Below are 55993 nucleotides of genomic sequence, written 5' to 3'. Positions count from 1 at the left end.
ACTTCAAATGCCAGCAACACCGGTAAATCAAAAGACTACTTCAACCTGACCATCAACGGACTGGGCTATCTCAGCAACGTGCGGCAGGTCAATGCTCAGTCCGGCACCTTTATTAGTTGCGTGATCAACGCACTGTCAGGTCCGGCCGACAGCCCTTCTTACGTGCGTTTCGACGTCACGGTTGTCGGCAAAGAAGCCAGCAGCCTCATTAACCGCTGTCAGAAGGCGGTGGATGAAGACAAGAAAGTGCTGATTGGCTTTGTTCTGAGTAACCCGTCAACCGACATTTTTCAGCTGAAAAATGGTGAGCACGCCGGTGAAAGCCGCGTCAGCCTGAAAGCCCGCCTCATTAAGGTGGACTGGGTCAAGATAGGCCAGGACATGGTCTACAAGACTGAACGCGCTGAACCCCATCCGACGCAGAATGCCGCTTCTCAGCAGCAAGCCTACGCCGAAAACTCATTCTGATTGTTCACCAAAGCCTGCTCTCTTCTGAGCAGGCCTTTCTCTGAAGGAGCATGCTTATGTCCTCTCGCGGCGTAAACAAAGTTATTCTGGTCGGCAATCTCGGTCAGGATCCTGAAATCCGCTATATGCCTAATGGCGGGGCGGTCGCTAACCTTTCACTGGCAACGTCAGAGTCATGGCGCGATAAGCAAACCGGTGAAAACCGGGAAGTCACTGAATGGCATCGCGTGGTGCTGTTTGGCAAACTGGCAGAAGTTGCCGGTGAATACCTTCGCAAAGGTTCTCAGGTGTATATCGAGGGACAGTTGCGCACCCGCAAATGGCAGGATCAGAGCGGGCAGGACAAATACTCAACGGAAGTGGTTGTGAACGTGGGCGGCACCCTGCAGATGTTAGGGGGGCGTCAACAGAACAGCGATCAACCACAACACAGCGGTGGCTGGGGCCAGCCACAGCAGCCTCCGTCACAGCCTTCCTCCGCTCCGCAACCGAAAGGCGGCAGGGGTCAGGAAAACCAAAAACGGGGATCGCAGCGTCACAGTGCTCCTCAATCCGCTCCGCAGCAGCCTGCGTCACAGTCGCAACCTGCAGGGGGCTGGGATGATGACATACCGTTCCTCGGACACGGTTACGGTATCGCAAAACATGCCACAGGCGTTCTCTGAACCGCTGCTGCCTCTTACCGATGCAGTTAATTTCACCAAATCCCTTAAAGGTTACTGACGATGCCTGTCATACTTAGGCTGAACGGTTTTCGGTTCTTTTTCTATTCCAACGAAGGCAATCCGCGCGAACCTGCTCACATTCATGTGATGAAGGCCGGCACTGAAGCAAAGTTCTGGCTGGAACCCGTTGTGAAACTGGCGCGTAATGACGGATTTGATTCCCGGACAGTAAAAGAACTGCTAATACTGATAAAGCTAAACCAACCCCTGCTTCTGGAGGCCTGGAATGACTATTTCAGCTAAGGAAGTTCGGTTCGATGACCGCATCATGTGGGTCGAACTGTCAGACGAGCGAATAATCGGTGTGCCGCTGTCCTGGTTTCCCCGACTTTGCAACGCGTCTGCCGAACAGCTGAATGACTATGAACTGTCTCCCCGTGGGATCCACTGGGACGCACTGGACGAAGATGTTTCGATTGATGGCCTGTTAAGCGGCCGTGGTGACATCACGCACCCGCCCCATCAGGTTGCCTGAAAGTGCTGATAAAAAACGCTGACTCCGGTCGGCGTTTTTTTTTGAAAACGCAAAAAGAGTTGTTGATAGTAGCCTGTTGAAGAGTTGCGCACAGTGATGCCTGTTCACACTGTACAGGAACTTTTCAGATGAAATTTAATGCCGTCTTTGCCGCTTTACCGCTTGCGCTGCTGACGGGGTGTATTCAGCAGCCCCAGAAGCTGCAGGATCGGGCACCTGCAGAACCGGTTGCCCCGGTCAGCGTCACCCGCAACGTTCAGACATCTGCTGATGATGTTTACGCGCGGACGCCCGAGGTGGTTCGCTACGATCGTTACCTGCTTGTCAGTACGGATCCTCAGGCCGTGCAACGCGACCCCCTCTCGCAGATTATTGATGTGCGTATTCCTTCCTCGGTTCAGCCAACCGTGGCCGATGCCATGCGATATGCGTTGAAGCAGTCCGGCTACTCACTGTGTCAGACAGGACCGGCCAACGGCGTGCTGTATCGTCAGCCGCTGCCAGCCGTCCAGTTCCAGCTGGGGCCGATGCGTCTTCGCACCGCACTGCAGGTGCTGGCGGGGCCCGCATGGGAGCTGGAAGTGGATGACGTGCAGCGCGTGGTCTGCCACAGCCTGCGTGCTGGCTATCAGTTGCCTGCGACGCAGCTGCCGCCGCGCCCTGCCAGCGCATACGCGCCGGCGGCAGCCACGTCATCCGCTGCCAGTCCCTCTCAGGTCACTGGTCCCCGTCCCATTCAGGCGCAGCCTGCTCACGGAGGGTGGCTGACAAAATGACAACAGAAACCTCCTTTCCTGATGAGAACGCTGATGACGTTATTCCGTCATCAGGTAGCCGATTCAGCACCGTAAAGCATCACCTGCCTGCAATAGGACAGTTTGCGCTTTCGGCTGCTGCAATTTTTCTGGCTTTTGTTTCGCTTCGCAGCGGCGTGTCGCAGGAAAACCGCCTCAGCCACGTCGAGAAGCAGCAAAACGTGGTTTACACCCAGGCACTGGCGAAGACTGACCTTGAACCTGTTCAGGCAACCATTAACGCGCAGGGTGAGGCGATCAAACGACAGCAGGATCAGCTTAATGCCGTTCAGAAGTCTCTCGATGCCTGGTCCGCCAGAGGATTACCTGAGGCAGTCAGTCAGGTTCGCCAGTCGCTCAGTGAGCTGGATCAGGCGCAGACGTCACTGCAGAGCCGGCAGGCTGAACTGGACCAGGCCGTTACCGCGCTGCAGCACGCACCTCAGAAAGCGCAGCAGGCCACGGCGGAACCTGAAGCGACAAAAGTCGTAAAAAAGCCGGCACCCGCTAAACCGCATAAAACCGTCAGAAGCGTGGCGCGTAAAGCGCCCTTTGTGCTGACCGGCGTAGAAAAGCGGGGGGCGGCGTCGTTTGCGGCCATTGCGCCGGCGGGATTCAGCTCACTGTCTGAAATCCGCCTTATCGGCGAGGGGCAGACCGTTAATGGCTGGACGCTGGTCAATGCCGGCTACGGGCAGGCGCAATTTCGCGTGAACGGACGCATAACTACCGTAAACGTTCGCTAACGGAGGCGATATGAAGCTGAAAATACTCAGTCTTGCGGCGATGATGTTTTGTTGTTCGGCGCAGGCAAATATCCAGGTTGTGAATGCAAGGGGCGAACCGGTTGATGCTTCGGATCAGAGCGTGCAGCAAAGCAGCGTGCAGGCACTGCAGCAGCAGGCCGGTCAGTGGGGGCTGAGTAAGGATGACTATCAGCGCTATCAGAGCCTGATGAAAGGCCCGCGCGGTACGCAGTCGCCGGGGCTTGACCCGCTTTCAACACTCGGTATTGAGGCGCGGAGTCAGGCTGAACGTAAAAAATACGCAGAAAAATGGGTCAGGGAAGAGTTTGCCCGCACGCAGAAAGAGCTGGATTTTCAGCGTGAAGTCACCGCCGCCTGGAAGCGCCTCTACCCTGAAACCCTCGCAGTCAACATGGGCAATGCGGCCGGTATTGCCCACGACACCGGCGGGCGGCTGGCACTGTTCGTGAAATCCGCTGGCTGCGGGCAGTGTGACGCCCGCCTGGCGGCGGTGTTAGCCGATAACAGGCCGGTGGATATCTACCTTGTGGACAGCCAGGGGGATGACGGAAAACTGCGCGGCTGGGCGAAAGATCATCATATTCCGCTGGACAGGGTGCGCAGCCGGCAGGTCACGCTGAATCATGACGGCGGTCGCTGGATGCGGTTCGGTAACGGCATGATGCCGGTCGTTCTGCAGCAGGGGGAAAACGGATGGCAAGTCGCTGCATTCTGACCGGCGCGGCGCTGCTGCTGGTTTCACTTTGTTCATTCGCCGGTGACAAACAGATTGTCCCGGAGGGTTACGTGCGCGTGGCACAGGCTCACAACGTGCCGCCGGAGTCGCTCTACTCGGTCAGCCTGCAGGAGTCTTCCCGCAGGTTGCCACAGGGCGAGCGCCCGTGGCCGTGGACACTCAACGTCGCGGGGAAGGGATATCGCTATAAAACCCGCCTGGAAGCCTGGCAGGCGCTGCAGGTTTTCATCAAAACGCATTCCCTGAAGCGTATTGATGTCGGTATTGCCCAGGTGAATCTCGGCTGGAACGGCAAGCGTTTTACTTCGACCTGGGAAGCGCTCGATCCTTACAAAAACCTCAACGCCGCTGCCACCATTCTGCGCGAATGCTGGGACAGAAAGCCCGGCAGCTGGCTTGATGCGGCTGGCTGCTATCACCATCCCGCAGGCGGTGCACCCGCAGCCCGTTATCGTGCTTTCGTTAAAACCAAACTCGCCCTGCTTCAGTCTTCGCCGCAACTGCCGGCGGCGACTGCCGTAGAACAGACAGCATCCGCATCGGTGCCGGATACCGGCCTCGTCTGGATAAACCCACGGAGTCAGTGATCATGACGCTGAACACACTCATCATTACAGTAATCATCGTTTTCTCACCCGCTGCGCTGGCCGGGCTCAACGTCATCGCAGACCTGGGCGGACAGAGTACGCAGGCTTTTTTTGACGCCGTTAACCGGCAGGACACGCCGCCACCGCCTGCCGCACCACCGGCGCAGGGCGAAGCGGCCATGCTGCCAGTCACAACACCTGAAATGTCGCCGGGTAACGTTGCCCCCCGGGGGCTGACGCTGCCGGGTATCGGCTCGCTGTTTATCATCGGGGATGACGACTATTCACGTCAGTGGCTGGCGCGCAACGCACAGCAGCTTGCGGCCAGAAACGCGGCGGGGCTGATTGTGAACATCGATAACGCGGCGTCGCTTGCTGAATTGCGTCGCCTGGCACCCGGTCTGCAGCTCGCCCCTTCATCGGGATCTGAACTCGCCCGCCGCCTGCAGCTGACGCATTACCCTGTGCTTATCACGGACAGTGGTCTGTCTCAGGAGGTGCCGCAGTGATATCTGCCCCTTATGTCGCTGCCCTGCTGATGGGGAATCCGGTTCTGCTGGCTGCTCTGCTGGCGGTCATTGTTTATCTTCTCTGGCGCTTTCGCCGGCAGACGGCCAGTGAACGCCGGCACCAGCGCTACCGCGCGACGGCTGAGCGCGTGTATACCCGTCTCGGCGAACTCAGTGGTGACGCGCAGCGCATGACCTATCTGCGCAAAATTAATCCGTATGTCTTTGAGGAGCTGCTGCTGCTGGCGTTTGAACGTCAGGGGTATCCCGTACAGCGTAATGCGTCGTACAGCGGAGACGGCGGCCTTGACGGAAAGGTACAGATTAACGGCGAGTGCTGGCTGATTCAGGCCAAACGCTACAGTCGGTCCATTACTCCGGCGCACGTCCGGGATTTTGACGCGCTGTTAACGCGTATGGGGCAGCGCGGCCTGTTCATTCATACCGGACGTACCGGCCAAAAAAGCAGAGAGGTCAGTCAGGCAACGCCTCAGCTGAAGATCATCAGCGGCCAGCAGCTGCTGAATCTCCTTTCTGGCATCGCAATCAAGGAATTCACTCATGACTAAAAACGCCCTGTACAGAGCCGTTCACGTATTACCCCTGATTATCTGGATCGGCCATATGGTCGTCTGGTTAAAGCTTGGCAATACGTATTCGGAACTGCCTGCTTACTACTGGAATAGCTTCAGGCTCAATCTGCTCATTGCGCCTTTGGCGTTCATTCCTTTTCTATGGCAGGCATACCGTATCAAGCCAGGTGTGCATCGGTTCACATTAGATCTGAAAATATCGATAGGGTTAATGATAATTGTGCCTGCATGTGCGCTGGTCATCTCTGCCTTTATTAGCGCATGGAAGGGTGAACTGATTTTCTATTTCGGTCCCATTTCTCTGATGTTCAGCGTTGCCTTTGGATTATTTGGATGCGCAATTCATAACATTGAGAATTTGACGGGTAAATTACTGAACAGGATGCATAAAAAATGAGTGATAAGTATGTCATTGAAGCTCTGCTGCGTCCCGCAGTAGAGCTTAATACCGCTGTCGCTGCCGGCACTGCCGCCATTGTATGCATAACCGCGCCGTGGGCGGTGGCTCTCGCGCCCTCCGTCAGCTACGTGACCGCCGGCGGATTTGCGGTGCTGTCTGCCGTGCGCGCGCGTCAGGGAATGCAGGTTATTCGCTACCGTCGTAATCTGCGCCGTCTGCCGCGTTACGTGATGACGTCAAAGCAGATCCCCGTCAGTAAGCGTCGGCTCTTCATGGGCAGGGGGTTTCGCTGGACTCAGAAACACACCCAGCGTCTGCGCGATACGCTGCGCCCGGAAGTCGCCCACTATCTGAAACCCTCCAGGCTTTACCAGCTTGCCCGCCAGCTTGAGGAGGCCACGGAAAACAGTATGCCTGCGATCGGTAAACTGCTCAGCGCCGACACGGCGCTCAATCCCGTTCGTCCGCTCCCGCCGGTCGGGGGCAATCCGGCTATTCATGGCATTGAACCGGATGAAAGTGACGTCACGCTCGATTTACGTGAGCGCGTCGGCCATACGGTTGTTTATGGCACCACCCGCGTGGGGAAAACGCGGCTGGCTGAATTGCTGATCACCCAGGATATACGGCGCGGGGACATCACCATCGTATTTGACCCGAAAGGGGACGCGGACCTGCTTAAACGGGTCTGGGCGGAAGCGCACCGGGCAGGGCGGGGCGATGAGCTGACGGTTTTCCACCTCGGCTGGCCTGACATTTCCGCGCGTTATAACGCCGTGGGGCGTTTCGGGCGCGTATCGGAAGTCGCAACCCGCGTGGCCGGCCAGCTCAGCGGCGAAGGGAACAGCGCGGCGTTTCGCGAGTTCGCCTGGCGATTCGTCAATATTGTTGCCCGGGCGCTGGTCGCGCTTGGGGAACGTCCGGATTACAGCCTCATTACCCGCTACGTGAACAACATTGCCGACCTGTATCTGCGTTACGCCGAAAAAATCATCACCGAGAAGATGCCGGAACTGAACAGCCAGATCGAAAATAATGCCAACGCTTTCAGTGAAGATGACGTACCGCGTGCCATGCAGGGACAGCCGGAAGCCGTGCGTATCTGGGCCGTTGAGGTGGCGCTGAGCTCTGAAGCCGGCAATCAGCTTTATGACCCGATACTGGACGGGCTGCGCTCTGCGGTACGTTATGACCGCACCTATTTTGATAAAATTGTTGCGTCACTGCTGCCACTGCTGGAAAAGCTGACCACCGGCAAAACGGCAGAGCTGCTCTCGCCTGATTACCTGAATATGGACGATCCCCGCCCCATTTTTGACTGGGAACAGGTGATCCGTAAAAAAGGCATCGTTTACGTGGGACTCGATGCGCTCAGCGACAGCGAGGTTGCCAGCGCCGTGGGTAACAGCATGTTTGCCGACCTGGTGAGCGTGGCCGGCCATATCTACAAGCACGGTATCAATGGCGGCCTGCCCGGATCCAAAGAGGGCAAGGACGCCATCAATCTGCACTGCGATGAGTTTAACGAACTGATGGGCAATGAGTTTATCCCCCTCATCAATAAAGGGGGCGGTGCGGGCATGCAGGTGACGGCCTATACGCAGACGTCCTCTGATATTGAAGCCCGGATCGGGAGCGCGGCCAAAACCTCTCAGGTTCAGGGTAACTTCAACAACCTGATTATGCTGCGCGTCAGGGAGAACCGGACGGCCGAGCTGCTGACCTCACAGCTGCCGCAGGTTGAAATCTACAGTAAAACGCTGGTCTCTGGTCATCAGGATTCAGCTGACGTCACCGTAAACCATGATTTTACCTCCAGCACGCAGGACCGCGTCGGCACCATCAAAGTGCCGCTGCTGGAGCCTTCCGACATCGTCACGCTGCCAAAAGGCCAGGCGTTCGCGCTGCTTGAAGGCGGTCAGCTCTGGAAAATCCGGATGCCGTTGCCAGCGGGTGATGCGGGTGACACCCATATGCCTGAAAATATCGCGCGTCTGGCCGAAGAGATGCGACGCAACTATCACAGCAGTGAAGGATGGTGGGACAGCCGCAGTTCAGCAATCGCACCAGTGAAGGGAGATAATAATGGCTGAGGCACGTCGTACCGCACCGCAGCAGTATCCGCAGCAACAAACTGTGCAGCCTCGCGAGCACGGGTTGCTCTATAACCTGGTCTGGGGCTGGCCGTGGAAACTCATCGGCGTGATTCTGGCCTCACTGATGCTGAGTCTTGTCATTGAATATATCGGGATCGCTTTTTTCTGGCCTGAAATGGGGGCTACGCACAGTCAGACTGTGATGAATACCGAGTTTGGCTATCTGTCTTCTGATTTTACCCGCAGCCTGTTACTTTCCGAGCCGGCTGCAACGGTAACGCGCTGGGTGACTGATGCTTATCAGTGGGCGTTCGTGGACAGTGGCTTCATCAGCTGGATACAGGATACCTACCAGGCTGAGATGAACAGCGGCAACGAGGTATCACGCAATCTCAAGGGGGCCAGCAGCTGGCTGGGGAATTATCTTCAGCAGTACATGCTGGCAACGGTATATGTTTCTGTCGTTACCCTGATCCGCGTGACTATCATTGCCCTGTCCGTGCCGCTGTTCGTCCTGGTGATATGTGTCGCCGTGGTTGAAGGACTCGGCCGACGAGACCTGCGTCGGTTCGGAGCCGGCTATGAGTCGTCGTTTTTGTACCACCGCGCGAAAAGGTTGATCAAGCCGGCTGTCTATCTGCCGGTGATGGCCTACCTTTCCTGGCCTTCAGCGGTCTATCCAAACCTTCTGCTGCTGCCCGCAGCGTTAATGCTGGGCTTAACTATCACAGTAACGACGGCATCATTTAAAAAGTACCTTTAATCAAAATTGACCAAAGCCTGCGCAATGCAGGCTTTGGTTATTAATGCAGGTGAATTAGATAAAAGTTGGGTTGGAGCTAACGGCGGTAATGAGCAACAACACTCTCTGTGAGTTAAGGGAAGCATCTCATAAAGGTTTATTTGAAGGTTGGATCTCAGTTTGGCTACTAAGTATGCTGTGCTTATAAAAACGTTTGCAAATTATCTCACCATTTTCTGGAAGCCAATGTGTCGCCTCTGGAAATAGCGCAGAACTCAGAGGGTGTTTCGCGATCGGGTTATGGAAAATTTCAATCTCAGCAGTCCATGGTTCGTGATCATAAGGCTTCCACAAAGAACGATACTCGTTGCTGGTTACGTCCATATTGAAAGGAATTGCACGTACAGCACCAGGAGAATCATCTGCGAATATTCCAATCCTAATGTAGCGATAGCCATTAAATAGACAACCGGAGGAAACCGGAACTCTGCTTAGTTTCGACAAAGTAGCTGCATTCGAGAAAATGACTGCCGAGAGTTCTGTGTGTTCAGGCGACAAAAATAAACCAGCACGGATATTTTGGTCGCTCGAAAGAAATTCAATAATTTCAGGCACAGCTAGAATCTTTCCATCTTTTACTTTCTCTCTGCCATAAAACCCATAGAGGTATGTCATGAGAGCCTCGCGACTCCACATCATTGAACCTGGAGCGTGAAAATCCGCTATTGCAATAGCAAATGGTTTGCCTTGAACATGCTTTAAGGTTGTATAGTTTTTGAGTAATTTATTTCGTAAGGTCCTAGCGTAACGTTCAGCGGCTATTCCTGAAACTCTCTCTTTTAGGTCTGACGGGACATTGACGCGTACAGCCGTTGCATGGTCATAACGCTCCGGTGGATTAACTGTCACTGCCTCGACCCAAACTTCATCCCCCGCTCTATTTGCTACATAGAAATCCGGAGATTCATGATCTTGAGTTACCAACATACCCTGTTCGCGGAAACTAGCCAGAAGCATGGCTTCCCAGATCCTTGTGTGGAAATTATCACCTCGACACTCTTTTGCCCAATTAGAGTCTGGATTGGGCATTGCCAGATACAGTTGATTTAGCATCCATGCGCCAGGCTCTCTGCAGGGGTGTCCGAGCAATTTGAATATGCCACTTGGTTTCACTCCTTTGAGATCACCTAGCGGTGTACGCCGTCTAGATCCAGGAGGCAAAGGAACGCGACCTGCAAATTCATTGCACGCTTTACCTATTATTGCCAATGCATTCTCTTCACTAAAGGAATTTGACTCCCTCCGTAGCACTGTCCATACGTCGTCTTCACGACGCCTCATGATAAGAACGCCATACTGACCGCTATGACAGTTACGAGTTAAAGCACAAACTGTTATTCGATCACTACTCTCCCATGCATTCACAGGAAGGTCATCACCAAACCCCAAACCTCTGGGAAGTGATAAGGCATACACTTCGAAAAGAAAAGAATGAATTGGAGTCATAAAGGAATGTCACCTAATTAGCTGATTTTGAGCGTTCAATGAGCTCTTCGCCCTGATTTTTGGGGCTGCTGACGCGGGTGCTGACTGGGTGCCATTTAAAATCACTCACCGGCAATGCCGCCTTCTTCGCTATTTCTTCAGCCTGCTTCGGTGTTGTGTCTTCATTCAGCCACTCAAGGACGGAACCTGCCGACAAAACAAGTGGACGTCGGTCATGAATATCCAGCATGCCATCACCGCTGGCCGACGTCACAATCAAAAAACCTTCGTGACCGTGCGGGTCATCAAACGGTGCTTTACCGATCGCCGCGAAGAACAGCGGGGCGTGGTCTTTATGATAAATGAAGTAAGGTTGTTTCTTCTCCTCGCCCCGTACCCATTCAAACCAACCATCTGCAAAAACAATCGCGCGGCCATTGGCCCATAGCGACTTAAACATTCGGCTTGATGCTGCCGTTTCGACGCGCGCGTTAATAAGGGGCTGCTTATTCCACCACTCAGGACCGTAACCCCAGTAAACCGGATCGAGGCACAGCTGCTTCTCACGTTCGTTCAGGAGCAACACGTTTGTGCCCGGCGCTATGTTATAACGCGCGATAGGTTCCGGGTCGTGAATGTAATCGGTGTCGCTGACGCCGATAGCGTCAAAATAGATGTCACGGCTCTGGTACTGCGCAAACCTTCCACACATAGACTTTTCCCCCTCTATACATGATAGCGGTCTACGCATGCTGCGGCTTGATTCACAATGAATTGAGCTATTGCCGAACTCAGCGAGTGAGCCCGCTTTTAATTTTTCATTCGGTAATTAATTTAATGTTCTCCCGTTTTCTACATCGAAGCTGGACGGAGGCACCTGAAAATGGTTTTCAGGTGTCGGCCGTCAGCAGGCAAGGCGTATAGCGCCGCGTCAGCAATACATTTTAGTTACAACACACACTAGTATATGCCACCCCTACAGTCAGCATTCGCGCTGACTTCTAAATTTTTATTTTTCCAAAAAGAGTTAACGGCTGAACCCGACGCCGGGATTTCGCATGCTTACCGCACTCAACCACCACTGGAGGTGCATATGAAATCTCTCTGTCCGGCAACACGACTTCTGTTTTGCGGCGGTGTGCTGGGCCTGATCACACTCGCGTCCTCTCCGGCATCTGCATCTGAAAAAGACGAGCTGGCTTCCGCGCAGCGGATGGTCGTCCAGGTGCAGGCTTCTCTGGAACGGGCGCGGGTTGCCGCAGCACAGGCTGACCCATCAGAGCGTGGCCGCTATTTCTTCGATTACCAGCGGGCAAACAGCGACCTGAAAACGATCAGTGCCGGTATTGACCGTTATCTGGAACCCACGCGTGCTCAGCCGCGTGATTTATCAGGCGTGGCGGGAAATTACCGCCGGGAGCGCCCCTGATGGCGATGACCGCTGCACAGGAAGCCGCCTTTAAAGCGTCTTCGGGAAATATTGAACCGAACCTGATGCACCTGCTCTGTCTCGGGCTGCTGGTTGGCTTTCTTTTCTTCTGGGCAGCATGGGCAATCGTTGACGTTTACTCAGGCTGGACCAGTCAGCGGCTGAAGGAAGGTGCCATGGGCAGAGCCATTGTCCGCTCAGTTTTGTTGTTAGTCGTCAGTATCTGGATGTTTTGCAGTTAACCCTTAACCCACTCTATTTACAGGTGAAATCATGTCTAAATTTGTATCTGCAGTAACCCGCGTAACCGCTAAAGCCAAATCAGCCTGGGCGCGTATCCTGACGGCCGGCATGTTAAGTGCCGTGGCCGCTAAACCAGCTTTAGCCGACCTGCCGACCGTGGAAGGTCCGACCTCCAGCGGCACGGGCACGGGCCTGATGGGCACCCTCAGCGGCCACGTACAGGACGGGCTGGTTCTGGGCGGTCTTGTGTTATGTGGATTTGCATTCTTTAAGGTGGCGGAAGCGGGCCTTGTTACCTTCGGTGAGGTGCGTAACGACCGCGCTTCCTGGACTAAGTTCGGATCCATTGTTGTCGTCGGCGTGGTGATGCTGGTTGCGGTTATCTGGCTGCTGGGCAAGTCCGCAGAAGTTATCGCGTAAGGCTGATATTCCGATGGCGACCATTAAATTCTTACCGGATCGCCTGAACGCTGAGCCAGTCGTATTTCGGGGGTTTAATACCCCCGAGTTAGGTCTGGCGGCGCTGACTGGCGTGCTATCCGGCTTCGTACTTTCACTGCCCTTCGCCTTCCTGTTTGGCTGGCTTGCTATTCCAACCGGCACGCTGCTCTTTCCCCTCGTTTTCATTGCTTTTGGCGGTAAATGGCTCGCCAGCAAAAAACGGGGAAAACCGGAAAATTATCTCTGGCAGCAATTTGAACTGAAAAAGTGCCGCATGGGGCTGGGCGATATCAGTTTAATCATTCACTCGCGGGGCTGGTCCCTGCAACGCAGCAAAAACCTCAGGAGTAGCAAATGAGTCGTTTTCGCCACGCGGTTAAGGGCCGCGATCAGCATATTTTCACCCTGCGGGCGGCGTGCGTCGTGTTGCTGCTCTTACTGGTGACCGCAATGGGCGGCTGGATGAGAGCGCCTGAAAAGCTGACCATCCATAACCCGCCAGACCTGCGCAAAGGGAGTACGCGCCCGTGGTGGGAGATCCCGCCGCCAACCGTTTATGGCTTCGCGTATTACATCTTCCAGCAGCTCAACGCCTGGCCCAAGAACGGTAAGGCGGATTATCCCGCCCGCATTCAGTCGCTCTCAGCGTATCTGACGCCGCAGTGCAAAGCGTTTCTTGAGGAGGACGCAAAGGTACGCGGTGAAAAAAATGAGCTCACCGATCGTGTCCGCGTGGTGTACGAAATTCCCGGTCGCGGCTATTCCGGTGACAGCGTGAAGGTTATCGACCGCGATAACTGGACCGTGAAGCTCGATCTTGTGGCTGATGAATATTACCTCACCGAACCGGTAAAACGCGCCATGGTGCGCTATCCCCTGAAAGTCGTGCGCTGGGACGGTGACTCTGAAACGAATCCGTTTGGCATGGCGCTGGACTGCTATGACGGTATTCCGCAACGCCTGTCTGCCGCGCCTGAAGAGCCAAAACAGAAGAATAAGGGGATGTTCTGATGACGCCATCATTTACCCTCAGCCCCCGCGCCTGTCTTGTCGCGCTGTCACTTTCACTGCTGCCGGCGGTCGCAATGCACGCTTCGCGGGCACAGGCCGATGAACTGATGAAATGGGAACGCGTGCCGCTGCAGATACCGCTGAAAACCGGTCAGGAGCGCGTGATCTTCGTTGATAAAAACGTGCGCGTCGGGTTTCCCCCGGCGCTGAACGGCAAGCTGCGCGTGCAGAGCACCGGCGGCGCGGTGTATCTCAAAGCCGACAGTGATTTTCCGCAAACCCGCCTGCAGCTGCAGGATATGGAGAGCGGTGAAGTGATCCTGCTCGACGTGCGCACGACAGCTGCCGCGTCTGCCGAGCCGGTTAAAATCATTTACAGCGGTGACGTCAGCACGGTCAGCAGCGCAGCCGGTAACACGGGTGAGAAATCCGGCGGGGAGCGCAGCACCCCGCAGACGAAACGCAAAAAAGTCAGCTACAAGGCCCCCATTCCGGTCCTGCTGACGCGCTATGCAGCCCAGAACCTCTATGCCCCGGTACGCACCGTTGAAGCCGTGCCGGGAATACACCCCGTTAATCCGCACCTGCCGTCACGCATTACCACGCTCTACCCCTCTGCCCCCGTGACCGTGTCACCGGTTGCCGGCTGGGGCGTGGCGGGTCGCACCGTTGTGGCTCTCCGGATCCGCAACAGTTCTTCCAGCAAAGTGATTCTCGATCCGCGTGAGCTGCAGGGCCAGTTTGTCACGGCCACTTTTCAGCATCGCTGGCTGGGTGCAGCCGGTACGCCGGAAGATACCACTACACTCTACCTCGTCACGTCAGGCCGTCCTGATGACGCTTTTGTACGTGAGCCGTCCACTGTCCGCAAGGCCGCTTCCCGTCCGGCTCAGAAGGTGATCCGTTATGAAAATTAAGTCAAACGGGCTGGTCAAAGTGATGATCCCGGCCATTCTGGTCGGAGGCGGCTTTATTGCCCTGAAAAGCTATAACAGTAAGCCGCAGGAGCCCGCTGCGCAGGCCGCCCATGCGCAGACTGACGATGCACTGAAGAACCTGTCACCCCAGGAGCTCAAGGCGCTCGGTATCGAGGGCGATACCCCGCAGGATACGCTGAAAACGATCGTTGGCTCGCTTAACGCCGTCCGTCAGCAGCAGGATTCACTCAACAAGCAGAATGCAAGGCTGCTGGACGAAAATGAAAAGCTGCGCGAGCGCAATACCAACGTGTCCGGTCAGGTAAATGAAGCCGTGCAGGGCGTGGAAAAAAATTACAACGAGCGTGAGAACCAGATGCGTAAGCAGCAGAACGTCCTGACGTCAAAAATCAACGAGCTCACAAATAAACTGCAGAATGCCGGCAAAGGTCTTGCCGACAAGGCAAAAGGCCAGGACGGCGATATTCCGCTGGGGCTCGGCCTCGACGGCATGGGGGCCGGGGCCGGCGGCGGAAGTGCCCCGGCTTCCGGCAGCGATGGCCTGATGTGGGTGACGCCGCAGGACAGCCCCGCCACTTCTTCAGCACAAAACAGCGGCAGTGCCGGAAACAGCGCCGGTGAGTCCCGATTCCCGACGTCCTTTCTCAGCGAAAACGCCCTGACAAAACAGAAAGCCAGCTACGAGCAGCAGGTCAAGGGCTCGACGGCTGAAAAGGGCGCTGAAGACGAAGCCGAACCGGTTTATACGCTGCCTGAAAACTCCACGCTCATCGGCAGTCGGGCTATGACGGCGCTGCTCGGCCGCGTGCCGATTAATGGCACCGTCACCGACCCGTATCCCTTCAAGGTGCTTATTGGCAAAGACAACCTGACGGCCAACGGCATCGAGCTGCCGGACGTGGAGGGGGCAATCGTCTCCGGCACCGCCTCCGGTGACTGGACCCTGTCCTGCGTGCGCGGTCAGGTCAACAGCGTCACTTTTGTGTTCACCGATGGCACGGTGCGTACTCTGCCGAAACCGGACCGCAGCGGTAAAGGCGGCAATAACAGCAACCAGAACGGCGGGAAAGAGACCGGCACCAGCGGCGGCATTGGCTGGATTTCAGATGAAAACGGCATCCCCTGCATCTCCGGCACGCGCAAATCGAATGCCTCAAGCTATCTGCCAACGATCGGGCTGCTGGGTGCAGCCGGCGCGGCGGGTGACGCCATCGGTCAGAACCAGACGACAAGCCAGACAAACGCCTACGGCGGCGTGACCTCGACGCTGACCGGCGACGCCGGGCAGGCCGTGCTGGGCAAGGCGATTTCAGGCAGCTCGGATGAAATTACCGAGTGGGTCAAACAGCGTTACGGGCAGACGTTTGACGCGATTTACGTGCAGCCGGGGGCGAAACTGGCCGTACACATTACCCGTGAGCTGGCGATCGATTACGAAGATAAGGGCCGCAGGGTACGTTACGACTTTACCCTGCCAGGCGAAGACGGCAGCACCGGCGGACTGGACTGAGGAGAATAACCATGAGTATGACTTCAAAATTCGGGATTTTCATGATTGTTGCAGCCAGCCTGCTTGCCGGCTGCTCCACGAACAAAGATGAAATGCTGCCGCCTGGCAACAGCAATATGCTGGAGCTGTGGAAAGGCACCGACGGTGAATCGGGAGCGACACGCGGCAGTGAAGCCCGCAGCACGTTGCGCCGTGGGCTTTCGGACAGCGAGCAGCAGGCCGCGCTCAGCGATGACCGGAGCTACAGCCGCACGCAGGAATCGGAAATCAGCCAGCAGTTTCCGCGCCTGCCTAACCCTGACATGGTGATGTACGTGTTCCCGCATCTGGCGCAGGGTAATACTCCCGTGCCGGGTTACAGCACCGTTTTCCCGTTTTATGACCAGACGCAGTACGCCATGCCTGGTGAACGTACGGAGGCCCTGTAATGTTTGGACTCTTTAAAGGGAAATCAGCCAGTAAGCCCGCTCATCTTTCCGACGTTTCTGAGCAGACCGGGCCGGAGCCGGTTACGCGCCCGGGTAAGATGTCACAGTCTGATGAAAAGCGCGTTTACGCGCACAATCCGTCCATCGTGGACTATCTACCCTGGGCAGAGTTTCTGGATGAAGAGCAGTGTCTGCTGCTCGATGACGGAATATCCGTGGGGGCCGTCTATGAAGTGACACCGGCGGCAACCGAAGGCCGTCCGGATGAGCGCCTGGAGCAGATCCGCGACGTGGTAGAGGATGCACTGCAGGACAGCTTTGACGACCTGGCGAACAACCCCTGGATCGTTCAGTTCTTCTGCCAGGATGAGAATAACGTTGATGCCTGCCTTGACCGTCTGCGCGGTTACGTCAAACCGCACGCGCAGGGCAGTGAATTTACGGAGGCCTGGCTTAAAGAAACGGAACAGCACCTGCGCGGCATTGCCCGCCCTGAAGGGTTGTTTGAAGACAAGCTGATCACCGGCCAGCCGTGGCGCGGCCAGCAGCGACGCACGCGCATGGTTATCTACCGCTGGGCGACCAAAAACAGCGGTGATTTAATGTCACCGGTTGGCATGCTGAATCAGGCGTGTGACCGGCTCTGCAGCGCGTTCTCCAGCGTGAACATCGTCTGCACCCGTCAGAATGGCCTGCAGGTACACTCCTGGCTGCTGAGAATGTTCAATCCTGCCCCTGAAGGCATGGACAAAGAGGCCTTTTACCGTGCAGCCGCCTATCACGACAGCCGTGACACGGCTGCAGGCATGATCCCGACGGAGAATGACTTTGCAGAAACCCTGCTGTTCACGCCTCCGCGTTCTGACGTGGAAAACGGCGTGTGGTGGCTGGACAACATTGCGCACTCCGCCATTTCCGTTGAGCGCCTGCGTAAGCCGCCTGAGCCCGGCACGCTCACCGGCGAAAAGAGTCGCGGAGAAAAGAAAATTAATGCCCTGATGGACACGTTTCCTGAAGGCACCATGCTGTGCATGACGGTTGTGGCTGAGCCGCAGGATACGCTGGAGGAGAAGTTTAACCGCCTGGCGAAAAACGCCATCGGTGAAAATACAGAGTCCGGCCGCGTCCGTCAGGACGTCGCAGCGGTTAAAGAGCTGCTGGGTAACCGCCACAAACTGTATCGTGCGGCCATCACCTTTTTCCTGCGGGCAAAAGACATGCCCGAAATGAACCGTAAGCGCATTGAGCTCAGCACCGTACTGCTGAACGAAGGACTGCAACCGGTTCGCGCTGAGCATGATACCGGTCCGCTGAACACCTGGCTGCGGGCGTTGCCGATGTGCTTTAACCCGCAGCACGATAAGAAAAACTGGTATACCCGGCTGACGTGGGTCCAGCATATCGCCGGACTCCTACCCGTCACCGGCCGCGAGACGGGGACCGGCAATCCCGGATTCAGCTTTTTCAACCGTGGCGGCGACGTGCTGGACTTTGATCCACTGAACAAAGACGACCGCTCTCAGAATGCACATATGCTGCTGTTCGGGCCCACAGGTGCAGGTAAATCAGCCACGCTCTGCTCAATGCTCTGTCAGCTGATGGCGGTTCACCGCCCGCGCCTGTTCATCGCGGAAGCCGGTAACAGCTTCGGGCTGACCGCAGACTACTTCGAGAGTCTGGGCCTGACGGTCAATAAGGTCAGCGTCAAACCCGGCAGCGGTGTGTCACTGCCGCCTTTTGCTGACGCGCACAAGCTGTTTGACAGCGACGCGCCCGCGCCGGCGATTAATGAGAGCGACCTGCCGGATATTGAAGACGACCCGGAAGATGATGAAAACGGCAGGCGTGACATTCTGGGCGAAATGGAAATCTCTGCCCGAATGATGATCACCGGCGGTGATCCGAAGGAGGATGCGGCGCTGAAACGTGCCGACCGCGCCATGATCCGCGAAGCGCTGATCATGGCTGCACGCAAAACCCTGGACGAAGGTCGCCAGATGCTGCCGGGTGATCTGCAGAATGCGCTCAACACCATCTCAGTGGAGTCTGAGAACCAAAGCGGACAGGTACGTAACGAATCCCGCCGGGCAAAAGCCGCTGAAATGGCCGAGTCGCTGGGTATGTTTACGCAGCAGGGCAGCTTTGAAGCCGAACTGTTTAACCAGGAAGGCTCACTATGGCCGGAGGCTGACGTGACGCTGATTGACCTGGCTCACCTTGCCCGCGAGGGGTACGAAGCGCAGATGGCGCTGACCATGGTGTCGCTGACCAACACCATTAACAACATCGCCGAGCGGGACCAGTACCTTGAACGCGATATCGTCTTTACCGTAGATGAGGCTCACGTTGTGACGGTTAACCCACTTCTCGCGCCCTACATGACTAAAGTCGTTAAAATGTGGCGTAAACTGGGAGCATGGCTCTGGCTTGCCACACAGAACCTTGAGGATTACCCGAACGCAGCCGGCAAAATGCTGAACATGGCGGAATGGTGGATCTGCCTGACGATGCCGAAAAAAGAGGTGGAAGATATTGCCCGTTTCCGGACGCTTTCTGAGGAGCAGAAGGCCGTGCTGCTATCTGCGAGCAAGCTCTCGCGGTGCTATACCGAAGGCGTTGTGCTTTCTAAGAAGATTGAAGCGCTGTTCCGCGCCGTCCCGCCCAGCCTTTACCTCGCGCTCGGGATGACGGAGAAAGAAGAGAAAGCCGAACGCAAGGCGCTGATGCGTAAACATAACTGTTCTGAGCTGGATGCTGCTATTCTCGTAGCGAAGAAACTGGATCGTCTGCGTGGACTGATGACGGCTGACGCGGCTGGGATGCCCGAAAACAACGATAAGAGAGAGATGCTCACCGCATGATTAAGCTCAAGTATGCGCAACCTGTGACCCAGCGGCCTGCGCCGGATGAAACGCCAACCCCGGTCATGTTCAGTCTGCATCCGCAGGGTGAACCTGCGATGACAGCCACGACATCTGAGCGTCTGGCAGCACTGGAAAATGCGCTGAGGTCACGGCTACAGCCACCGGTAACGATCACCTGTAACCCGCATCGTATCGGTAAGAGCAATTGTGTTTCAGTGCATTTTGAGGACAGCAGGGGGAAGCGTGCAGACATTCTGCTGACGCAGGAAGGCCGCGCCGGACTCCCTCTTGATCATGAGTTTGATTCGCCGCGCTGGTATGTGAACGTACCTGACGCAGCAGACATGATTTTTTTGACCCTCTGGCTCAATGAGGTATTCACAGATTAAGCAAAACCTTCATCATTCCCGGCTCTCTGAGCCGGTTTTTTAAAGGATATTAAATGGCGCTTTAGTAGCGCAGGTAACGCCTGACTTTACAGAGCGGGATAATCCCGCTTATTCCTACCCTCTCCTTTTCGAAACACCCTGATATCAACACCACCACAGCAGAAATTTTTAAATTCGGGAAAAGAGTTTACGGCTGAATCCCTGAACGCGTACTGCCACTCTGACGGCCTGTTACCGTGACGGAGATCCGCTATGCGACTCAGGCTTTTGCATTCACTTTTTCTGTTTATACCGTTTCAGCTGATGGCCGGGACCGTTGTATATACCGATGCTGAACACCCTCCTCAGAATCTGACTGACGATGTATCAGTTGTCTGGCTTGATGGCCCCGACCGCCTGCAGGATTCAATTTTCGGTAAACTGCCGACAGACTCCCGCCAGGCCGCTCAGCAGGCCCGCAAAATCATCCAGTCGCCGCAATGGCCCGGCCAGCAGGCGCAGATTGCTCAGGCGTACCGGCAGGTCGTCCATGCCTGGGAAATCGGACTGCATAAATATCCTGCCGTCGTTTTCGATGATCGGGACGTGGTTTATGGCACCGCCGACGTTGCCCGTGCCGCCACGCTGCGCAATCGCGGGGGCAACTGATGAACTCCGTCCTCAAAAATCATCTGAATGCGGCCGGTGTTGCCGCCGTGCTCGCCGTTGCGGCGGCTCCTGCAACGGTTTCCGCCATTAATACTGCCGGCATTATTGCCAGCGCCATCACCCAGGACTGTATCAGCTGGCGCGTCAGCGGCATCTGCTACTGGCTGATGTGTACGCCGTTTGGCTGTTCGGTGAAAACCTCCGTGAAGGTGACGCACTTTATCCCCGAGGTGGTGGTCTCCACCTACACCGGACCGGGCGGAAATCCCTGGACTGAAATGGCGTTTATGAGCGGTGCGTCCGGTACGGTTGACAGCGCTCTGACAAGCGGAGCGCCGGCCGGAGGCGGTAACGCCGGTGACATCAAAGATCCGGGTCGTCGTAAGTCCAACATCAAATTTAAGTACGCGGATGCCATCGGTCACCCTGCAACGTCAGTGATTGGCGGCAGCATCGCGGGTTATTCGTGTGACACAGCGGCCACGCCGTTTAATCCCTACTTTCTGAGCACGCTGGACTCACTTGTCTGGCGCTCGGGATTGCCTGAGTCCCTGTATCCGGAGGCGCTGGTTCCCGGGCAGCGCGAACTGGGCAGTCAGGCCAGCGCCAATATGTGGGGGAATATTTATCCCCGCTCAGGCTTCGTCAGCCAGACCGACGACGACAAAGCATCAGCGGTAGTCGCGCAGCGTGTTGCCGACATTATCACCCGTTCAGGCCAGCCCCACGTTTATCAGGTGCTGAAAGGCACGCACAAAGCCGGTTACTGGCCGCCCGGTGAGGTAACGGAAAACACGGGCACGGCGAACCACAAATGGCAGCGCCTGTCTCCCACACTTTCCGCTTCCTGCGCCGTTTTCCCGGACGGCGCTTATCCCATCGCTCAGGACGGCAACGAAGCGTACGCACTCTGGCAGCCCTACAGCTGCTGCAAGCGACGCGGCCAGACCTTCCTCTATTCAACTGATTTCTGAGAGGCACCATGTCACCCGTTAAATTGAAATCTGTCGCACTTGCACTGTGCATCTCCGCAGCAGTTACATCCGTACAGGCGGCGGATGATGACTCGTCCGGCGCATTCGGTATTTCACTTCCCTCCGTTAATAACAGCGCCATTGGCTACGGCAAAGACGTCAGCGGCGCGGTCTCGGATAAGCTTTATTACACGCTCGGCGGCGGCTCTGTAATCTCACAGCCGGCCACGCGCAGCAGCATGCGTAAGCTCGGTATGAACGTTGGCTGGAGCAGCGATCTGATGTGCGGCAACTTTGACCTGAAAACAACGGTGGGTAACCAGCTCAACGGCGTCACCAGCGGCTTTAAGAACCTCATGGGCGACGTGGTACAGAACGCCACCGGTGCCGTCGCCAGCCTGCCGGCCATGATTATTCAGCGTGCCAATCCCGGCCTGTACGACATGCTCACCAACGGCGTGCTTCAGGCAAACGTCTCTTTTGATAAAGCCCAGCTCAACTGCCAGAACATGTCCAAACGCATGATGGATTTTGCCGGCAACAACAAATGGACACAGGGCGCGGTCATGGATGAGTACCGTTCGCTGGTGAACAGCGGTGACGCTGATGCTGTGCGCGTGAACAACTCGGCGGACAAGCTGCAGGGTAACTCAGGCCAGAACTGGATTGGCGGGCAGAAGCGAGGCGGTCAGGGACAGCAGGCTATCCGGCCAACGCATGATTTAACGGCGGCCGGATTCAACATGATGAACAGCCTGCCGGTGCTCAGCACGGACTCCGTCAGCACGAACAGCTGCAACGGCGGAGCCTGCGGCAAGTATGCCAGCGCCGAAGAAGCCGCTAAAGCCGTGGTTCAGGTCGTGGGAGACAGCTCCCTGCGCACCTGCAGCGACGCCTCACAATGCACCAGTGGCGATGACGAACAGCAGCCCGGCGCGACGCAGGCGGGCACCGGCTTTGCCCCCATTCTGGAAGAGACAACCAAAGAGAACACAGAACAGCTGGTAAAACTCGTCAACGGCACCGAGCAGCCCAACGCGACGAACCTGGCAAAACTCAAAACCGGCAGCCTCCCCATTACCGCCGGCGTCATCAGGGCACTGCAGAGAGATCCGGACAACGCCGCCCTGACCGCCCGCCTTGCCGGCGAACTGGCAATGGCAGACACGGTTGAAACCGCGCTGATTATGCGCCGCATGATTGTTACCGGGATGTCTGAACCTAACGCTGCTGCGCAGAACGCCGCTATCGAGGAAGGAGACCGTCGCGTAGCGGCCATCGACCGCGAGATCACGGCATTACGGAATGAAATGGAGCTCAAGCGCGAGCTGTCACGTAACTCTGTCCTCACCATCATCGACCGTGAAAACGGGCGCGTTAACAGCAACCCTCAGACGCAGAGTGATGACAGCACCGACAGCCGCGTTAACCGTCTGGCCGTTCCTGAAACGGAAAACAACTGATGAGGGCGCTGCCGATGAAAACCGAACGCGGGGCGCAACGCCCCTCATTCTTCCGCCGCCACCCGGCGCTGTTCCGCGTGCTGTGTACCGCCGGCGCTCTGCTGGCAATCCTGCTGGCAGGGCTCATTGTTGCGGATAAAGCCGTCAAAAACCCGGCTCAGGCCGCTGCATTCCGGGAATGGATGGATCACGCCCGGTATGGCTGGCTGGTATGGCGCCTTGCGGTGTACTGTGCGCTGGCGTGGGGGTTTATAAAAATTTTCCGTGCGCCGGGCTTCGGTCCTCAGCACCGCCAGCCGCTGATGCGCATTGCTGCAGTCAGCGTCATTTTTGCCGTTGTCTGTGAACTGGTGCTGCTCAGCGGCACGGGAGCATCATGATGCTGACTAACAGTTATCTGGAATATTTTCTTACGCTGCTCGGCTGGGTTGTTAACAACGGCCTCTGGAATATCCTTATCACCACAGGACTGTTTGCCGTACCGGTCGCTTTCCGTCTTATCGGCATCTGGCTGAAGGTACGTGAAGAAGGTGAAGATGAGGGGAACAAAGGGGCACTGTCTATACCCCGCATGGAGCATGCGATTTACACCTCCTTTCTGGTCATGATTGCCTGCTGTATGCCGCTGATGAATGTGGATTTGAGCACCATAAAATATGACACCTCGCGCGCCCAGACCTGCGGTACGTGGACGCCAAAAGCGCCTGATGACACAGGCTACTCCCCGGTCATATCGAGCATTAACGATCAGACAGCGGCTGCGCCGGTGTGGTGGTATCTGGTTCACAAGCTGGCAAAAGGGATCACGCAGGCTTCCGTTGCCACTATCCCCTGCCGTCCGGACATGCGTCAGCTCAGGTTTGAGGTTCAGCACACGCGTATCAACAATAAAGCCCTCGCAGAGGAGCTGCAGGACTTTACCAACGACTGTTATTCCCTCGCGCTCTATATGTGGAAACGTCAGGATCAGGGGCAGACGAAAGACAAAGCCACGCTGAGGGATATTGAATGGATCGGCAGTCAAACCTTCCTCAGTAATTTTTACGGCAGCCTGCAGTCGAAAACGCCCCGCGCGGAATTCCCCTGGAGTGAAAGCCGCGACAGTGGAAGGCCGGACACGGGCCGGGGGGGCTATCCGACCTGCAGTGAATGGTGGAGCAAAGCGGAGACCGGACTGCAGGCCCGTGTCGTCGATCAGGCTGACCCGGGATTATGGACCCGTCTGTCAGCTGCCATGACCATGATCGGCGGTAATACGGCTGACTATAAGGAAGCCATTATCCGTCGCCTGGTCAGCCCGGAGAGTCTGACCGTGTCGCAGGGCGGACACGTTTATGCGGGCTACGGTGGTAACGCTGATTTCACGCTGGATAACTCTGTTTCCCGCGTAGCAGCGATCGGCGGCACCGCACTAGGCAGTCTGGCCGCATTCCCGGCCTTCGATGCGATGCGTCAGGCGCTGCCCATGGTCCAGGCCGTGCTGCTGATGGCGATCGTGGTGATTTTGCCGCTGATTCTGGCTTTCTCCGCCTATGAGATTAAGACCGTCATAACGCTCTCGTTTGTACTTTTTGCGCTGAACTTCCTGACGTTCTGGTGGGAGCTGGCCCGCTGGCTCGACAGCTGGTTATTGACCGCGCTTTACAGCTCTGACACGCACAGCAGCTTTAACATGGCCGGATTTCAGAACAGTTCGGATGATCTGATCATGAACTTTGTCATGGCAACAATGTTTCTGGTGCTGCCGGCTGTGTGGATGGGCGCACTATCATGGGCAGGTGTACGAATTGGTGGAGCTCTGGATGGGGCATTTAAAACTGGAACAAACGATGTTCAGAAAGCAGGAGGAGAAGCTGTAAATACAGCGAAGAGCGCCGCTAAGCTGTAATTGATTAGAGGGTATGGATACCCTCTAATCTTCGTCATCTTCGTAATTGTCAACTCTGGATGATGTTGCCCCGGGTCTTGACGAGCCAGTATAGATACCAGCCCCCTCGTTACCATTCCTCCATTCGGTGCCATAGGTGGAATTTTGATTTTCTCTTTCATGGTCGCTGTTAAAAGAGATGTTGCAAAGCATATAAATGAATATGCTAACGAGGATCACTGCTCCCCCAACAAAAACTCCAGAAATAATAGCGACAGATAAGATAACAAAGCAGGCGACAGGGACCGGCGCTCGCCCTAAAAAGGCCGGTAAGTGATGTCGCAGGGCCCACGTTACACAAGCACTATTAGCCGTCCTTGCGGTTTTTGTAAATCGAAGCCATATCCCTGCGGCACTCGCACCTCTTTTAAACGCTGAGTTTTCCACAGTATCTACTCCTTGTGAGTTGATTCTTCGTATTGCTCGTTAAGGTAACGTTTCGTTATTCTGATTACCTGCCTTTCTGAGACGCCACAGATGGAAGCCGTTTCACGTATGCTCATCTCGTTATGTATTCGCAACTTTATAATATTCTGATGCATCTGCAAGTTAGCCTGCTTACCTTTAAACTTCCCCTGCTCTTTAGCTTTTGCAATACCTTCCTGCTGCCGGCGTCGGCGGTCCTGGTAGTCCTTCCGGGCTATAGCTGCGAGCATATCTAACATCATCGAATTGATAGCTCTTAACATTGCGGCAGAAAATTCATCACTTCTATGGCTTTCAAGCGCAGCATAGCTTGTCGGCAGATCCAGACTAACGATTGAAAGGCTTTTACTGCTGATTAACTCTTTGAGCTTCTTCCAGCCTGCATCATCGAGACGAGAAAGACGGTCTACCTGCTCAATCAGTAATGCATCTCCCGGCGAAGCATTTTCAAGTAGGCGCATGAGTTCGGGTCGCTGAAGTGATGCACCTGATACATTTTCAACATACCAGCTCGCTATACGGTGGCCTCGCTCGGCAACAAATTGCTGCAGGCTATTTTTCGCACGTTCAGCATCTTGCTGCCTGGTGGATGCCCGAAGGTAAGCAAATATGTACATTATTTATACGCATCATGACTTATAGGTGATGACTTAGTATAGCATGACATTTAGGTGATGACTTAACCACAAAATGACCCAATCTAAGGGTGTGACGTTAGGGTATACACTGCCGATTTCCTACGCTTTGTAATGAACCTGCGGGATTTTCAGCAGAACTCACGTAGCGCGATCAATTGCAATGTCACTACTGGATGAGGATTGTTTGGTAGTAAATTACTCTTCAAGGTGGTTAATTTTGAAAGAATTTCGTTTATAAGAAATCGGCGGATAATTAATTCAAATGAAATGGTTCAGAAAAAAACAGATGCTCTGTCAGCCCGAATTACCGGGTGACAGCGTCACAGATGCGGAAAGTAAAGCCGGCCTTAACCCGGACAAAATCAGGTTTGATCATGTGCTTTCACTCGCGGCATCCCTGCCCTCAGCTGCGCGCCACAATCTGCTGCGTGCCCTGATAAGACCCATACAATCTGATTATCTACTCGCAGTAGGAGCAGAGGGACAGGATGCACGCCCGACCCTGGATGAAAAGCAGTTCTTTTTTCAGAGCCTGTTTGATTACATCAGTTTTGAGCAGCTGAACCATAAGAAACTGATGCCTGAAGAATACCCGCTGTCGCTGGTCTCAGACATGGTACTGCCGTGGCCGTGGAGCATGAACTGCTATAAGGGCTGCCTGAGTATAGGGAGTCGGCAGGGAAATCCCTGGCGATATGACAATTCCAATCATCACGTTGAACTCTGGCTGCCTTGGCGCATTGGCTTTGTAAAGGGCGGCAATCATTCGCTGGCCGCCGGGATACTGGCGGGTGAAGGAACGCTGCTCCCAGACCGGGTTTTTAACATGGATGATCTGCTGCGCCGGGTATCTACAGACGGTATCAGCTGGTTTGCCGACGGTAGGCAGATTGAGAGAGTGCGCGACTGGCGAACGGCAGCGTTTTACGAGCTTGGTAGGCTGATCAGCTGACAGCTGTCATCCCCTGCCTACAGATGTGCTGATTGCCTGGAAAACAAGAATAGTGGGCTGTGAAACAGCCCGGGAGAACGAAAATGGAAATTAAGGGTCTTCTGACGCCCGCTTTTACCGTTATGGGCGTCTGCCTGGCGGCACACTTTGCGCTGCGTAACGAGCACAGAAAGAAAGCACTTGAAATCGAAACGTCTCAGCTGGACCGGCTTTCAGTCCTGGTGCTCAGCTCTCTTGATAACTTTGCTCAGTACGTCGGGGCACTTGCGGGCATTATCGACGCACAGATAACTGTTTTGACTGAGCAGCTTCCTCCGCCTAACCGTGACAATGTAGAGATTTCTGTCGCAGAACTACATAATTGGTTAGATCAAATAGATTCGCACCCTGCGTGGGGGCTTGACCGGAGCGAGCTGCAAAAGGCCTCTCATGGCCTGAGGTTTCACCGGGAGGCGGACTGGGCACGCTGGCAGCAGATCGTTCCGCAGCTGCACCGTGAAATATACGCGTTTTTCATGATCACGCTTCCGGGTGAGGAAAACATTGAGCTCATGAGCCGCGGACGGACTGCTGCAAAGGGTAGAGCTTTTGCCGAGACTATGCGAATCCGCGTCAGTGAACTGCGCAGCTTACAGGAAGCCCTCTTATCCTCGATGAAAGACGACTTCAGTAAACTGCTCAGGCCTGAGCAGACAGCGACGTTCTGCTCTGTGACGAACGGTTTATGGCGCCGGATGCGCCGGCTCTTTGCCTGCCGCTTTTAACCCGGCGGAAGCGATCGCAGTACGGCGGCAGCTTCCGCACCTTCCCCGCTGAATGGCACCGCCAGTGTCGCCGCCACGTCAAGCGCAAACACCCGCGTATAAACTTCAATCGACCGAGCATCCTTATGCCCGGCCAGCGCCTGAATCACCTTCGGGGGCTGCCGGTGATAGAGCATGTGCATAATGTACGAATGCCGGAATGTGTGGGGCGTTACCGGAATGGAGAAGTGTACCCCGTCATTATTCGCCCGCTTTATGGCGGCCTTCAGCCAGTTGCGCATCGTCTCGTCGGTCGCAGCCCAGAGAGATTCTCGCCGCTTTGGCCGTTCCGTGGCAAACCATATGCGGACCTGATGCACATAGCCGGCGTCAGTAAGCGGCACCAGACGCACTGCATCTTTCGGTGGGCGCCCGCGCCGGCTTCTCACTTTCTCAGACAGTATGCGAACGAACGGACGTGGCCCGTCCAGCTCAAACGACTCAGGCGTCAGCGTGCAGGCCTCGCCGATGCGTGCGCCGGTGTTCCACAGCGTACTGAACAGAAAGTGATGCCTCCTGTCCGGCATATAATAAAGCAGCGCGCTCACTTCCGGCGCGAGTAAGTAGAAGGGCGTGACGCCGTTCGCGGTAGCCATGCGGCGCATAGCCACCGCAGTGGCAAAATCCGCGCCGGGCGCAAACGAAAGCGCGGTGACGCGTTCTGGTGAATTCTGCAGTACCGGAGGGTTCATTATCATGTAATTTTCACGCAGCGTTGCCTGGACATTTATCAGGCTATTTTCCCGCACCCGAGCGGCTGGAGCCAGATCAATAAATCGCGCAGACCGGATCCGATATTTGGTTTTACCCGCAGATTAGCGGGTTATCCCAACACCGTAAAGGATCGTTTTTTCGCAGTAAAATGGCGTCAGGCCTTGTGGCGCAGGGCCTCAGGCCCAGATCCATGCATTTGGTATAAACAGGGTAATCCCAAACCCCTCCCGAACCTCTCTACAAAGCCGTTACGTTTCAGTGGTACGCCGGTTAAGGCTGGCTTATGATTGAGCACACACAGCAAGTAGACTGCAGAACACGGAGAAAAATATAATGAAAGGCTCTGAGTGGAATAAATGGGATTTGCATATTCACAGTCCCATGACGTGGATGGCGAGTACATTTAAAGGTCCAGAAGATATTCCCGAATTTGTAAAAAAACTGGGAGAGTCGGGAATATCACTCATTGGACTAACAAACTATTTCTTTCTGGCAGAAAATGAGATTGAAAATATACGTGAGGAGATAGAAAAACAAGGGCTAAAAATTACTGTTTTGCCAAATGTTGAATTCCGTCTCGCACAACCAAATAAACAGGGTGACTGGATAAACATTCATTGCGTATTTTCTGAAAACATTTCAACCGCCAAAATAAATCAGGCATTATCAAACCTGACGATAGCCACAAAATCTGCCTCAGGCAAGCCTGTTTACTGTTCAGAGTTGAGTCTGAGAGAAAGTGGAAAAGGTATTGACGAAATTACTGTTAACTTCGAAACTCTTTGCGAACATATTTCCTCTCATTTTGAGCTCTTCCGCGAGGCCATTATAGCCGTCTGTCCGAATGGCTATGGTGGCTACAGGCCAAATGGCGGGGGGCGCTCTAAAGAAGTGGCAACACAAATAGACCGGGAGGGGCATATCATTCTCGACAGCTCAGAGGACTCTCTGCCTGTAAGGGAGTTTTTCCTGATGACAGATCGGTACCCCAGTGCGAATAAAAAACCGGTTTTCAGATGTTCAGATGCCCACGGCCTTGAGATAACAGGCACGAAATTCAGTTGGGTTAAAGCAAAGCCTACTTTTGAAGGCTTGCGTCAGACACTTCTTGAGCCAGAGGCACGCCTAAGACTTGGCGAAGACTGGCCACAACAGCGCATATCAAAAGTTCATTTCAGCAGAATAGAGCTAGAGGGTGAAATTTTTGAAGGTCAAGAAATCCGCTTCAAAAAACTATCAATTCCACTAAATGAGGATATGGTAGCTATTATTGGCGGCCGGGGTACCGGCAAGAGCCTCATTTTAGATGGCCTGCAGTCGCGGTTTACGCCATCACGTCCAGGAAACGTTCATGCACGTCCTGTATCGCCGCAACGACTCTCTGTCCAGCTAAGCAAAACAGACGGTGAGTTCCAGGAGTTTGACGGAACGGATAACTCATACAGCTATCTTCACGTTTCGCAGGGGGAAATAAAGGACTTGTGTCAGGAGCCAGGCAAAATCAGCGATGAGATAAAAAAAATGCTCCGTCTTCCTCCCCAGTCCTTCCCTGTTTCGCTCAGAAATGAGCTGGAAGCTAACCTGAGCGAATTCCGCAGTCTTTTTGATTTCTTTAATATAAAGAATGAAGATGGTAAGTTAATTAACAGGCCTGAATACCATACTGCAACGATTGCTGCGATACAGAAGCATATTGATACACTGACAAGCGAGAAAAATCGCGAACTCATCAAGGTCTTTCAGGAAAATGGTAAAAGCCTTTCTGATATCAGTTCCCAACAAAACTGGTTAAATAATTTCCTTAAGCAATTGTCAGACCATGAAAAAGAACTGAACGACCAGATTGATTTCATCAACGCGAAAGGCACAGAAGATAATTTAATACCGCATGTCAGCTTTGAGCCACAGATGAACGTTATCAATAATAAAATTATACTGGCAAAATCAGAATATGAAAGAAAAGCAGCTATAAATCAGAAAATTATTGGTGAGTTCCGGCAGCAGGGTATTGAGCAGGATATATCTGGACTTCTGGATAAAGTTACTGAATATCAGAAAATGATTAATCGTGCTGAAATCGAGCGAGAAGAGTCACAGCGCAAACTTGAAACAGGGAAGAAAAACTTAGAAAACAGGAAAGTGCTGACTGACTCTGTTTTGTCGCAAATCCGGCAGGAAAAGGAAATGGTGGATGCGGCTTTCAGTGCCCTTACTGAAGTTAAGGAGCATTACACTGCTGATCAGCAGTCTCTGGTAGAGGAAATCCTGCAGGACATCGGAATTTATGGTGAGGTGACGTTTGACAGGCAAGCGTTTTATGCTGGAGCCCTGAGATGCATGAACGGTGGAAAATTTCGCGCCTCACGGGAAGGTGAAACCCAGACCGACAAGCTTGCAGCGTTTTTCAATGTTCACACCGTTGAAGACTATATACGCCTGGTCAGCAATGAAAACATCATCAAGGTTCCGGATGACAAACAGAACATGACTGAGATATCTCTAAACAGTTTGTTGTGGAAGCAGGAATATTTCAACAGTGCGGGGCCTCACGAGCTTCTGGCTCACCTGTTCAGTCCGAACAAGATCTCTGCATATCTAGGCGTAAAGGCGCAGTTCACTTATAAAGGTAAGACAGTTGAAAAACTTTCTGCCGGTCAGAGAGGTACATTCTATGTCTGCCTGAAACTTGCTACCGATCCGTTTGGTTCACCGTTCGTGTTTGACCAGCCAGAGGACGATCTTGATAACGACTTTATCATGCACCATCTCGTCCCGTTGTTTCGTAAGATCAAACAATACAGGCAGGTCATCATTGTGACGCACAATGCCAATCTGGTAGTGAACTGCGACGCTGAGCAGGTTCTGGTAGCCAGCAACAATGACGAGGTCATCACCTACCGCTGTGGCGCGTTGGAGGCCGGAGAATTTTCGCATGGAAACACCATGCGTCAGGCCATCTGTAATGTGTTAGAAGGCGGGCATCTGGCGTTTGAGCAACGTGAACGTAAATACGGTTTGCTGAGACCGGCTCTATAACATTATCGGATGGCGGGCCGTAAAGTCAGCCCGTCATCCCGATACTGGACGATGCCTAAATTGATCAGAATCAGCATTTCAGAGTGAAATTACGGGGACGGATATGTCGGGTTTAAACGCCTGGTTGCAGGAAAAGGCTTCCGGGGAATATTTTCTTTTCATCAAGAGACTTTCAGCTAATGATACCGGGGCCACTGGCTCGCATCAGGTCGGGATCTATATTCCCGCAGAGATTGTGGCAATGTTGTTTCCCTCCATCAATCATACGCGGTCAGAAAATCCGGATACTTATCTGACGGCCACCATGTCTTCGCATGAGTGCCCTGAAAGAAAGGTCAGGGCCATTTATTACAACGGAAAATTTTTTGGTAAGACGCGAAATGAGAAAAGGATAACCCGATGGGGCGGCGACAGCCCTCTTCAGGATCCGGAGAATACCGGTGCATTGTCCATTCTCGCATTCAGAATAAATGAGTCGAATACTGATGCACAATCTGTCGATGTGTGGGTCTGTGCGTCGGCATCCGATGAAGATATCGTCGAGTCGGTGACGGGTCCGATAATCCCCGGAGTGTTCTATGCAGGTCACGGTAATGAAGTGTTGGGAGGATTTGCCTTAGCTTCAATAGCGGTAAAACATAAATATGTTCTGCCTGATGCGTGGTCATCACGCTTTCCTAGCGGCGCGGAAATCATTGGCTTTGCAGCCGGCCATTACGCTCCGGGCCTTACCGCTCCAGACCAGCAAATAATTGATCGCCGCAGGATTGAATATGAAATATTTCTTCTCGTAGAAGAGCTACACGTGCTGGAGATTATAAAGCAGGGTTTTTGTTCCGTAGATGCCTTTATATCCTTCGCAAATTCCGTGAGTAACCGGCGTAAATCGCGGGCAGGAAAATCTCTGGAACTGCACTTGGAAAAAATTTTCATGGAACATAGCCTGACAGCCTTTAGCTCACAGGCTGTCACGGAGGGTAACAAGAAGCCTGACTTTTTGTTCCCCTCAGAAGAAGCCTACCATGATACGGCATTCCCGGATCAGCACCTGCGCATGCTGGCCGTCAAGACGACCTGTAAGGACCGCTGGCGACAGGCGCTGAACGAAGCGAATCGCGTGAAAAACATTCACCTTTTTACGCTTCAGGAAGGCGTCTCGGTAGCTCAGTACGCCGAAATGCAACAGGAAGGCGTGCAACTAGTAGTGCCTGCGGCGCTGCACTCTAAATTTCCGAAAAGTGTCCAGGAAACGCTGATGACCCTTGATGAGTTTATCAGGGAACTGATTTCGTTATATTCTGAACTCGGCATAATCCCGGCCCGGCCTTAACGACCGGGCGTTAAAGCATTAATTCCGGGTTGTCTTCCCAACGGCCTGCAATATTAACGGTTCCAGCAACCTGGCTACTGCTTCAAATACCGGCACCACAACGGAGTTACCAAACTGACGGTAGGACTGAGTATCCGAAACCGGAATGCGGAAAGGTTTTCCGCCAGGAGCCTCAAAGCCCATCAGTCGGGCACACTCACGCGGCGTAAGTCGTCGTGGACGACGTTCCTGATTTTTTTCATCGCTGAAATTGGACTCGCCTATGGCCATGTCCCAGCCCCGGTTAATCAGGATCTCAGAGCCATCTTTATGGTAACGTGCAGAAAGGGTTCGGGCCACGCTATCAGGGTTCTCAGGATCAACAAGTCCGAAGCCGAAACCATTACCTTTTGCCGCATGTTTTTTTGCATAATTATACAGATACTCCCACAGGCGTGGCGTCAGGATGTACTTGGCATCCACCGCAGTTTCTAGGAGTTCCCCGAAGGCTGGCCTCTTCGTGGGGAAGAAACGGCTGATATCGCTCAGGCTGAATCCCTGATGAATGTTCAGGTCGCGCCGAAATCCAACCAGCACGATACGTTCACGGTGCTGAGGAAGGAAATTCTTTCCATCAATAACCTTAGGGTCACTTTTACCTGTCGCCGCCGCATCGGAGACTTCATAACCCAGTTCATCCAGCGCCTCCATAATCACCTTAAAGGTTTTGCCTTTATCATGACTCTTTAGGTTTTTAACGTTCTCAAGAACGAATATGGCCGGACGTTTAGCACGGATGATCCTTGCTACATCGAAAAACAGTGTTCCCTGCGCTTCACATTCAAAGCCGTGTGCGCGGCCGAGGGCGTTTTTCTTGCTGACGCCTGCAAGGCTGAATGGCTGGCACGGGAAACCGGCAAGCAGCACGTCATGGTCAGGAATACTGTTATCAATATTCCGGTAGGCCGATTCCTCACTGACTTCTGGCTGGTCACTTAAAGTAATCTCGCGAATGTCGTGATTGAATCGGTGAGCCTGTTCATCATTGTACCAGTTAGCTTTGTAGGTACGCACAGCGTCTTTGTTCCACTCGCTTGTGAACACGCACTGACCGCCAATCCCTTCAAAGCCCTTGCGTATGCCACCGATACCGGCAAAAAGGTCGATAAAACGGAAGCTGTAATTTGGGTGATGCGCCGGGGCTTCGGGCAACATTTTTTTGAGCAGGGACTCCTCGGTTGAAGTCAGGGATTTTGGGCTGCATTTACCGTTTACCCAGCGGTTGAGCGTCTCACGCGTCCACTCGTTCTTTCCAAGACTTCTCAGTAGTTCTGCGACGTATTTCTGATCGTAGATTTCAAGAACGCGTCCGATAAGCCTGCGGTCCTGCTCCTGACGCATGATGGATTCGGCTTCAGCCTGTTTAATCAGGTCCTGTGCGACGGCTTCAAATTCTGACATTTTTCCTCCTGGGCTTTATGAGTGAGAATGTATCACTCATTTAACCCCGTGGGAAAGAGTTTGTCTGTTTATTTATCCAGTATGTCTTATTGGTAAATTGCTCGCGCAATGGGAGTGCTTCGCTCAGACGATACTCATGTTAAACATGGGAGGGCATTGACGTCGTTCGACCCATGACATTTATGTATACTCAAATGTCATGTCGTTAGACACAAAAAAACCGCCTTGCGGGGGCGGTTTTTTCGGCAAGCTCAAAACTTAGGCCTGCTATACACAAATACTTGCGAGGTAAATGTGTACTGGTTTTACGGTGTGACTGAAAACTAGACAACACAATTGTCGTCTTTACTGACGCTTTCGTCAATAGGCAGAGAACTATGCTTCTTCGGAGGGACCATGCTGGACAACTAGATTGATAAATTTTGTTTGTAAGTTTAAGAGTCCTTCGTATAATCATTTCGCCGAGTTTTTTTAGTAAAACTCATCGTTTTGTTAGTAAGCACAGCTCTGTAAATCTAAATCCCGTTGTTAGGGATGTAGTATCGAATGTTAGTCCGATCGACCATTGTGAAATGGCCTTTATGGCCAGAAGTAGATGAGGGATTTTTTCCTTGATTACTACACTAATCGTCAACCACCTAAGAGGATGCCTTTATGTCAAATATCACATATCGTGCTGCCCCTTTTAGCGAGGGGCTTGCACGCTAAATTAAGCGCGCATCTTCAAGCCTTAAATATGGCTTGTAATGCGAACGATAAATTCGGATTTCCGCCCGGCGGGGGGATAGGGTTTTGGAACCATAATTGAGCTGTGACTGAAAACTAGACCGTGTTTAGTCTAATGTGGGGGGGGATCAATGCCCCTATCCTACCCTCTCTACAAGCTCGCCTGTTCGGGAGTAATAGAGATGAGTAAGAAAAAAAGTAAAATCAGTAGTTTTTTGGGCAATATTGGCAAAGTAAGCATGTTCATTACTGTCATGTTGAATGTCTCGCAGCAGTTTCAAGACCCAGAGAAAGCAGAGATGCATTTTAAGGGAAACCATCTTTTCAATGTGACCGTCATCCATGGTGACGTGATTAACGGAAATGTGACGATCACTGCACCAACTACTACGCTCGGTAAGTAAGAAGCAGCCCCCCCCTTTAGGGGGGGGGTCTGTTAACAGCGGGTTCCGCCCTCCCCCCTTCAAATGGGTTCCTTCAAAAAGTTATCCACCAATTCTGTGGATAAAACTCAGTTACGCCATTCCAAACACCAAATACCCCTTACATATCGATCTCTACTAATACATAAAATGTATCTTTTAGGTACAACTTAAGCAGACATTTAGAAACCCCTAAAAAACACCTATTAAATACTTAAAATGTACATTTTTAGTATAATTAACGTATTTCTATTGCAGAATACGAAGATAGTTGCTAAAGTCAAAACATACACAAAATGTACACTTTAAGGACTTTTATAGTATGAATGCACTTAACAATCCGTACTCAGGAAAAGTTATCATTGTCGCTATTAAAAAAGGCGGAACAGGCAAATCCTTACTCAGCATGAACATTGCTCCAGAGATAGATCCGGACATATTTTATGACACTGACACCACGCCAGCGGTTACGACCTTCAACAGCTTTCGTGATAAGCAGTGGAATGTTGTGCGTTTAACTGATGACATGGATAACGTTGTTGACCGGTTTATAGCTGAAGTATTAGATGCTAAAGAGAAAGGCCTTAGTGTCTTGGTAGATTGTGGAGGTTTTGACTCTTCCTTAACCCGTGCGGCTGTCGCAATGGCTGATCTTATCCTTTCTCCATTAAACGATGACCCTTCAGATATTTTAGGGCTTCATGAATTTAGCAAAGTGCTTGAAGAAATATCTGCTGAGCTCGATGTGAAAAAAACAGCTCATGTCGTTATGAACAAAGTGCATGCTTCACGTCGAAATTTCACTGATATAGACAGCTATATCAGTCAGTTTGATAATCTGAAGAGAATGGATACTGCAATCCCTATGGATAAGGCTGCCCCGCTGAAGTTCGGAATGGGACTTGGTGTGGTGGAACATGTTTCGACTCGATACAGTAACTCAGGTAATGCAATGCGCTCACTGTTTCTTGACATGCGTAACGCTATTGAAAATGCATAGTTTAGATATATAATAGATACAATAAATGTACATTTTTAATACTTAAGGCGTATCAAATGGCTAACCCCAAACAAGACATGTTTAACCGCATCTCTAAACTGTCCAAAAATGCCCCTCTTCAGGAATCTGCAGGTGCAGTTAATTTTGCAACTTCTAAGCCAGATGAAAGTAATTCATCTGGCTTAGAACCAGCCCTGAGCAATGAGGACTCTCAGAGTCCTAAGCGCAAAGTCAAAGCTGTTCGCCGAGCTAAGAACGTACAAATCCCTGAAGATCTTTGGGATGCTTACGATGCACTCAAAGAGAAAAATGTAACTTCCTTATTAATGACCCCATACATATTGGAAGCATTTAGGGAGAAGTTAGCTCGCGATGGTGCATTCGACAAAAAATAAACGAACACTTAAAGGGTATTTAAAGTGTACATTTTAAATACCCTTTAAGTTCATTTTAGATTCTTTTTCAATACACTTTTGCTATGGGGATATCCTCCCAGCGTGTTGTCCATGCCTGCGAAAGCATCTCCCGCTTCATTTTCCATTCAGTGCTAACACCCTGACCTGCAAACCACACGTTACCGAGCCCAGACTGGTTAATACCGTCAAGTGCCTTCATAAGCAGCGCGCTATTTGCCCGTGGCCGTGCGTCATCGAAGAGATTGAGTTGGCTTACGCCGTTCGGAGTGAAGTCATCAAGCAAGATGCCGGCTTTCATGTACCGACGTCCATCCTGCCAGATACGGTCCAGAGACCTCATAGCCACCTCAATAATGTCCCGCGTGTCCTGGGTTGGAAGAGTGAGTTTCTCGCCGGCGTTGTTACCGTAAAAGACTTCATTCACCGCGTGCGGCGAAGTCCGAATGAAAACGCTGATGCGCCTGCAGAACTGCCGTTCGCCCCTAAGTTTCTCTGCCGCGCGCGTGGCGTACTGGCACAGCGCCTGCTGCATGGCAGCTTTTGAGGATATGCGCTCGCCAAAGGACCTGGAACAGCAAATCTGTTGTTTGGCCGGGGGTAGTTCCTCGATCGGAATGCAAGACTCGCCATTCAGTTCGCGCACGGTTCTTTCCAGCACCACGTTAAAATCTTTGCGGATGAGGGCAGGGTGCGCACGCGCAAGCTGCAGGGCGCTACTGATCCCCATTATGTTCAAGCGTTTGCCAATGCGCCGGCCGACGCCCCAAACTTCTTCCACGGGCTGATTCGCCAGCAATGTTTCAGTGCGTTTTGGATTGCCTGGCGTGAGTGCCAGCACGCCGCGAAACTGCTTCCACTCCTTGCTGGCCCACTGCGCGGATTTTGCCAGCGTTTTTGTTGGCCCCATGCCCACGCCTACGGTTAGACCCGTTGTAGCCTGCACATGCGAGCGCAAGCGCCGACCAAAATGTTCAAAGTCTTCGCATCCGTCAATGCCGGTCAGATCGAGGAACATCTCATCGATAGAATACTGTTCAACACGGGGAGTCATTTCCTCAAGCGCCGTCATCACTCTCGTGCTAAGACTATGATTTATGTGGAATACAAAAACAACTTCAGATTAAGGCCCTTCCATCTGACTAAAGTACGCGTGCAACAGGGATATCAGACCAGCGTGTCGTCCATGACGGGCTGAGCATCTCCCGCTTCATTTTCCATTCCGTATTAATTCCCTGTCCAGCGAACCACAAGTTCCCCAGCCCTGAGTGGTTGATCCCGTCGAGCACTTTCATCAGTTGCGTACTGTTCTTCCGTGGCTGAGTATCATCAAAGAGATTAAGCTGGCTGACGCCATCTGGCGTAAAGTCATCAAGCATGATGCCCGCCTTCATGTACCGGCGACCTTCCAGCCATATACGGTCAAGCGATCGCATGGCCGCTTCGATGATGTCCCGCGTATCCTGTGTGGGAAGGTTTAGCGTTTCGCCAGCGCTGTTACCGTAAAAGACCTCGTTAACTGCATGGGGGGAGGTTCGAACAAACACGCTGATACGCCTGCAGAACTGACGCTCGCCCCTGAGCTTTTCGGCGGCCCGCGTTGCGTACTGACAAAGCGCCTGCTGCATGAACACTTTTGAAGTAATGCGCTCCCCAAATGACCTTGAGCAGCAAATCTGCTGTTTAGCAGGAGGTAGCTCCTCGATCGGGATGCAAGATTCGCCGTTCAGCTCACGTACGGTTCGCTCCAGCACCACGTTAAAGTTCTTACGTATGAGGGCAGGGTGGGTACGTGCCAGCTGAAGGGCATTATTGATTCCCATCAGGTTGAGACGTTTGCCAATGCGCCGACCCACCCCCCAAATTTCCTCCACCGGCTGGTTTTCCAGAAGGGTAGCGGTTCGCTTAGGATTGCCAGCTGTCAGTGCAAGAACGCCCCGAAACTGCTTCCACTCCTTGCTTGCCCACTGCGCTGATTTTGCCAGTGTTTTGGTGGGTCCCATTCCCACACCTACAGTTAGACCTGTTGTATTCAAAACATGGGTTCTCAGTCGACGGCCAAAATGCTCAAAGTCTTCACAACCGTCAATGCCAGTCAGGTCCAGAAACATTTCGTCAATGCTGTACTGCTCAACGCGGGGCGTCAGCTCCTCCAAAGCGGTCATGACACGCTGGCTGAGATCATGGTAAAGCCCGTAGTTCGAACTGAAAATAAAGACCTTTTCAGGATAAATTTCCGATTTTATCTGAAACCATGGCGCCCCCATTTTAATACCCAGTGCTTTTGCACCCGCACTGCGTGCAATGACGCACCCGTCATTATTGCTGAGTACCACAACAGGTTTGCCACGTAAATCTGGACGGAACAGCGCCTCGCAGCTGGCATAAAATGAGTTAACGTCTGCAAGTCCGAACATATCCATGACTACCTCCTGCGGGCGCGTGTACTGTTAAAAAACCAGGTAACAACGCCAAGCAGCTGCAGCTCTTCTGGATAAATAATGGAGTAGGCGGGGTTCATGGGTAGCAATGCGAGCCTTGGCTGAAGCTGCAAACGCTTCACTGTGAACTCTCCGTTGACTTCAGCAATGACGATATCGCCGTGCGAGGCTTCTTCAGCGCGATCAACCACCATCACATCACCATCACAAAGTCCGAGCTCCTGCATACTGCTGCCACTTGCGCGCACAAAAAAAGTCGAGGCGCGGCGCCTTATACAGAGTTCATTCAGGTCTAGCTCTTTCTCTACGTAATCCTGAGCAGGGGAGGGGAATCCGGCAGCGCATGGATCAGCATAAAGGGGAACTCTAAGCGGAGGTGTGAATATGGGGGGCCAGAGTAGTGTAAGACCCTTGGTGTAACTTAGGCCCTTCATTTTTGACAACTCCGGCCACCTTGCGATGATTGGCATAGTAAAGAAGAATAACAGCGCATGAAAACCTCCGAACTAATACTGTTTATACATACAGTATCGGTGGGCTTCGAAACGCTGGCAAGTGGAGAAATGTGAATTATTCTAAAAAAAGGGCGCTGCTCAATACGATCAAATCCTTAGACGGCAATTTTACAAAAAAGATTCTTGTGTTCCTTTGGTCCGCTATGAGCGAAAAGCAGTCGCCTGCGGCCCTGTTAAGGCATCTTTGGTTATCTACAGACCTCTGGATTGAATTGTTTAAGATCTGAAGCAAGAGCAGGCGCAGCCGCGGCCATATCGTCCAGCAGCCAGCGGGATTCTACCGGGCCAAATGCGCCGGTCTGGCGCACAAGCTCTGACCGGCTGAACCCCCATAAAAAAGCAGTCCGCATCAGCGATGGCGTGCGCGCCAGCCTTGAGACCATCTCTGGTTTGAGTTCGTGCCCGAGGCTTTTAACCACGTTAAAGCCAATACCCCATGCTTTTTCGAGCTGCCTGGCTTCACGCCATGTCAGATTGAAATCTCGATTCCACGTGACCAGTGCAGCCAGAAATAGCGGGACGGCAAGCGCGACGTGGCTGCGCAGAAACGCATCCATTTCGGCTTCGTATTCAGCCGGGAGATTGGCCTGATGGAAAAGACTGACGAGTTCCTGATCGGTCAGCGTGGTGACCATACCCGGCCCGTCAGCACGAAAGTGCAGCCTCTGTTCGCTCAGGGAAGCCGCCATATTCGGAAACCCGAATGCAAAGCGGTCAGAGCCAACCACCGCCCGGTAAGGGTCACATCCGCGGAACGTATTAAACATGAACAGGACCTTTTTTGCGGAGCAGGCAGTCAGTTCCCCCAGAAGAGGCTCAATCTGATGTTCGGGGACGGTCACGATGACCAGGTCGTAGGCAATGTCCTTCAGAAGTGACGAGACCGTTTTCACCGGTGCGCAGTCACCCTGCGTGGTCATGATTGCTCCCTGACGCCGCAAATGTTCATAACGGGTTCCCCGTGCCACCATGGTGACGTCATGTCCCGCTTTACTCAGAGAAAAGGCTATTGCGCTGCCTATACGGCCTGCGCCTATCAGTGAAATTTTCATGGCAGAGAGTTTATCCCGCACGTTATTATCCGGATATGCACATTAAAGGAAATCTGCTTACCGGATATGGAAAGACTATCATGGGACGACCTGCGTATTCTTCTCGCCATCCAGCGCCACGGCAGCCTTCTGGCAGCCGGTAAGGCGCTGCGCATTTCGACATCGACGACCGCCCGGCGGCTGGATTCACTGGAGGCGGCTGCAGGCAGGCAGCTGGTTCACCGGCATCAGTCGGGGACCACGCTGAATCAGGAAGCGCTCAGGCTGGTTCATCTGGCAGACCAGTTTGAATCCGGTCTGGCCGCCCTGGAACGTGACCAGAACCAGATGGCCGGAACCATCCGGCTCAGCGCACCGGGAGGAATGGTGCCCACGCTGGCTGGCGCGTTGCTGAGCTTCCAGCGGGAGCATCCGCGCATCAGCATTGAACTGGTTGGGGAAAGCAGAGCGGCAGACGTGGCGTCGCGAGAGGCGGATATGGCTGTCCGGCTGATGGCTTCAGACTCGGGCAATCTGATTGAACATGTCTTGGGAGAACTGCGGTTTGGTTTGTTCGGTTGCCCGGATTACCTCAGTCGCCATCTGCCTTCAAGGCGTCTCTGTGAAAAGAAGGCGTCTGAGCTCAGTTTTGTTGGGCTGGAAGAAAAATGGAAGCATCTGCCGCATGAGCAATGGCTCAGAAAGCTCGGAGCAAAAAGCTTTGTTTTCCGTTCCGACTCCGTTGAGGCGCTGGCTGAAGCTGTCCGGTCCGGGGCCGGGCTGGGTGCCTTTGCGCTGACGGATCCGCGTATAACAGATCTTAAACCTGTTGAAACCGTCACTGAAGCCCCCGGCCAGCTCTGTTACCTGGTCTGGCATGCGGAACTGCGCGCTGTACCTCATGTCAGGGCCGCCGTGGAAGCCGTCAGGACTTATTTCAATCAACATCTGTAGCCAGCGCGGCCCCTACAGGGGCACGCCGGCCACACATGCTATGAGCACTACTTCGGAATACCGAAATGGTCCCGGAGCTTATTGATGCCTGTAAAATGCTCCTCCATCTCGTTGCGTCGCTGATCCGAAACGGTGCCGCCCATGCCATCAATGAGGCTGAAAAGCGGAGTAGGCAGGCCGGCCGCGCCCCACTGTCCTTCCGGGATCTCGGTGAGGTGAACCCAGATGCCGGTGCCGTCGTCAGACGGGTCGGTTTTCAGCTCCTTTCGTATATCCGCAGTGACTTCGGCAATGGCGCGCAGTTTAAGCTCCGTGTTCATAAAGCCTTCCGGCGCAATTATTCTGGCAAGGCACATCATCCGCCCCCGTCGATATGTTTCATCAAACCGGCCGCCGATAGCCCAGTCATCCGCTGACAAAACATGAAACCAGATCCAGTCCCTCGTGCAGGCGGCATCCGTCGGCCCGCCTATCTCAATGTTCAGCATGGTATCTGACAGTGCCTGCGCCAGTGTGGATTTTTGTCCGGCGGGAATGACTTCGCGTGTTGTGATCTCAATAAATGGCATAGCTGTACCTCCGGGTTGATAGCCCTGATCTCGTCAGGAAGTGGTGATGTCAGTGGTTCAGGCTGGCCTGCTTACCCCATCCTGCCCGCAGGGTCCACACTGTAAGGATGGCGCAATAGAGAAGGAGGCCGGCTGCGATGAGTGCGTATAGCCACTCGACTGAGCCGGCAAGGGGGAGGATGAACCAGCCTCCGGCAGCAACCAGCAGGAACCGTGCAATACCGCCGATAACGGGCCACAGTAGCGTGCCGGCTCCCTGATTGGCGAAATAAAGGGCAAAACCAAAACCATACAGGCCATAGAAAGGGGCGACGATGCGAAGGTAGGTTGAGCCGGCGGCGATCATTTCCGGGTCGGAGCCGAAGAGGTGGAGCCACAGCCCCGGCGCCAGCGCCGCTGTCAGGCCCATTATTTCAGCCATCAGGAAACAGATTCCGGCACCGGTTAAGGAGATAACGCGCGCCCGCTGGCCCTGACCTGCGCCCACGTTCATCCCGACCATGGACACCAGCGTCCCCCCGACGCCAAAAACAAGCGGCACCAGCAGATATTCGAGTCGTGCGCCCGTGCCGAAACCGGCAACGTCGGCCGGACCGAAACGATGGCCGATGAGCGCCGTCGCGGACGCTATCGTTGCGTTAGTCACCACAGAAGAAAGAGCGGCCAGTGCGCCAACGCGCATTATCTGGGTGAAAATGTGCCGGTGTATTGGCCCCCACCTGAAGCGCGCCGCGTTGCGGCCACTCAGAATATACCAGCCGAAAAAAAGTGTGCTGAAGAAGTAATAGACCAGCAGGGCCACACCGCCGCCGGCAACGCCAATTGCCGGTACAGGTCCAAAGCCAAAAATCAGCATAGGAGACAGCGGTACAAGAATCACAACGCCCCCGCAGATACCCACGGCGGGGATCATCAGGTTGCCCGTTCCCCTGATAACAGAGGCGAGGCCGTTCATCATCCAGAGCAGCGGCATACCTGCAAAAACAATGTTGGAATACGTCAGCGCCGCATGGAGGGACGCACCTTTTCCGCCGAGCAGCGCATAAATGTCTTTACCAAAGAGCAGAATAACCGCCGCACTGGCAAGGCCAAGCGTGCCGCAGAGCAACACCGCGTGCAGCACAATGGCATCAGCTTCATCATGACGGTTTGCGCCGATTGCCCGCGAAATAGCGGATGAAATCCCTCCGCCAAAGGCCCCGCCTGAAATAGTGTGCATCAGCATGAGTATCGGGAACACGATAGCCATCGCTGCGAGCACGTCAGTGCCCAGTCGGGACAGATACCAGGTTTCAATCAGCCCCGTGGAAGCCTGCGCGACCTGAATGATGACGTTTGGCCATGAAAGGCGGAACACCGTTGAAAAGATGTGCCCTTTTAAAAGCAGGGTACGCCGTAACATATGGGGATTATTCGGCGGAGGAGCCTCTTCTCCCGCCAACAGATTGTCTGCATCATTAGCGCTCATGGTGTCTCATTCTCCGGGCAGCACATAAAAAAATAATTGTCAGAATCAGCATCCTGCATTTGAGCTATTGGTAGGTCAATATAAATTTAATAATTTGACCTACCTGTAGCTCAAATGATAGTTTGCGCTTTTCGGGGGAGGGCCCCGTTTCCTGAGATGAGATAAAGATGAGCAAGCAAAACCCGTTATTACAGGTTTCACACGATGCGCTGAACCAGACCCTGTCGGAGGCGGTCAGTAAGGGCGTTGCGCCAGGGATAGTGGCGCTGGCTTCAACGCCGGATGGTCTGATTTATGAAGGCGCCGCAGGTTTAACGGGGCCGGACAGTCACGCTCCGATGACGCCGGACACGATATTCTGGATCCTCTCCATGACTAAAGCAGTGACTGCGGTCGCCTGCATGCAGCTCGTAGAGCAGGGAAAACTTCACGTTGACCAGCTGGCCTCGGATTTCCTTCCTGAACTGTCGGCGCCGCAGGTCCTTGAGGGGTTCTCCGCTGAGGGAGCCCCTCTGCTGCGACCGGCAAAGAGACCCATAACGGTCCGCCATCTGCTGACGCACACCTCGGGCTATACCTATTCTTTGTGGAGTAAAACGCTGGCCCGTTATGAAGAGATAACCGGAACGCCCATCGTCTTTTCAGGAAAGAAGGAGGCGCTGAGCATCCCTCTTGAATTTGACCCTGGAGAACGCTGGCAGTACGGCATGTCAATTGAATGGGTGGGGAAACTGGTGGAGCTAATCAGCGGACAGACGCTTGAAGACTACTTCCGTGAACATATTTTCTCGCCTCTGGGCATGCATGATACCGGCTTTAAAATCAGCGATGAACAGCGCAGCCGGACCGCGACGGCGGCACAGAGAGAAGCCGATGGTACACTGACCGCGGCACCGTATGAATCTCCACAACAGACTGATTTTTCACTGGCCGGAACCGGTCTCTACAGCACGCCGCGAAATTATATGGTATTCCTGCAAATGCTGCTGAACGGCGGCAGCGTCAGTGGTGTTAAAATACTGGAACCGGAGACCATCGCAGCAATGCTGAGCAATCAAATCGGTGACATAAATGTGTCTGAGATGGTGAGCCCGTATCCGGCCCGCTCCAGGAACTTCGATCTCTTCCCGGAAATGCAGCATAAGTGGGGATTCTCTTTCGATATTAATACTCAGCCGGGACCCTACGGGCGCAGCGCAGGCAGCGCAGCATGGGCAGGTGCGATGAACACGCATTTCTGGATTGACCCGATATCTAAAGTCACTGGTGCTCTTTTTACTCAGATCTGGCCATTTTACGATGAACAGGTCATTGCATTATATAATCATTTTGAGCAGACAATTTATCAGGGTCTGCCTGAAAGCTGATTTGACGCTCGTCTAAGGAAATTTCATATGCCAAGATCACCGAAGCGTGAAAAACTGCTGGAAGCGACTAAAGAGCTTCTCTGGGAAGTCGGATTTGAAGCCATGTCTCCGCGTGACATACAGGAGCGGAGCGCGGCCAGGCCCGGCAGCCTTTATCATCATTTCGCTTCGAAGCTTGCTCTGGCCGGCGAAGCTATGAGTGAAATCGCTGAAAGTGATATCGCCCGGATTAACGTTTTTTTCGAACAGGATGGCCCGCCGCTTGAAATCGTACGACGTTATCTTCAGCTTAAGCGCGACAGTATCCGCGGATGCCGCTTTGGGCGACTGGTCAATGAGGCTTCCATCGAGCACGAAGAGCTGCGCGGGCCCGTCAATGCTTTTTTTAACGCGATACGTAAAAACTTTACCGAGAAACTGACCCAGGCGGAAGAGGAAGGGGCGCTGCCGCCTGAGGTTCATCCGGAAACGCTGGCCGTTTCGCTGCTTGCCGTCATGCAGGGGGGGGCCGTTCTGGCGCGCGCTTATCAGGATGAAGAGCTATATGCTAAGGCAATTGAAGGGGCAATGGCTCTTCTGCCAGTGACCGCAACGCAGCCTGATACGGTCAGTCAGGAATTGCACTGATTATGCCTGCCATGCTCCTGTCAGGCAGGAGCATGGCAGGTTCTTGTTCCTGGCCAGAAGAAAATCGTGAAAATAAATGATGCGTTCCTCACGGCTACGGCGCTGGTCCATACAGGTCAGGGCGGCACGCTGGCGGCTGTGTTGAACACAGCTCATGAGCGGAACGATATTTATCTGGAAGTTCGTACAAGCTGCTCTTTAAGCGAATCAGCATCCAGAGGTACGCAATAGACAGGGGTGCCTGCTTCAAACCGCCAGCTGTCTTTGAGCGTACCTGCATCGACCACACTAAAACCGAGACTCCGGATAAATTCCGCCACCTTTTTTTTATCCGTCTCGTTGTCACCGGCCACCGGAAGAGACCTTAACTTATCCGAGCCGTCTAATTTACCGGCCCGATGTACGTCAGTCGCCGCGATGGCATTAAAGGCTTTTACAATATGCGATGTACCAATAATCTTCGCCAGCATTTCACTGGTTGTCATTGCGTGACTGTCGAGTTCGTGAATATGCCCGTCTCTTTCCGGGTAATAATTATTGGCGTCAATGAGCGTTTTGTCTTTCAGTAAATGTGCAGGTAGCTGTGAACAGGCAAAAAGGGGAATCGCGATCATAATCACATCACCAAACTCAATGGCCGCCTGCACCGTGCCGGCCTGGCAACCCAGCGTCCTCCGGAGTGTAAAAATGGTTTCTGGTCCGCGGCTGTTCGAGAACATAATTTCGTGGCCCTTTTTTAATGCTAATTCAGCCACTGCTCTGGCAATCATTCCTGAACCTATCATGCCTATTTTCATTATTTCACCTCTGGTAACGTTGTTGATGATGTACAAACATATCCACAACTTTTATCTTAAACAAGAATGCACAAATAAGTGCATTACTTACTTCGGGGTAACTTCGTATGAATAACAGAAGATTTGAATTATCGGACGAGGGTAATAAGGATTGTGCAACCGCAATGAAGAAAGCTCTTCAGTGTCTCGAAGGTCGCTGGAAAATGATTATTCTGTCTCATCTATTCGCAAGAGAATTCATGCGGTTTTCAGAGCTTCATCGCGCGATCAGTGAAGTTTCGGCAAAAATGCTAACCCAGCAACTTCGTGAGCTTGAGGCAGATGGGATTGTTGATCGCACTTTATACCCGGAAATCCCCCCGCGTGTGGAATATAAACTGACAACTCTGGGAAACCAACTTCGACCCGTTTTTATCGCACTGCTTGACTGGGCGGAACTCAGGAAATAACTGTCAGGTTTGATACGGCTGAAATTCGTCCTGAACATGAAAGCTTTCTTTTCTATAACATATTCCGGTGGCATTCAGGCTGGTTATGATTTTAGAATGTTATCACTTAATCTTATGTTCTATTAATAAATATAATTATCTTTTAAATACACCGGCATATTTAATACCCTGACTTAACATCTCAGAGAATCTAAAAATGACGGGTGAAAAAAATCTTCAGAAATTGCTGCGCACAGCTTCTCCGGTAATAAATAAGGGGGCGTATGTTTTCTGCACGCTGACTGAAGCGGATGCTGAGCTTTTAAACCAGTCTGTAGTCATCGTCCGTGAACGTGAAGGCACTACCCTGGTCTTGCCTCTGGAGGTTGCTGATAAACGAGGCATACCTTATGAGTATGTAGCAGGCTGGATAACGCTGGAGGTGCACTCTTCACTTGCCGCTGTTGGTTTAACTGCAGCTTTTTCAGCCGCGCTGGCCAGTCGTGAGATCAGCTGTAATGTTGTAGCCGGATTCTATCACGACCATATTTTTGTTGCGCAGCACGAAACAGAGGTGGCTGCTGAGACAATACGCCTTCTTGCAAATCAGTAAACGGAGTGAAACGGCCTGCGCCTGATGAGGTTTCGTCAGATAAGATTTCTAACGCCAGTATTCTCACCTGTTATACAGGCCAGTCGGACGTCAAAATCATGAAGAAAGGGATGTTTACTACTTTAGATATACCATCCCTTTCTCGCCACTCTCCAGGACGCCTCAGCGGGATTTTACGGCCTCCAGCCCTTTACAGTTCCTTTCCCCGTCGGTGTATCGAAATAATGCCCCTTATTATCCCTGAATGTTTGCTTAGCTTTGCGGTGAGACCTGTGCAAAGCGGATTAGTGATTAAAAATATTGGAAACTTCAGCTGTTGGCACAAAGCGGCCTGTCTTACCCTCCAGCTTTAGGGGGTAATTTTTTAAGAGCCTGTTCTATTTTCTCTGCGTCCTGTTCCACGATGGCTCTCTCATCGGGTGTGAGCGGCACTTCCTCAAGGTAACGTCTGACGGAAGCTTTGCTTTCCAGTATCAGTCCGCGTGCACTTTGTTTGAGTAGGTTAAAATCGCAACCGATGCAGGCCATCCGGTGCTGACAGCTGCTCCAGAAAGGATTCGTGCAGTAGGAATCGCCTAAATCATAATACGTCGCGGGCCCGGTCAGGCTGGCAGCTTCCGGATCGTGATCAATCAGCACGCTTATCATGTGAGCGACCCGGTCTGCTTTGACGAACGAGGCGGCCAGCTGTGTCGGACGGATGCGCAGATAATGCATAGTGGACTGAGGCGTTGAATGCCCGGTCCACTGCATCAGTTCGTAAAGTGACATGCCCTGTGGGACGCTGGCCAGCGCGGTCACTGCTGAGGCCCGTCCCCGGTGGCTGGTGATTGTTCCTCCGCTATCCTGTAAGGGCACGCCCGCGCGTGCGCACAGCATCGGTATCACCGTCTGGTTGAGGATGGCGCCGCCGGCGGGCTTACCGCGATACTGAAACAGAAGCCGGACTTTCTCACCGGTCCGCTCATCGGCGAGCATAGCCTGTTCTGCCGGGCGAACGTCCAGCCAGAGGTCGACGTATTTTTTCACCACGGCCGCCACCGGTTTCACAAAGGCTTTTGAGGTTTTCCCGGCAGGAATATGCAGGTAGCACAAGGTTCCTGCAGGAATAATACTGCCGTCGTCCTTCACGATATCGTCCGCCTGCGGCGCGATGCACCCTGTGGTCAGGCGGAGCAGCTCGCTCTTCCTCACCCCCGCATGGGTCCAGATAACGGCCACCGCCTGCAGCATGGCAAGCGGGTAATGTATTTCAGTGAGGAGGTCTTCCTGACGCAGATTCAGGCTGGCCCAGATGAGCTTCAGCCAGACCGGATCGTCGATAACACGGGGATTGACGCCGCGACGGAAAAGGGGCGTATCCGGTGTGGAAAGATGGCGGGCAGGGCTGAAGCGCAGGCGTCCCCAGCCCCAGTTTTCGTAATCAATCATAAAACGGCGCAGTGAATAGATAAAATGCGCTCTGGAATGCGGCATCATGGGCTCGCCTGAGCGCCCCGATTTTCGCGTACCCCTTTCCGTGCCCAGCTGAAGTTCATCCACGTTCAACCGGCCTACCGCCGCGATAAAGCTGGCGCAGGTTTCCATGGTCCAGTCTGCCGGTTCACGCACTAGCGGATGCTCCTTTGTCAGCCAGAGGCCGCAGCGCAGAATAAAGCTGTACTGGTTTTCACGGGTGCGCGGTCTGAGCACCGACGTTTCCCGCCAGCGCCGGCACCAGTGCACCCAGGCCGGGTCGATGCCTTGCACCGGTTTTTCGTACCACCTAGTGTAGTTTCGCATCCGCATCGGGGCGCTGATAATGCCCAGCGCGGCGAGTGCGTGTGAAACGCGGCCGACATACCGGGATGTTCCTGCCTCCATGCCGGACTGTACCTGCCACAGCAGTTCCGGCGTAAACGTCTCCAGCCGGGGATCCCGGTTAATGATCATCAGCGTGGCCAGTATGCCTGAGACGTGATTTTTCTGGCTGGCCGGGGCATAACCCAGCGACGTCAGTGTATCCGTCAGCCGGTGCAGCTCCTGATGATAAATAGCCTGACCGAATATGGCAGAGGCATAGAGGGCGGGTTTGCGTACATCGGGGAGGCTGAGCGGTTCATGAAAACCTGCCAGATGCCAGGCAAAGGCGGCCATTAACGGACGGCCGTCTCTGGCTTCCCGGCAGAGCGTCTGCCAGCGTTCCTGCGACCAGCACCAGCATGGCATGCCGGATGCATGCATTTCACGCAGCAACCGGGCTATCACCAGCCCGGTGATTTTGCCGCTGCATCCGCTTGCGGCGGCAATATCCTTCAGCGGCCTGATGAGGTCTGGCGCAGGCTTCACCCGCAGCATACCGGAGCGGCTGTGAGCGCTTTCCAGCGCCGCGCACTCAGCGGGCGTCAGCGACGTCTCGAGCCGGTATGCCGTCATGTCGAGGGGACGCCAGCGGCTCTCAGTCTGTGTGTGCGTGCTCATGTTATTTCTCCGGGCTGAAAATAAGGTTCGCCATTCTGATATCTGCCGTTTCAATCGCTCCGGCCATCCTGGCGGCAAGGTCCCGGCCCGACAGGTGGATATAAATCTGAGTTGTGCTCAGGTCGCGGTGCCCCGCATAGGTGGCAAGCTCGTGCAGCTTCCAGCCCGCGCGAGCCAGATGCGTCAGTCGAAGGTGCCGGAAGGTATGGGTTGAGATGTCCGGCATCCCGGACTCCAGCGCCCATTTCCGGACCGTTTTACTCCAGCTCCAGAATGAAAGCGGCGCGCCATGATTACGATCGGACGCGGAACGGAACAGGGCTCCTCTGACAATTCCGGCCTGCTTCATCTGCATAAGGTGGGCCGCCAGCACGGGCACGACTGCCGCGCTGTAACAGACAATGCGTTCCCGCCGGCTCTTGGTCGTTTCTGCCCGGATGCGGATAAGACGGTGCGCGAAATCAAAGTCTTCGATACTCAGCGAAGTGACTTCAGTCCGCCGCAGCGCGCCATAGTAGGTTAATGCCAGCATCAGGCGGTCACGCAGCGGGGAAGGGGCGGCATGAAAGAGAAAAGACTGCCACTGCGCATCGTCAGGAATACGCGGCAGCTTCACGATGCGGGTAACCAGGCCCCGCCCGGAATGCAGCATGCCGGGCGAACCAGATCGTGGCAGCGGATTGACCGTGCAGAGGTCCAGATACATGAGAAAGTCATACCAGAGGCGGATTGCCGAAAGGCGAAGCTGGAGCGTGGCGCTGGCCGCAGGAAAAGGCATGCCGGGAAGCTGCGGGCTGATGTACGCGGCCAGGTCTTCAAACCGGGCCTTTTCAGGTTCGATCCTGTGCTGGCTACAGAACTCAAAATAATGGAGGAGGGCGTTGCGGTAGGCCGTGATCGTAGCCTTAGCCCGGCCCAGATCGTACAGCAGTTTCAGCCAGCGCTCTGCCAGCAACAGGACGTGTTCATTCGGTGGGATCAGCATTGCATTCACCTCTGTCAGCAGTGTTGCTGCTCAAAGTTTACTCAGCTAATGTTGCATTCCACTTAACTTACTAAAGCGCGTAATTACTACTGAAAACATGTACACGTTCCGCGAAATCCTGCGTTTTGATCTGAAACCATGGTGCGCCCATTTTGATGCCGAGCTTCTTCGCACCGGCGCTACGCGCGATCACACAGCCGTCGTTGTTTGAAAGAACCACAACTGGCTTGCCGCGCAGGTCCGGGCGGAACAGCGCTTCACAGCTGGCGTAAAATGAGTTGACGTCGGCCAGGCCAAACATGGACATGATTACCTCCGCCGAGCCCGCGTGCTGCTGAAAAACCAGGTAACTACACCCAACAGTTGCAGCTCTTCCGGATAAATTGCGGAGTAAGCCGGATTCATTGGCAATAACGCGAGACATGGTTGTAATTGGAGGCGTTTCACAGTGAACTCTCCATTAACCTCTGCGATGACGATATCACCGTGTGAGGCTTCCTCAGCCCGATCAACAACCATTACATCACCGTCAAATAAGCCTAACTCCTGCATGCTGCTACCACTTGCACGAACGAAGAACGTCGATGCTCGCCGACGTATGCAGAGTTCATTTAGATCAAGCTCAGACTCGACGTAATCTTGGGCAGGGGAGGGGAATCCCGCGGCGCACTGGTCAGCAAATAGAGGCACTCTAATATGAGGGCTGGATTCTGGCGGCCACAAAATGGTCAGGGCCGTAGAGTTAACGCTGTTCATTTGTGAAAAGCCCCAAAATGAAAATTTTTTGTAGTTGGAAGGTCATACATCCCCCTTTGATAAACACTGTTTTTATGTACAGTATTATATGCAGGGATTAGACTGGCAAGTGTCATGGGAGATTAAAAGCTTTCACCAATGCCAGCCCTATGAAACAGATGAATATTTAGTCAGTGGGCTGGGCGGTGCTTGAAGAATTTTGTGGCTGAGGAGCTAGAGGTTGGCACACAGATACAAAGTAATAAGATTGTTGTAACTAAAATGCGTAGATTGCATCAATTACTGATTTTGTTGATCGCAAATCTTGCAGCTATCTTCTTCACTTTTATGGCCTCCTCTTCAGGTATCCAAACGCTTACGAAATGAAGTTTTTTACCCTCTGCATTTTGAAGTTCAGTGTAGAGATCCCACACTCGTTTCACAGCATTGCCTACATTTTGCTTTGACCTCGCTAAGTGGGTAGCTACGTCCGATTGTTTCTCATCTTTGACTAAGACCAGGTAACCTATCTGAGTTGTTATGTCTGCAAAGGTTTCCATAGCAGGAAGAATACGATCCCATTCTTCTTGAGAAATTTTTCGTTTGTGCGCCATTTTCAAACCCTACTTATGTTTTACGACTTAGGGTATGACCCTTGATCGACCAAAGTCAACGGTAGTAAACGATAGATGGCGAACTGAGATTCTCTCGATCTAAATCTGAAACCGTGAAGCGGTACAAAACTTGTTTTTGTGCCGCTGAGGGGTTGACCGGCTGAGCGGAGCGAAGGCGGTTGCAGTGTCAAAGCAAAGTCTAAGTTATACACTTATCCACAGTGTTAATTTTAAGAGCTTTTTAAGGTTTTTTAGTAATTTTAAAGGCTTTTTAGCTCTTGTAGATTATTGATATTATTAGCTAATTTCACCCTCCTTATGGGTTTTAGCCCTATATCAAGTGGGAATTAGCACTACTTAATATGGGAACTAACCCTACTAACTATGGGAATCCACCCTAAACCGTATGGGAATCCCCCCTACATCTGGGTAGCAAGATTTAATGTGTTGACTTGTGTGTATTCTCCGGTATTGTGGGGTATAAATATTTACCCACACAAGGCTAAGTATATGGCTAACCAGTTGAAAAAAAAGATTAATGTCAAGCAGTCAAATGAATTGACAGAAGCTGCCTATCATCTCTCGTTGAAGTCAAAACGTGTACTTTGGTTATGCCTTATGCAAACATATTTTACAGAAGACAATGATGATGCAAGCCCAGTATTTAACGTGGCAGTATCTGATTACGAAGACATTTTCAATATAAGTCGTAATCAGGCTAGCCGCGACGTTAAGGAGGGTGTGATTGAGCTATCGCGTGCATCTATTCTGTTTTACCCAAAGAATGGTCGTAATGATATCAGAGCCTTGCCTTGGTTGATTGAAGCCGGTGGCCGCTCAAGTAAGGGGCAATGGGAAATTGAATTTAATCCCCGTGTAATGCCTTATCTTTACGTTTTAGGGAACCAGTTCACTACTTACTCTCTTCGAGATTGCGGAAGCCTCAAAAATCCCCGCACTGTGAGGTTGTACGAAAGCTTATGCCAGTTCCGTAGCACCGGCATCTGGAAGACGAGTCATGAGTGGTTGGCAGATCGCTTCGTACTTCCAGATTCTCAGCGCAACAATAGCGCAGAATTAAAAAGATCATTCCTTGAGCCAGCCCTGCGACAAATCAACGATAAAACCCCGTTAAATGTTACCTATAAGTCTGATAATAATGGAAAAATGATTTTCAATATTTATCAAAAAAATGGTGTTTAAATCGTAGCTCACGTTAATCAGTCACCATCAGAAGGTAGTCTCCCACGCTCTGGCATATAGCGACTATTTATCGCTGCAAAAGTAGGGGTGATTCCCACTCAGCTCCATTCTTCGCGTGCACAGTCCCGCCGGCACATAAGTAGGGCAGATTCCCACGTCACGGCGTGCTGTTGACTTGCGGGCCGTCCTCTGCTGCAAAAGTAGGGGTGATTCCCACTCAGCTCCATTCTTCGCGCGGCCAGTCCCGCCGGCTCATATGTAGGGCAGATTCCCACGTCACGGCGTGCTGCTGACTTCCGGGCGGTCTTCTGCTGCAAAAGTAGGGGTGATTCCCGCTCATCGCCATTCTTCGCGCGGCCAGTCCCGCCGGCTCATATGTAGGGCAGATTCCCACGTCACGGCGTGCTGCTGACTTGCGGGCCGTATTCTGCAGCAAAAGTAGGGGTGATTCCCGCTCATCGCCATCCTTCGCGCGGCCAGTCCCGCCGGCAAATAAGTAGGGCGGATTCCCACATTACGGTGGGCTGCTGACTTGCGGGCCGTCCTTTGCCGCAAAAGTAGGGGTGATTCCCACGTTCGGACGGTCAGCTGTCTCGCGAGCCTCTCCCTGCTCATAAAGTAGGGGTAATTCCCATAATCATATCCTTCATTCGTCGAACGCCCGGCAGGCCGTTTAATATGTAGGGCTGATTCCCACGTTCGGACGGTCAGCTGTCTCGCGAGCCTCACGCTGCTCACAAAGTAGGGGTAATTCCCACAAACTGTCATTTGTCGCAAGGCCGGGCGTATCGTCTCGAAAGTAGGATTGATTTCCACTCTCTGTCATACATTACTGGGCATGGCACGTAGGCTCACAAGTAGGGCTGATTCCCACATTCTGGCAAGCAGTGGATTTGCAGACCGCAAAGGTAGGGGGAATTCTCACTCTCAGCTATACATTACTGGGTATGGCACGTAGGCTCAGTAGTGAAGATTCCCACTTAACGGCATGAAGCAGTTTAGTGAGCTAATCTACCCCCAGTAATTGATCAATAAAATCATCACTTATTAAGTAAGTAGTTACTATATGCTAAAAGTTTTTATAGAAATATTATTGTTAACACTCATCACTATAAATAAAACCCAATATTGCTAAGGTGTAAAGATGCATATTTGAACCGGTTTTTAATTTTATTTGTGTCAGTGATGTAATATTTGCTCAGAGTGTGCCACTCCGAGCATATTGATGTTTGTTACTTGAGTTTTCATAACGTTTCATCTTGATCCTTTTTATATTCCTTAAGGCTATTGGTGAACTGTGCATGTTTTTTGTAATTCCATAGTGCTGGATATGAAGCCTTTGTTATTGTCATTGCTATTAGTAGTGTGAATGACATCGTGATTTGGATGCTAGCCCATATAAAATCTCTACCTGCAATTGACATGAAACCAGCAGTAAGAAGTGTTATATACCCAATAAAAAAAGCAGTTATATAAATGACACCTTCTATTGTCTTTCTTTTATAAAGTTCTTTGTTAAGCTCAAATTTAATGTTGATACAACCATCATGAGGGGAGTGTTCTTTTTCGCGTATACATTGAATTATCTTTTTTAGTTTTCTCTTGTTTGTTTCTTCAATGCTTGGATTGCAGCTAAGAATTTTCATTAATCTTCTTGCTGAATTAAACTCAGCTACACCGGTTACTTCCCGGAGTATCAATTTCTTTAACTCATTATCAATTACTCTAATCTCGTGACTTTCCATTTTGAGTTCTGAGGAAAGGGACTTCATATCTTTGTAGACTGATATTCTCTCATTGTTAAATGTCTTCAGTCTTGCATTTAAGCTAAGAACTATAGCTATTGATGGAATGATGAATCCCAGTATTTTTAGCCAATCCATTTTTTCAGTTACTCCACTTTATGTTTTATCGATTATTCATCGTTGACATTTCTACAGTTTGATTGATATCTTTTCAACTGTTACAAGTCGTCAAATGACGGCCACCAAAGGTCCGATAGCTTGAGAGGACCGCCTTCGGGCAGCTGCTAAAAACACTCCTGTAGCCTGAAAGGGAGAACACATCAGTGTGGTACATCTGCTCGCTCCTGGAAGCAGATATCGTCAACAATGCGCACCTACGACGCGACGATGGGGGTCTCTTAAACATACCAACGCAGGGCTTTTTTTTACGCCTCTTGCTCTCAGATAAAGCGTCCACAACGATGCTTTACTTCACTTCCGTTATGAATTTTTCAGGGATACGCCCTGAGCTGCATACGACTTTTGCAATGACGCATAAGCCCATTTGGAACATTTGGGCGCTTGCGGAAGATGCATTAGGAGCATGAAGCTGCGCGGCGTCACTTTGGTTCGAGTGAAACGAGAACAAAGTGACGCGCGCAGCGCATAACGACCAAACCCACGCACAGTGCGGTTTTCAGCAGGCCGGTACAATCTGACGTGCACGTATTACGTGTTTTCAGGTGCTCAACTGGCTATTTATCAACCATGACGCGACGTTAACGAACAACCCGTTAAGGGCGTTTTATTAGAAGGAGAATGATCGACTCGGTATCGATGGCGACATCAGGAAACTGGTGTACGGAGGCAGACTGACTAACGTCAGCACGGCGCAAGCCGCAAACAGGTCAGAGACCTGG

57 protein-coding genes and 2 pseudogenes (1 of these 59 cut by a window edge) are annotated in these 55993 nt (G+C 52.8%); 41 read left to right on the top strand and 18 right to left on the bottom strand.

What is annotated here, in order from left to right:
* The 13 genes from WFP70_RS22890 to WFP70_RS22830 form a co-directional block, all read left to right on the top strand.
* On the top strand, nt 1-468 hold the 3' portion of the coding sequence (locus WFP70_RS22890) for an STY4534 family ICE replication protein (RefSeq protein ID WP_337024490.1). The gene continues 15 nt to the left of window position 1, outside the view; 468 of the gene's 483 nt are visible here — the last part of the coding sequence; its start codon lies beyond the left edge, outside the window; its stop codon occupies nt 466-468.
* 56 nt (nt 469-524) lie between these two features.
* Nucleotides 525-1133 (top strand): single-stranded DNA-binding protein, encoded by a 609-nt coding sequence (locus WFP70_RS22885; protein WP_337024491.1) that lies wholly within the window; start codon nt 525-527, stop codon nt 1131-1133.
* Between the two features lie 60 nt (nt 1134-1193).
* The gene (locus WFP70_RS22880) at nt 1194-1436 is read left to right on the top strand and encodes a DUF4160 domain-containing protein (RefSeq protein ID WP_224934842.1); all 243 of its coding nucleotides are present in this window, start codon (nt 1194-1196) and stop codon (nt 1434-1436) included.
* On the top strand, nt 1420-1668 hold the full coding sequence (locus tag WFP70_RS22875; RefSeq protein WP_224934840.1) for a DUF2442 domain-containing protein: 249 nt from the start codon (nt 1420-1422) through the stop codon (nt 1666-1668). Before WFP70_RS22880 ends, WFP70_RS22875 begins: the two co-directional genes overlap by 17 nt.
* A gap of 128 nt (nt 1669-1796) precedes the next feature.
* Complete coding sequence (pilL2, locus tag WFP70_RS22870; protein ID WP_337024492.1) at nt 1797-2444, top strand: PFGI-1 class ICE element type IV pilus protein PilL2; 648 nt, start codon at nt 1797-1799, stop codon at nt 2442-2444.
* The gene (locus tag WFP70_RS22865; RefSeq protein WP_337024493.1) at nt 2441-3208 is read left to right on the top strand and encodes a DUF2275 domain-containing protein; all 768 of its coding nucleotides are present in this window, start codon (nt 2441-2443) and stop codon (nt 3206-3208) included. Before pilL2 ends, WFP70_RS22865 begins: the two co-directional genes overlap by 4 nt.
* A gap of 10 nt (nt 3209-3218) precedes the next feature.
* Nucleotides 3219-3944 carry a TIGR03759 family integrating conjugative element protein gene (locus tag WFP70_RS22860; protein WP_337024494.1) on the top strand — a complete coding sequence of 242 codons (726 nt, stop codon included), beginning with the start codon at nt 3219-3221 and terminating at the stop codon, nt 3942-3944.
* Complete coding sequence (locus WFP70_RS22855; RefSeq protein WP_337024495.1) at nt 3923-4552, top strand: lytic transglycosylase domain-containing protein; 630 nt, start codon at nt 3923-3925, stop codon at nt 4550-4552. The genes WFP70_RS22860 and WFP70_RS22855 overlap by 22 nt, the downstream gene beginning before the upstream one ends.
* Nucleotides 4553-4554: 2 nt before the next feature.
* Entirely contained in the window at nt 4555-5061 is a 507-nt protein-coding gene (locus WFP70_RS22850; RefSeq protein WP_337024496.1) for an integrating conjugative element protein, read from the top strand.
* A complete protein-coding gene (locus tag WFP70_RS22845) occupies nt 5058-5630 on the top strand; it encodes a restriction endonuclease (RefSeq protein WP_337024497.1) in 573 nt (190 codons plus the stop codon). Before WFP70_RS22850 ends, WFP70_RS22845 begins: the two co-directional genes overlap by 4 nt.
* Nucleotides 5623-6051 carry a hypothetical protein gene (locus WFP70_RS22840; RefSeq protein WP_337024498.1) on the top strand — a complete coding sequence of 143 codons (429 nt, stop codon included), beginning with the start codon at nt 5623-5625 and terminating at the stop codon, nt 6049-6051. The genes WFP70_RS22845 and WFP70_RS22840 overlap by 8 nt, the downstream gene beginning before the upstream one ends.
* Nucleotides 6048-8147, top strand: coding sequence for a type IV conjugative transfer system coupling protein TraD (gene traD, locus WFP70_RS22835; protein ID WP_337024499.1), 2100 nt, complete (start codon nt 6048-6050; stop codon nt 8145-8147). Before WFP70_RS22840 ends, traD begins: the two co-directional genes overlap by 4 nt.
* Nucleotides 8140-8913: a TIGR03747 family integrating conjugative element membrane protein gene (locus tag WFP70_RS22830; protein ID WP_337024500.1), complete on the top strand. Its 774-nt coding sequence runs from the start codon at nt 8140-8142 to the stop codon at nt 8911-8913. Before traD ends, WFP70_RS22830 begins: the two co-directional genes overlap by 8 nt.
* 126 nt (nt 8914-9039) lie before the next feature.
* On the opposite strand, the gene WFP70_RS22825 is transcribed toward WFP70_RS22830, so the two are convergent.
* Nucleotides 9040-10005, bottom strand: coding sequence for a hypothetical protein (locus WFP70_RS22825; RefSeq protein WP_337024501.1), 966 nt, complete (start codon nt 10003-10005; stop codon nt 9040-9042).
* 406 nt (nt 10006-10411) lie between these two features.
* Nucleotides 10412-11089 (bottom strand): SOS response-associated peptidase family protein, encoded by a 678-nt coding sequence (locus WFP70_RS22820; protein WP_337024502.1) that lies wholly within the window; start codon nt 11087-11089, stop codon nt 10412-10414.
* A gap of 381 nt (nt 11090-11470) precedes the next feature.
* On the opposite strand from WFP70_RS22820, the gene WFP70_RS22815 reads away from it, so the two are divergent.
* From WFP70_RS22815 to WFP70_RS22745, 15 genes are all read left to right on the top strand, one after another.
* Nucleotides 11471-11806: an integrative conjugative element protein, RAQPRD family gene (locus WFP70_RS22815; protein WP_337024503.1), complete on the top strand. Its 336-nt coding sequence runs from the start codon at nt 11471-11473 to the stop codon at nt 11804-11806.
* Nucleotides 11806-12048 carry a TIGR03758 family integrating conjugative element protein gene (locus WFP70_RS22810; RefSeq protein WP_224934809.1) on the top strand — a complete coding sequence of 81 codons (243 nt, stop codon included), beginning with the start codon at nt 11806-11808 and terminating at the stop codon, nt 12046-12048. Before WFP70_RS22815 ends, WFP70_RS22810 begins: the two co-directional genes overlap by 1 nt.
* A 31-nt stretch (nt 12049-12079) precedes the next feature.
* The gene (locus WFP70_RS22805) at nt 12080-12469 is read left to right on the top strand and encodes a TIGR03745 family integrating conjugative element membrane protein (protein ID WP_337024504.1); all 390 of its coding nucleotides are present in this window, start codon (nt 12080-12082) and stop codon (nt 12467-12469) included.
* A gap of 13 nt (nt 12470-12482) precedes the next feature.
* The gene (locus WFP70_RS22800; protein ID WP_337024505.1) at nt 12483-12848 is read left to right on the top strand and encodes a TIGR03750 family conjugal transfer protein; all 366 of its coding nucleotides are present in this window, start codon (nt 12483-12485) and stop codon (nt 12846-12848) included.
* The gene (locus WFP70_RS22795; protein WP_337024506.1) at nt 12845-13501 is read left to right on the top strand and encodes a PFL_4703 family integrating conjugative element protein; all 657 of its coding nucleotides are present in this window, start codon (nt 12845-12847) and stop codon (nt 13499-13501) included. Before WFP70_RS22800 ends, WFP70_RS22795 begins: the two co-directional genes overlap by 4 nt.
* Nucleotides 13501-14418 carry a TIGR03749 family integrating conjugative element protein gene (locus WFP70_RS22790; RefSeq protein WP_337024507.1) on the top strand — a complete coding sequence of 306 codons (918 nt, stop codon included), beginning with the start codon at nt 13501-13503 and terminating at the stop codon, nt 14416-14418. The genes WFP70_RS22795 and WFP70_RS22790 overlap by 1 nt, the downstream gene beginning before the upstream one ends.
* Entirely contained in the window at nt 14408-15949 is a 1542-nt protein-coding gene (locus tag WFP70_RS22785) for a TIGR03752 family integrating conjugative element protein (protein ID WP_337024508.1), read from the top strand. Before WFP70_RS22790 ends, WFP70_RS22785 begins: the two co-directional genes overlap by 11 nt.
* 11 nt (nt 15950-15960) lie before the next feature.
* On the top strand, nt 15961-16377 hold the full coding sequence (locus WFP70_RS22780; RefSeq protein ID WP_337024509.1) for a TIGR03751 family conjugal transfer lipoprotein: 417 nt from the start codon (nt 15961-15963) through the stop codon (nt 16375-16377).
* A complete protein-coding gene (locus WFP70_RS22775) occupies nt 16377-19238 on the top strand; it encodes a conjugative transfer ATPase (RefSeq protein WP_337024510.1) in 2862 nt (953 codons plus the stop codon). Before WFP70_RS22780 ends, WFP70_RS22775 begins: the two co-directional genes overlap by 1 nt.
* The gene (locus WFP70_RS22770) at nt 19235-19630 is read left to right on the top strand and encodes a hypothetical protein (protein WP_337024511.1); all 396 of its coding nucleotides are present in this window, start codon (nt 19235-19237) and stop codon (nt 19628-19630) included. Before WFP70_RS22775 ends, WFP70_RS22770 begins: the two co-directional genes overlap by 4 nt.
* A gap of 252 nt (nt 19631-19882) precedes the next feature.
* Complete coding sequence (locus WFP70_RS22765) at nt 19883-20278, top strand: TIGR03757 family integrating conjugative element protein (RefSeq protein WP_337024512.1); 396 nt, start codon at nt 19883-19885, stop codon at nt 20276-20278.
* Nucleotides 20278-21252: a TIGR03756 family integrating conjugative element protein gene (locus WFP70_RS22760; RefSeq protein ID WP_337024513.1), complete on the top strand. Its 975-nt coding sequence runs from the start codon at nt 20278-20280 to the stop codon at nt 21250-21252. Before WFP70_RS22765 ends, WFP70_RS22760 begins: the two co-directional genes overlap by 1 nt.
* 8 nt (nt 21253-21260) lie before the next feature.
* The gene (locus WFP70_RS22755; RefSeq protein ID WP_337024514.1) at nt 21261-22715 is read left to right on the top strand and encodes an integrating conjugative element protein; all 1455 of its coding nucleotides are present in this window, start codon (nt 21261-21263) and stop codon (nt 22713-22715) included.
* A gap of 14 nt (nt 22716-22729) precedes the next feature.
* Nucleotides 22730-23095 (top strand): hypothetical protein, encoded by a 366-nt coding sequence (locus WFP70_RS22750; protein ID WP_337024515.1) that lies wholly within the window; start codon nt 22730-22732, stop codon nt 23093-23095.
* The gene (locus WFP70_RS22745) at nt 23095-24603 is read left to right on the top strand and encodes a conjugal transfer protein TraG N-terminal domain-containing protein (protein WP_337024540.1); all 1509 of its coding nucleotides are present in this window, start codon (nt 23095-23097) and stop codon (nt 24601-24603) included. The genes WFP70_RS22750 and WFP70_RS22745 overlap by 1 nt, the downstream gene beginning before the upstream one ends.
* A gap of 431 nt (nt 24604-25034) precedes the next feature.
* On the opposite strand, the gene WFP70_RS22740 is transcribed toward WFP70_RS22745, so the two are convergent.
* Nucleotides 25035-25685: a recombinase family protein gene (locus WFP70_RS22740; protein WP_337024516.1), complete on the bottom strand. Its 651-nt coding sequence runs from the start codon at nt 25683-25685 to the stop codon at nt 25035-25037.
* A gap of 283 nt (nt 25686-25968) precedes the next feature.
* Here WFP70_RS22740 and WFP70_RS22735 point away from each other — a divergent pair, with 283 nt between their 5' ends.
* Together WFP70_RS22735 and WFP70_RS22730 are read left to right on the top strand one after the other, a co-directional pair.
* The gene (locus WFP70_RS22735; RefSeq protein WP_187495296.1) at nt 25969-26658 is read left to right on the top strand and encodes a DUF6710 family protein; all 690 of its coding nucleotides are present in this window, start codon (nt 25969-25971) and stop codon (nt 26656-26658) included.
* Nucleotides 26659-26741: 83 nt separating this feature from the next.
* Entirely contained in the window at nt 26742-27422 is a 681-nt protein-coding gene (locus tag WFP70_RS22730) for a hypothetical protein (RefSeq protein ID WP_337024517.1), read from the top strand.
* Here WFP70_RS22730 and WFP70_RS22725 read toward each other — a convergent pair.
* Nucleotides 27419-28153 carry a tyrosine-type recombinase/integrase gene (locus WFP70_RS22725; RefSeq protein WP_147790099.1) on the bottom strand — a complete coding sequence of 245 codons (735 nt, stop codon included), beginning with the start codon at nt 28151-28153 and terminating at the stop codon, nt 27419-27421. The two genes, WFP70_RS22730 and WFP70_RS22725, sit on opposite strands and share 4 nt — an antisense overlap.
* Before the next feature lie 355 nt (nt 28154-28508).
* Here WFP70_RS22725 and WFP70_RS22720 point away from each other — a divergent pair, with 355 nt between their 5' ends.
* Nucleotides 28509-31211, top strand: coding sequence for a TrlF family AAA-like ATPase (locus WFP70_RS22720; RefSeq protein WP_337024518.1), 2703 nt, complete (start codon nt 28509-28511; stop codon nt 31209-31211).
* Nucleotides 31212-31314: 103 nt separating this feature from the next.
* Complete coding sequence (locus WFP70_RS22715) at nt 31315-32541, top strand: type II restriction endonuclease (protein WP_337024519.1); 1227 nt, start codon at nt 31315-31317, stop codon at nt 32539-32541.
* A gap of 18 nt (nt 32542-32559) precedes the next feature.
* Here WFP70_RS22715 and WFP70_RS22710 read toward each other — a convergent pair whose 3' ends face one another.
* A complete protein-coding gene (locus tag WFP70_RS22710) occupies nt 32560-33981 on the bottom strand; it encodes a DNA cytosine methyltransferase (protein WP_187495292.1) in 1422 nt (473 codons plus the stop codon).
* A gap of 908 nt (nt 33982-34889) precedes the next feature.
* Between WFP70_RS22710 and WFP70_RS22705 the strand changes: the two genes are divergently transcribed.
* The 3 genes from WFP70_RS22705 to WFP70_RS22695 all read left to right on the top strand — a co-directional run bounded on the left by WFP70_RS22705 (nt 34890) and on the right by WFP70_RS22695 (nt 36524).
* Nucleotides 34890-35111, top strand: a complete 222-nt coding sequence (locus WFP70_RS22705; RefSeq protein WP_337024520.1) for a hypothetical protein — start codon at nt 34890-34892, stop codon at nt 35109-35111.
* A gap of 340 nt (nt 35112-35451) precedes the next feature.
* Nucleotides 35452-36129 carry a ParA family protein gene (locus WFP70_RS22700; protein WP_337024521.1) on the top strand — a complete coding sequence of 226 codons (678 nt, stop codon included), beginning with the start codon at nt 35452-35454 and terminating at the stop codon, nt 36127-36129.
* A gap of 56 nt (nt 36130-36185) precedes the next feature.
* Nucleotides 36186-36524 (top strand): molecular chaperone, encoded by a 339-nt coding sequence (locus tag WFP70_RS22695; RefSeq protein WP_337024522.1) that lies wholly within the window; start codon nt 36186-36188, stop codon nt 36522-36524.
* 67 nt (nt 36525-36591) lie between these two features.
* On the opposite strand, the pseudogene umuC (WFP70_RS22690) reads toward WFP70_RS22695, so the two are convergent.
* The 4 genes and pseudogenes from umuC (WFP70_RS22690) to WFP70_RS22675 form a co-directional block, all read right to left on the bottom strand.
* A pseudogene (gene umuC, locus WFP70_RS22690) lies at nt 36592-37647 on the bottom strand (translesion error-prone DNA polymerase V subunit UmuC); the annotation flags it as partial.
* Nucleotides 37648-37684: 37 nt separating this feature from the next.
* The gene (gene umuC, locus WFP70_RS22685; protein ID WP_337024541.1) at nt 37685-38959 is read right to left on the bottom strand and encodes a translesion error-prone DNA polymerase V subunit UmuC; all 1275 of its coding nucleotides are present in this window, start codon (nt 38957-38959) and stop codon (nt 37685-37687) included.
* An 8-nt stretch (nt 38960-38967) separates the two neighbouring features.
* On the bottom strand, nt 38968-39417 hold the full coding sequence (umuD, locus tag WFP70_RS22680) for a translesion error-prone DNA polymerase V autoproteolytic subunit (RefSeq protein ID WP_337024542.1): 450 nt from the start codon (nt 39415-39417) through the stop codon (nt 38968-38970).
* 269 nt (nt 39418-39686) lie between these two features.
* A complete protein-coding gene (locus WFP70_RS22675; RefSeq protein ID WP_337024523.1) occupies nt 39687-40550 on the bottom strand; it encodes a ketopantoate reductase family protein in 864 nt (287 codons plus the stop codon).
* A gap of 66 nt (nt 40551-40616) precedes the next feature.
* Between WFP70_RS22675 and WFP70_RS22670 the strand changes: the two genes are divergently transcribed.
* On the top strand, nt 40617-41483 hold the full coding sequence (locus WFP70_RS22670) for a LysR family transcriptional regulator (RefSeq protein WP_337024524.1): 867 nt from the start codon (nt 40617-40619) through the stop codon (nt 41481-41483).
* Nucleotides 41484-41530: 47 nt separating this feature from the next.
* On the opposite strand, the gene WFP70_RS22665 is transcribed toward WFP70_RS22670, so the two are convergent.
* Nucleotides 41531-42052, bottom strand: coding sequence for a tautomerase family protein (locus WFP70_RS22665; RefSeq protein ID WP_337024525.1), 522 nt, complete (start codon nt 42050-42052; stop codon nt 41531-41533).
* A gap of 49 nt (nt 42053-42101) precedes the next feature.
* Nucleotides 42102-43520: an MATE family efflux transporter gene (locus WFP70_RS22660; protein WP_337024526.1), complete on the bottom strand. Its 1419-nt coding sequence runs from the start codon at nt 43518-43520 to the stop codon at nt 42102-42104.
* Nucleotides 43521-43687: 167 nt separating this feature from the next.
* Between WFP70_RS22660 and WFP70_RS22655 the strand changes: the two genes are divergently transcribed.
* Nucleotides 43688-44887: a serine hydrolase domain-containing protein gene (locus WFP70_RS22655; RefSeq protein ID WP_337024527.1), complete on the top strand. Its 1200-nt coding sequence runs from the start codon at nt 43688-43690 to the stop codon at nt 44885-44887.
* A 27-nt stretch (nt 44888-44914) separates the two neighbouring features.
* On the top strand, nt 44915-45514 hold the full coding sequence (locus WFP70_RS22650; protein WP_337024528.1) for a TetR/AcrR family transcriptional regulator: 600 nt from the start codon (nt 44915-44917) through the stop codon (nt 45512-45514).
* A gap of 170 nt (nt 45515-45684) precedes the next feature.
* Here the strand turns inward: WFP70_RS22650 and WFP70_RS22645 are convergent, their stop codons facing one another.
* Nucleotides 45685-46311 carry an NADPH-dependent F420 reductase gene (locus WFP70_RS22645; protein WP_337024529.1) on the bottom strand — a complete coding sequence of 209 codons (627 nt, stop codon included), beginning with the start codon at nt 46309-46311 and terminating at the stop codon, nt 45685-45687.
* A gap of 164 nt (nt 46312-46475) precedes the next feature.
* On the opposite strand from WFP70_RS22645, the gene WFP70_RS22640 reads away from it, so the two are divergent.
* Nucleotides 46476-46760: a winged helix-turn-helix transcriptional regulator gene (locus WFP70_RS22640; protein ID WP_337024530.1), complete on the top strand. Its 285-nt coding sequence runs from the start codon at nt 46476-46478 to the stop codon at nt 46758-46760.
* A gap of 196 nt (nt 46761-46956) precedes the next feature.
* A complete protein-coding gene (locus WFP70_RS22635; protein ID WP_337024531.1) occupies nt 46957-47352 on the top strand; it encodes an ACT domain-containing protein in 396 nt (131 codons plus the stop codon).
* A gap of 336 nt (nt 47353-47688) precedes the next feature.
* On the opposite strand, the gene WFP70_RS22630 is transcribed toward WFP70_RS22635, so the two are convergent.
* The 5 genes and pseudogenes from WFP70_RS22630 to WFP70_RS22610 all read right to left on the bottom strand — a co-directional run bounded on the left by WFP70_RS22630 (nt 47689) and on the right by WFP70_RS22610 (nt 52146).
* Nucleotides 47689-49812: a tyrosine-type recombinase/integrase gene (locus WFP70_RS22630; RefSeq protein ID WP_337024532.1), complete on the bottom strand. Its 2124-nt coding sequence runs from the start codon at nt 49810-49812 to the stop codon at nt 47689-47691.
* 1 nt (nt 49813) lies between these two features.
* The gene (locus tag WFP70_RS22625) at nt 49814-50797 is read right to left on the bottom strand and encodes a tyrosine-type recombinase/integrase (protein ID WP_337024533.1); all 984 of its coding nucleotides are present in this window, start codon (nt 50795-50797) and stop codon (nt 49814-49816) included.
* A 73-nt stretch (nt 50798-50870) separates the two neighbouring features.
* A pseudogene (locus tag WFP70_RS22620) lies at nt 50871-51098 on the bottom strand (Y-family DNA polymerase); the annotation flags it as partial.
* 8 nt (nt 51099-51106) lie between these two features.
* Nucleotides 51107-51553: a translesion error-prone DNA polymerase V autoproteolytic subunit gene (umuD, locus tag WFP70_RS22615; protein WP_337024534.1), complete on the bottom strand. Its 447-nt coding sequence runs from the start codon at nt 51551-51553 to the stop codon at nt 51107-51109.
* 275 nt (nt 51554-51828) lie between these two features.
* Complete coding sequence (locus WFP70_RS22610; RefSeq protein ID WP_337024535.1) at nt 51829-52146, bottom strand: TrfB-related DNA-binding protein; 318 nt, start codon at nt 52144-52146, stop codon at nt 51829-51831.
* A gap of 510 nt (nt 52147-52656) precedes the next feature.
* On the opposite strand from WFP70_RS22610, the gene WFP70_RS22605 reads away from it, so the two are divergent.
* Nucleotides 52657-53349, top strand: a complete 693-nt coding sequence (locus WFP70_RS22605) for a replication initiation protein (protein ID WP_337024536.1) — start codon at nt 52657-52659, stop codon at nt 53347-53349.
* Between the two features lie 1244 nt (nt 53350-54593).
* On the opposite strand, the gene WFP70_RS22600 is transcribed toward WFP70_RS22605, so the two are convergent.
* Nucleotides 54594-55232, bottom strand: coding sequence for a hypothetical protein (locus WFP70_RS22600; RefSeq protein ID WP_337024537.1), 639 nt, complete (start codon nt 55230-55232; stop codon nt 54594-54596).
* Nucleotides 55233-55993: the final 761 nt, after the last annotated feature.

It is taken from the genome of Pantoea sp. USMM079 (assembly GCF_037153115.1).
In the GTDB taxonomy this organism is placed as follows: Bacteria; Pseudomonadota; Gammaproteobacteria; order Enterobacterales; family Enterobacteriaceae; genus Pantoea; species Pantoea communis.
Note: the sequence above shows the minus strand (reverse complement) of the source record. Positions and strands in the feature narration are given on the sequence as shown.

Excerpts from the sequence above, each read along its gene's own strand:
- WFP70_RS22645 (WP_337024529.1), bottom strand. The coding sequence starts at position 46,311 with ATGAAAATAGGCATGATAGGTTCAGGAATGATTGCCAGAGCAGTGGCT.
- WFP70_RS22855 (WP_337024495.1), top strand. The coding sequence starts at position 3,923 with ATGGCAAGTCGCTGCATTCTGACCGGCGCGGCGCTGCTGCTGGTTTCA.
- pilL2 (WP_337024492.1), top strand. The coding sequence starts at position 1,797 with ATGAAATTTAATGCCGTCTTTGCCGCTTTACCGCTTGCGCTGCTGACG.
- umuD (WP_337024534.1), bottom strand. The coding sequence starts at position 51,553 with ATGAACAGCGTTAACTCTACGGCCCTGACCATTTTGTGGCCGCCAGAA.
- WFP70_RS22630 (WP_337024532.1), bottom strand. The coding sequence starts at position 49,812 with ATGAGCACGCACACACAGACTGAGAGCCGCTGGCGTCCCCTCGACATG.
- WFP70_RS22700 (WP_337024521.1), top strand. The coding sequence starts at position 35,452 with ATGAATGCACTTAACAATCCGTACTCAGGAAAAGTTATCATTGTCGCT.
- WFP70_RS22850 (WP_337024496.1), top strand. The coding sequence starts at position 4,555 with ATGACGCTGAACACACTCATCATTACAGTAATCATCGTTTTCTCACCC.
- umuD (WP_337024542.1), bottom strand. The coding sequence starts at position 39,417 with ATGAAGGGCCTAAGTTACACCAAGGGTCTTACACTACTCTGGCCCCCC.
- WFP70_RS22810 (WP_224934809.1), top strand. The coding sequence starts at position 11,806 with ATGGCGATGACCGCTGCACAGGAAGCCGCCTTTAAAGCGTCTTCGGGA.
- WFP70_RS22695 (WP_337024522.1), top strand. The coding sequence starts at position 36,186 with ATGGCTAACCCCAAACAAGACATGTTTAACCGCATCTCTAAACTGTCC.
- WFP70_RS22650 (WP_337024528.1), top strand. The coding sequence starts at position 44,915 with ATGCCAAGATCACCGAAGCGTGAAAAACTGCTGGAAGCGACTAAAGAG.
- WFP70_RS22745 (WP_337024540.1), top strand. The coding sequence starts at position 23,095 with ATGCTGACTAACAGTTATCTGGAATATTTTCTTACGCTGCTCGGCTGG.
- WFP70_RS22710 (WP_187495292.1), bottom strand. The coding sequence starts at position 33,981 with ATGTCAGAATTTGAAGCCGTCGCACAGGACCTGATTAAACAGGCTGAA.
- WFP70_RS22705 (WP_337024520.1), top strand. The coding sequence starts at position 34,890 with ATGAGTAAGAAAAAAAGTAAAATCAGTAGTTTTTTGGGCAATATTGGC.
- WFP70_RS22865 (WP_337024493.1), top strand. The coding sequence starts at position 2,441 with ATGACAACAGAAACCTCCTTTCCTGATGAGAACGCTGATGACGTTATT.
- WFP70_RS22740 (WP_337024516.1), bottom strand. The coding sequence starts at position 25,685 with ATGTACATATTTGCTTACCTTCGGGCATCCACCAGGCAGCAAGATGCT.
- WFP70_RS22770 (WP_337024511.1), top strand. The coding sequence starts at position 19,235 with ATGATTAAGCTCAAGTATGCGCAACCTGTGACCCAGCGGCCTGCGCCG.
- WFP70_RS22730 (WP_337024517.1), top strand. The coding sequence starts at position 26,742 with ATGGAAATTAAGGGTCTTCTGACGCCCGCTTTTACCGTTATGGGCGTC.
- WFP70_RS22825 (WP_337024501.1), bottom strand. The coding sequence starts at position 10,005 with ATGCTAAATCAACTGTATCTGGCAATGCCCAATCCAGACTCTAATTGG.
- WFP70_RS22600 (WP_337024537.1), bottom strand. The coding sequence starts at position 55,232 with ATGGATTGGCTAAAAATACTGGGATTCATCATTCCATCAATAGCTATA.
- WFP70_RS22755 (WP_337024514.1), top strand. The coding sequence starts at position 21,261 with ATGTCACCCGTTAAATTGAAATCTGTCGCACTTGCACTGTGCATCTCC.
- WFP70_RS22780 (WP_337024509.1), top strand. The coding sequence starts at position 15,961 with ATGAGTATGACTTCAAAATTCGGGATTTTCATGATTGTTGCAGCCAGC.
- WFP70_RS22665 (WP_337024525.1), bottom strand. The coding sequence starts at position 42,052 with ATGCCATTTATTGAGATCACAACACGCGAAGTCATTCCCGCCGGACAA.
- WFP70_RS22805 (WP_337024504.1), top strand. The coding sequence starts at position 12,080 with ATGTCTAAATTTGTATCTGCAGTAACCCGCGTAACCGCTAAAGCCAAA.
- WFP70_RS22795 (WP_337024506.1), top strand. The coding sequence starts at position 12,845 with ATGAGTCGTTTTCGCCACGCGGTTAAGGGCCGCGATCAGCATATTTTC.
- WFP70_RS22625 (WP_337024533.1), bottom strand. The coding sequence starts at position 50,797 with ATGCTGATCCCACCGAATGAACACGTCCTGTTGCTGGCAGAGCGCTGG.
- umuC (WP_337024541.1), bottom strand. The coding sequence starts at position 38,959 with ATGTTCGGACTTGCAGACGTTAACTCATTTTATGCCAGCTGCGAGGCG.
- WFP70_RS22670 (WP_337024524.1), top strand. The coding sequence starts at position 40,617 with ATGGAAAGACTATCATGGGACGACCTGCGTATTCTTCTCGCCATCCAG.
- WFP70_RS22830 (WP_337024500.1), top strand. The coding sequence starts at position 8,140 with ATGGCTGAGGCACGTCGTACCGCACCGCAGCAGTATCCGCAGCAACAA.
- WFP70_RS22610 (WP_337024535.1), bottom strand. The coding sequence starts at position 52,146 with ATGGCGCACAAACGAAAAATTTCTCAAGAAGAATGGGATCGTATTCTT.
- WFP70_RS22725 (WP_147790099.1), bottom strand. The coding sequence starts at position 28,153 with ATGAACCCTCCGGTACTGCAGAATTCACCAGAACGCGTCACCGCGCTT.
- WFP70_RS22790 (WP_337024507.1), top strand. The coding sequence starts at position 13,501 with ATGACGCCATCATTTACCCTCAGCCCCCGCGCCTGTCTTGTCGCGCTG.
- traD (WP_337024499.1), top strand. The coding sequence starts at position 6,048 with ATGAGTGATAAGTATGTCATTGAAGCTCTGCTGCGTCCCGCAGTAGAG.
- WFP70_RS22605 (WP_337024536.1), top strand. The coding sequence starts at position 52,657 with ATGGCTAACCAGTTGAAAAAAAAGATTAATGTCAAGCAGTCAAATGAA.
- WFP70_RS22815 (WP_337024503.1), top strand. The coding sequence starts at position 11,471 with ATGAAATCTCTCTGTCCGGCAACACGACTTCTGTTTTGCGGCGGTGTG.
- WFP70_RS22760 (WP_337024513.1), top strand. The coding sequence starts at position 20,278 with ATGAACTCCGTCCTCAAAAATCATCTGAATGCGGCCGGTGTTGCCGCC.
- WFP70_RS22675 (WP_337024523.1), bottom strand. The coding sequence starts at position 40,550 with ATGAAAATTTCACTGATAGGCGCAGGCCGTATAGGCAGCGCAATAGCC.
- WFP70_RS22720 (WP_337024518.1), top strand. The coding sequence starts at position 28,509 with ATGAAAGGCTCTGAGTGGAATAAATGGGATTTGCATATTCACAGTCCC.
- WFP70_RS22655 (WP_337024527.1), top strand. The coding sequence starts at position 43,688 with ATGAGCAAGCAAAACCCGTTATTACAGGTTTCACACGATGCGCTGAAC.
- WFP70_RS22765 (WP_337024512.1), top strand. The coding sequence starts at position 19,883 with ATGCGACTCAGGCTTTTGCATTCACTTTTTCTGTTTATACCGTTTCAG.
- WFP70_RS22660 (WP_337024526.1), bottom strand. The coding sequence starts at position 43,520 with ATGAGCGCTAATGATGCAGACAATCTGTTGGCGGGAGAAGAGGCTCCT.
- WFP70_RS22875 (WP_224934840.1), top strand. The coding sequence starts at position 1,420 with ATGACTATTTCAGCTAAGGAAGTTCGGTTCGATGACCGCATCATGTGG.
- WFP70_RS22785 (WP_337024508.1), top strand. The coding sequence starts at position 14,408 with ATGAAAATTAAGTCAAACGGGCTGGTCAAAGTGATGATCCCGGCCATT.
- WFP70_RS22840 (WP_337024498.1), top strand. The coding sequence starts at position 5,623 with ATGACTAAAAACGCCCTGTACAGAGCCGTTCACGTATTACCCCTGATT.
- WFP70_RS22820 (WP_337024502.1), bottom strand. The coding sequence starts at position 11,089 with ATGTGTGGAAGGTTTGCGCAGTACCAGAGCCGTGACATCTATTTTGAC.
- WFP70_RS22635 (WP_337024531.1), top strand. The coding sequence starts at position 46,957 with ATGACGGGTGAAAAAAATCTTCAGAAATTGCTGCGCACAGCTTCTCCG.
- WFP70_RS22860 (WP_337024494.1), top strand. The coding sequence starts at position 3,219 with ATGAAGCTGAAAATACTCAGTCTTGCGGCGATGATGTTTTGTTGTTCG.
- WFP70_RS22885 (WP_337024491.1), top strand. The coding sequence starts at position 525 with ATGTCCTCTCGCGGCGTAAACAAAGTTATTCTGGTCGGCAATCTCGGT.
- WFP70_RS22640 (WP_337024530.1), top strand. The coding sequence starts at position 46,476 with ATGAAGAAAGCTCTTCAGTGTCTCGAAGGTCGCTGGAAAATGATTATT.
- WFP70_RS22750 (WP_337024515.1), top strand. The coding sequence starts at position 22,730 with ATGAAAACCGAACGCGGGGCGCAACGCCCCTCATTCTTCCGCCGCCAC.
- WFP70_RS22775 (WP_337024510.1), top strand. The coding sequence starts at position 16,377 with ATGTTTGGACTCTTTAAAGGGAAATCAGCCAGTAAGCCCGCTCATCTT.
- WFP70_RS22880 (WP_224934842.1), top strand. The coding sequence starts at position 1,194 with ATGCCTGTCATACTTAGGCTGAACGGTTTTCGGTTCTTTTTCTATTCC.
- WFP70_RS22800 (WP_337024505.1), top strand. The coding sequence starts at position 12,483 with ATGGCGACCATTAAATTCTTACCGGATCGCCTGAACGCTGAGCCAGTC.
- WFP70_RS22715 (WP_337024519.1), top strand. The coding sequence starts at position 31,315 with ATGTCGGGTTTAAACGCCTGGTTGCAGGAAAAGGCTTCCGGGGAATAT.
- WFP70_RS22735 (WP_187495296.1), top strand. The coding sequence starts at position 25,969 with ATGAAATGGTTCAGAAAAAAACAGATGCTCTGTCAGCCCGAATTACCG.